This is a genomic window from Streptomyces sp. NPDC056486, from assembly GCF_042795295.1.
In the GTDB taxonomy this organism is placed as follows: domain Bacteria; phylum Actinomycetota; class Actinomycetes; order Streptomycetales; family Streptomycetaceae; genus Streptomyces.
On sequence record NZ_JBHTSF010000057.1, the window covers coordinates 1 to 52,680 of the forward strand.

Here is a 52,680-nt window from a genome sequence, read left to right on the forward strand (position 1 = left end):
GGCTGAATCTTTCAGCCGTCCGGCGTTTGAGGACCGGGGTCTGGGGCGGAGCCCCTGCGCGGCGAAGCCGCCAATAGATGCAGCCGGGAAGGGGCGGGGTTGGGGAAAAGAAAGCGCCCCGCTACAGCCACCCCGCGAACTCCAACAACAGCTCCGCATCCTGCTCCCGCCCAACCCGACGGGCCCGTACACCCGACTCCACGGCCCGGAAAAGGGCCCACCCCCGCAACCGCTCCTGATCCACATCCAACGACTCGGCCAACTTCTTCACCCGCCGACGGGTGATCGAGGACCCCGAGGGCGAGGCGATCAGATCCTCGACGCGGTCGCGCACGAGGCGCGCCAGATCGAAGGCGGGCTCCCCGACCACCGGATCGGGCCCCACGGCCAGCCACGGCACCCGATCCCCCTGAAGCACCTTGCTCTGCCGGAAAGTGCCGTGCAGCAACCGCACCTCGGCGTCCCCCGCGAGCAGCTCTTCCCGGGCGGCCAGCGCGGCGTCCACCAGCGGACCGACCTCCCCGTCGGCGGACGCCGACGCCCGCATCGCCTCGGCCTGCCGCCCCGTCCGCTCGGCGACCGTCTCGAAGCGGTGCCCCGACGGCGGCTCCACCCACAGCCGCCGCAGCGTGCCGGCAGCTTCGAGGAGGGCCTTGGCCTCGGGCAGCGAACGCACCGACACATCGCGGTGCAGCCGCTCAAGGAGGAGAGCTCCGTCCGCGGCGGAAGGGTCCAGGAGGCGTACGGCACCGAAGCCGCCCCAGTGCGCGAGCGCGGCCCGCTCGCTCTGCGGCCGCGATCTCGGCGGTACCAGCTTCAGGACCGCGGGCGTGCCGTCGGCGAGGCGCACCAGGATGACGAGACCGCTGCGTCCACCCGGAACGTGGACGCGCTCGATGGTCAACTCGCGTGCAGCCACGGCCTGTTCGGCTGCCTCGGGCAGCTTCTGAAGCCAGTCGTCGCCGTCCTGCGCCGATTCACCGAGTGCGGTGACCAGACGCCGGGGCGGTTCGAGAGCCATACGCGAGTTGTTCCCTTCCTGACTGTTCTGAAGGCCTTACGCCTTGGGTGTCGCCGGTGCGGAGGTGTCCGAGCCGGTGGCCCGCTCGGCGAGACCAGGGAAGGTTACGCTCCCGCCGCGCCACCGCGCCGCACGGACCGCCGCATCCCGCAGCGCCTCGGCGGCGCTCCCGCGCCGGGCGCCGGTGGAGGCGCGTACGAGATCCGAGTAGACCCCCGCGACCCGCTCCTCGAGCTCCGTCGCGAGCCGCACGGCCGCCGCGGAGTCCGGCACCGCGAACGGCAGTGCGTAGGCCGCCGCCGACGGCTCGGGCTCGCCGCTCAGGTCGCGCACGGCACGCTGCAGTTCGTCGCGCCGGGCGCGGTGCGTGTCGTACGCCGTGCGCGCCTCGGCCCTGCGGCTCTCGCCGATCCTGCCGCCGACGACCCCGAAGCCGTACACGGCCGCGTGTTCGGCACCCAGGGCGGCCTGCACCGCCTTCAACTCGTCCTTGGAATCGCTCACTTGTCGCCCTCCGTCAGCAGATACGCGTGCGCGGCGCCCGCGGCCGCCACCGACGCGAGCAGCCTGGCAAGCTCCGCCGGTGCGTCGAGCAGCGCGCTCCCGCGCCGCTTCGCGAGATCACGCTCGGCCTCGGCGAGCTCGCGCACGGCGTCCTTCTCGTCCTTGGGGACGGAGGGCTTCGGCGCGGGCGACGCGGATGTGGCGGGGGAGCCGGACGGAGCCGGGGGAGCCGAGGAAGACGACGGGGGAGTGGATCCCTCGGCGAAGGCCTTCTCGTGCCGCTTCACCTCCGCCCGCAGCGGATCGAGCCGTCCGGCGAGCGCGGGATGCGCGGCAAGGACGGCGTCGTACCGCCCGAGCAGCTCACCGCTGTCCCGGGCGGCATGCGCGCGCAGCCGCGCGGCGGCGGAAGGGCGCTCGTCCGCGTCCGTGGAGTCGGAGCCCGAGCAGCCCGAGAGCAGCACGGTCCCCGCCGCTGCGGCGGCCCCGGTCAGCAGACTCCTGCGGCGCGGCCCCGAGCGGGCGTGCGAGGGGGTGGGATACGACGGCACAGCAGACGTCCTCGGCAGGAAGGCCAGAAAGGCAGGCAGTCAGAAAAGGCAGGCGGTCAGTCAGAAATAGGCAGGCAGGCAGAAGGCGGGCGGGCGAAGCCGGGCGGGAGCCCGGTGATCACCGTACCTTCGCGCGGCCCTCGTACTCGTGAGCGGCTCGAAGCCGGGCGTGCGGCGGCCGGACGGCGCTGGACGGCGGCCGGGCAGCGGGCGGCAACACCCCTCCGGACCGGATACCCTTTGACCTGACACACGACGATCCCACAACAGCACACGCGGCCGAGGAGTCACCCGGATGAGCACCACCCAGAGCGAGAGGCTGCGAGAACTGCTGGAACCGCTCGTCAGCTCGAAGGAACTGGATCTCGAAGAGATCGAAGTGGCCTCGGTCGGACGCAAGCGGGTGCTGCGAGTGGTGATCGATTCCGACGACGGCGTGGACCTGGATCAGATCGCCGAGATCAGCCGCGAAGTCTCCGAGAAGCTCGACGAGAGCGACGCGATGGGCGACGGGGAGTACACCCTCGAAGTCGGCTCCCCGGGCGCCGAGCGCCCGCTGACGGAGCACCGCCACTACCTGCGGGCCATCGGCCGCCTGGTGAAGTTCCAGCTGACCGAGGGCGGCGACGAGTTGATCGCCCGCATCCTCGAGGTGGACGACGAAGGCGTGGATCTTGAAGTACCGGGCGTGAAGGGGCGCAAGCCCACCGCCCGCAGGCTCACCTTCGACGCGATCGCCAAGGCGCGCGTCGAGGTCGAGTTCAGCCGCAAGGACAAGAAGGAAGAGGAGGCGTAGCCGTGGACATCGACATGAGTGCCCTGCGGGGTCTGGTCCGCGAGAAGGAGATCTCCTTCGACCTGCTGGTCGAGGCGATCGAGTCCGCTCTCCTCATCGCCTACCACCGCACTGACGGCAGCTTCCGTCGCGCACGGGTGAAGCTGGACCGCGACAGCGGCCACGTCACGGTGTGGGCGACGGAGGACCCGGCGGACCTCGAAGAGGGCCAGGAGGCCAAGGAGTTCGACGACACCCCGTCCGACTTCGGCCGCATCGCCGCGACGACCGCCAAGCAGGTCATCCTGCAGCGTCTGCGCGACGCCCAGGACGACGCGACCCTCGGCGAGTACGCGGGCCGTGAGGGCGACATCGTCACGGGCGTCGTCCAGCAGGGCCGCGACCCGAAGAACGTGCTCGTCGACATCGGCAAGCTCGAGGCCATCCTGCCGGTGCAGGAGCAGGTGCCCGGCGAGGAGTACACCCACGGCCTGCGCCTTCGTTCGTACGTCGTCCGGGTGGCGAAGGGCGTCCGTGGCCCCTCGGTCACGCTCTCCCGTACGCACCCGAACCTCGTCAAGAAGCTCTTCGCGCTCGAGGTGCCGGAGATCGCCGACGGCTCTGTCGAGATCTCGGCCATCGCCCGCGAAGCCGGTCACCGGACCAAGATCGCGGTGCGTTCGACCCGCTCCGGCCTCAACGCCAAGGGTGCCTGCATCGGCCCGATGGGCCAGCGTGTGCGCAACGTCATGGCCGAGCTCAACGGCGAGAAGATCGACATCGTCGACTGGTCGGACGACCCCGGCGAGATGGTCGCCCACGCGCTCTCCCCGGCACGGGTCAGCAAGGTGGAGATCGTCGACATGGCGGCCCGTTCCGCCCGGGTGACGGTGCCCGACTACCAGCTGTCCCTCGCGATCGGCAAGGAGGGCCAGAACGCCCGCCTCGCCGCGCGGCTCACGGGCTGGCGCATCGACATCCGTCCGGACACCGAGCAGCCGCAGGACTCCCCGGAGTCCTGATCGGCGCCGATCCGTGCTGATCGGGTGCTGGATCGGGGGCTGACCAAGCTCTGATCAAGCCCTGATCGAGCCCTGATCAAGACAACAACCGTTCGATTTTTGCCCCAAAGGGGTGAGGTCGGTGCGGGGAGGTAGACTTAATCGTGTCTGGCCGGACGCAAGCCCGCGCATGCCCTGAACGCACCTGTGTGGGGTGCCGGGAGCGAGCGGCCAAAAGCGATCTGCTGCGCATCGTGGCGAAAGAGGGCGTCTGCGCCCCCGATCCAAGCGGTACGCTGCCCGGCCGGGGTGCGTATATCCACCCCGTCCCGGTCTGTCTCGACCTGGCGGTCCGACGTAGAGCGTTCCCGAGGGCCTTCCGGGCCCCGGGCCCGTTCGACACGGTGGACTTGCGCCGAGTCGTCGAGACAGTTGCCCAGCAGGCAACACCGTAAGGAAGGTCGCGCGGAACCCCGCGCGGCCCTGGTATTCCGCGAGTTGGAAGTAGGTCGAGATTGCGATGAGCACTCGATGAGCACGCGATGAGTACGCCCATGAAGTAGCGACGGTCCGGCGTAACCCGGACCTAAAAGGAGCGAAGTGGCTAAGGTCCGGGTATACGAGCTCGCCAAGGAGTTCGGCGTAGAGAGCAAGGTCGTCATGGCCAAGCTCCAAGAACTCGGTGAATTCGTACGTTCGGCGTCCTCGACGATCGAGGCGCCCGTTGTACGCAAATTGACTGACGCATTGAACACAGGTGGTGGCAACGGCAAGGCCGCCGCCAAGCCCGGGGCGCCGCGCAAGCAGGCCGCCCCCAAGCCGCCGGCCCCCTCGGGCTCGGCGTCCGCATCTCCCGCGCAGGCCGCCCGTCCGGGTCCGGCCGCGCCCAAGCCGCCGGCGGCCACTCCCGCCGCCGCGGCCGACAAGCCCGCGGCCTCTCCGGCCGCTCCCGGCCCGCGCCCGGGTCCGAAGCCGCCGACGCCCAAGCCGGCGCCCGCAGCTCCGGCCGCCCCGGCCGCCCCGGCAGCTCCGGCTGCCCCGGCCGAGCCCGCAGCGCCCGCCGCACCGGCCAGCCCGGCTCCGGCCGCCCCGGAGTTCACCGCTCCGCCGGCCGCTCCGGCTGCACCGGCCGCCTCCTCGGCGCCGGCAGGCCCCCGTCCGGGCGCTCGCCCGGGTGCCCCCAAGCCCGCGGGCCGTCCGGCCCCCGGTCAGGGTGGTCAGGGTCAGGGCGGTCGTAGCGACCGCGGCGACCGTCAGGGTGGCGCACGCCCCGGCTCCGGTGCTGCCGGCGGCCAGGGTGGCGCTCCGCGCCCCGGTGGCCGTCCGACCGGACCGCGTCCGGGCAACAACCCCTTCACCTCTGGTGGCTCCACCGGCATGGCGCGCCCGCAGGCGCCCCGTCAGGGTGGCGCACGTCCCGGTCCTGGTGGACCTGGCGGCCAGGGTGGCACCGGCGGTCCCGGCGGCGCCCCGCGTCCGCAGGGCCAGGGCGGCGGCCAGGGTGCTCCTCGTCCGCAGGGTCAGGGCGGCGCTCGCCCCAGCCCCGGCGGCATGCCTCGTCCGCAGGGGGGCGCTCCGCGTCCCGGCGGCGGTGCTCCCGGCGCAGGCGGTAACCGTCCGAACCCGGGCATGATGCCGCAGCGTCCCGCTGCAGGCAGCCCGCGTCCCGGCGGTGGCCCCGGCGGTGGCCGTGGTCCCGGTGGCGGCGGTCGTCCCGGCGGTGCCGGTGGCGGCGGTCGTCCGGGTGGCGGCGGCTTCGCAGGCCGTCCCGCTGGTCCCGGTGGCGGCGGCGGCTTCGCCGGTCGTCCCGGTGGTCCCGGTGGCGGTGGCGGCGGCTTCGCCGGTCGTCCCGGTGGCGGTGGCCGTCCCGGCTTCGCCGGTCGTCCCGGTGGTCCCAACGCCCGTGGTGGCACGCAGGGCGCCTTCGGTCGCCCCGGCGGTCCCGCGCGTCGTGGTCGCAAGTCGAAGCGGCAGAGGCGCCAGGAGTACGAGTCGATGCAGGCTCCGTCGGTCGGCGGCGTCATGCTGCCGAGGGGCAACGGCCAGGCTGTCCGCCTGTCCCGTGGTGCCTCGCTGACCGACTTCGCCGAGAAGATCAACGCCAACCCGGCGTCGCTCGTCGGCGTGATGATGAACCTCGGCGAGATGGTCACTGCCACGCAGTCCGTCCCGGACGAGACGCTGAAGCTCCTCGCGGACGAGATGAACTTCGTCCTCGAGATCGTCAGCCCGGAGGAGGAGGACCGCGAGCTCCTCGAGTCCTTCGACATCGAGTTCGGTGAGGACGAGGGCGGCGAGGAAGCACTCGTCGCGCGTCCGCCGGTCGTGACCGTCATGGGTCACGTCGACCACGGTAAGACCCGACTTCTGGACGCGATCCGCAAGACGAACGTCATTGCGGGCGAGGCCGGCGGTATTACGCAGCACATCGGTGCGTACCAGGTCGGTGCCGAGGTCAACGGCGAGGACCGCCGCATCACCTTCATCGACACCCCCGGTCACGAGGCGTTCACCGCCATGCGTGCCCGTGGTGCGAAGTCCACCGACATCGCGATCCTCGTGGTCGCGGCCAACGACGGTGTGATGCCGCAGACGATCGAGGCGCTGAACCACGCCAAGGCGGCCGACGTGCCGATCGTGGTCGCGGTCAACAAGATCGACGTCGAAGGTGCCGACCCGACCAAGGTGCGCGGTCAGCTCACCGAGTTCGGTCTGGTGGCGGAGGAGTACGGCGGCGAGACGATGTTCGTCGACATCTCCGCCAAGCAGGGCGAGAACATCGAGGCCCTCCTGGAGGCCGTGGTCCTGACCGCGGACGCCTCGCTCGACCTGCGGGCCAACCCTGAGCAGGACGCGCAGGGTATTGCGATCGAGTCCCACCTGGACAAGGGCCGCGGCGCCGTCGCGACCGTCCTGGTCCAGCGCGGTACCCTCCGCGTCGGTGACACGATGGTGGTCGGCGACGCGTACGGCCGAGTCCGCGCGATGCTCGACGACAAGGGCGAGAACGTGGAAGAGGCGGGTCCTGCGACTCCGGTCCTCGTCCTCGGTCTCACCAACGTCCCGGGTGCCGGCGACAACTTCCTGGTCGTCGACGAGGACCGTACGGCCCGTCAGATCGCCGAGAAGCGTGCCGCCCGTGAGCGCAACGTCCGCTTCGCCCGCAAGGGTGTTCGGTTCTCCCTGGAGAACCTGGACGAGGCCCTCAAGGCCGGTCTTGTGCAGGACCTCAACATCATCATCAAGGGCGACGCGTCCGGTTCGGTGGAGGCTCTCGAGTCCTCGCTGCTCCAGCTCGACGTCGGCGAAGAGGTCGACATCCGCGTCCTGCACCGCGGTGTGGGTGCGGTCACCGAGTCGGACATCGACCTGGCGACCGGCTCCGACGCGATCGTGATCGGCTTCAACGTCCGTGCGGCCGGTCGTGCCGCACAGATGGCCGAGCGCGAAGGTGTGGACGTCCGGTACTACTCGGTCATCTACCAGGCGATCGAAGAGATCGAAGCAGCCCTCAAGGGCATGCTCAAGCCGGAGTACGAAGAGGTCGAGCTCGGCACGGCGGAGATCCGCGAGGTCTTCCGCTCGTCCAAGCTGGGCAACATCGCCGGTGTTCTTGTCCGCTCCGGCGAGGTCAAGCGCAACACCAAGGCGCGCCTCATCCGCGACGGCAAGGTCATCGCGGAGAGCCTCAACATCTCCGGTCTGCGCCGCTTCAAGGACGACGTCACGGAGCTCCGCGAAGGGTTCGAGGGCGGTATCAACCTCGGCAACTTCAACGACATCAAGATCGACGACGTCATCGCGACGTACGAGATGCGCGAGAAGCCTCGCGGCTGATCAACGCAGCTCGAGTCGGGGCCGGTCGAGGGGAGGTAAATCCCGTCGATCGGCCCCGGCCGTTCCGTGTACGGTTCTTGTGTCCCTGCCAAGTGGTTGGCGGGGCACGACCCCGAACCGGCGGGACATCCGGACACACATGTATGTGGGGACTCTGTCCTTCGATCTGCTCCTCGGCGACATTCACTCGCTGAAGGAGAAACGCTCCGTCGTCCGCCCGATAGTCGCCGAACTCATCCGCAAGTACGGGGTGAGCGCGGCGGAGACCGGGAACCAGGACCTCCATCGCAGGGCCGAGATCGGCCTGGCGCTGGTCTCCGGGGAGACGGGGCACCTCACCGACGTACTGGACCGGTGCGAGCGCATGGTCGCCGCCCGTCCCGAGGTGGAGCTGCTCTCCGTTCGACGCAGGCTCCACGGCGACGAAGACTGATTGCACAGCAAGGCGAAGAAGGAGACGGAGCAGTGGCCGACAACGCGCGGGCGAAAAGGCTGGCGGACCTCATCCGAGAGGTGGTTGCCAAGAAGCTGCAGCGCGGGATCAAGGACCCGCGGCTCGGTACGCATGTGACCATCACGGACACCCGGGTCACGGGTGATCTGCGGGAGGCGACCGTCTTCTACACGGTCTACGGGGACGACGAGGACCGCGCGGCGGCCGCCGCCGGTCTGGAGAGCGCCAAGGGCGTCCTCCGTTCGGCGGTCGGTGCGGCCGCGGGTGTGAAGTTCACCCCGAGCCTCACCTTCGTGGCGGACGCGCTGCCGGACAACGCCAAGGCCATCGAGGACCTCCTCGACAGGGCCAGGCTCTCGGACGAGAAGGTGCGCGAGGTGTCCGCGGGCGCCGAGTTCGCCGGCGGGGCCGACCCGTACCGCAAGCCTGAGGACGAGGACGACTCCGACGAGGAAACGGACGGCGACGCCCGCGCATGAGCAACACCGGCAACAAGACGCCGGACGGACTTGTCATCGTCGACAAGCCGTCCGGCTTCACTTCGCATGACGTGGTCGCCAAGATGCGCGGGATCGCCAAGACCCGCCGCGTGGGCCACGCGGGAACCCTCGACCCCATGGCGACGGGTGTTCTCGTCCTCGGGGTCGAGCGGGCGACCAAACTCCTCGGCCATCTCGCGCTGACGGAGAAGGAGTACCTCGGCACGATCCGGCTCGGCCAGAACACGGTCACGGACGACGCCGAAGGAGAGTTCATCGCGTCGGCTGGTCTCTCGGGGGCCCCGGGGATCAAGCGGGACGCCATCGACGCGGGCATCGCCAAGCTCTCCGGCGACATCATGCAGGTGCCGTCGAAGGTCAGCGCCATCAAGATCGACGGCAAGCGGTCGTACGCGCGGGCGCGCGAGGGCGAGGACTTCGAGATCCCCGCCCGGCCGGTGAAGATCTCCGCCTTCACGGTGTACGACGTCAGGGACGCCGTCGCCGATGACGGCACCCCCGTACTCGACCTGGTCGTGTCGGTGGTCTGCTCGTCGGGGACGTACATCCGCGCCCTCGCCCGAGACCTCGGCGCGGACCTCGGGGTCGGCGGCCACCTGACGGCGCTGCGGCGCACCCGCGTCGGGCCGTACAAGCTGGACACGGCGAAGACCATCGACCAGCTCCAGGAGGAGCTGACGGTGATGCCGGTGGCGGACGCCGCGGCTGCCGCTTTCCCGCGCTGGGACGTGGACGAGAAGCGGGCGGGGCTGCTGCTCAACGGCGTACGGATCGAGATGCCGGGGGAGTACGCCGGGGTCGGTCCCGTCGCGGTCTTCGACCCGCAGGGACGGTTCCTGGTCCTGGCCGAGGAGCTGAAGGGCAAGGCCAAGAGCCTGGCCGTCTTCGCCTGAGCCGTGCCTTGTGCGTGCCTCGTGCGTCTGCGGGGTCTCAGCTGTGGAGCGGCGGCGGCTGTGCGCGTGACCGCGCGCCGCTCCACGGCTGACCCCCGAACCCCCCACCTCAAGATGTATCCACCGCGCCCTGCCGATTCACCCCTTCGGGCAGGCGCTTGGAGTGAAAAGAGGGAGCGGAAGGGGGCGCGTTCGCGACGCGTTCTGTCCCGCTGATCACCGCCGACCTACCGTCAGGAGTACGGGGCGCGTCGCGGGAGGTTCGGGCATGGCGGGACAGGGTGGCCCGACGGCGCTCGACGGTGCCCTGGTGCGGATCTGCGATCTGGCCGGGCGCCCACGGGGGATGGGATTCGCCGCCGACGACCTCGGCACGGTGATCACCAGCCATGAAGCGGTCGACGGCCTCGCGCGAGTCGTGCTGCACGCGGCGGGGGAGCGCGTCTGTGTGGTCACCGCCGATTCCGTGACGGCTCTCCCCGAGGCCGACCTGGCCCTCGTGCGCACGGAGGGGCTCGGCCTGCGGCCGCTGCCTGTCACGGTCCGCGAGAGCGTCCCCGTCGGGAGCTACGTACACCTCGTCGCACGCGGCCGGCGTCAGGCGCGGGTCCTGGGCCCGGCACCGGTGACGTACACGGCGACGGACCGCTTCCATCTCATCGACACCGCCATGGAGCTGGCGATCGGCACGGACGGCGCGGACGCGCTGCGGCTCGGCGGCGGGGCGGCGGGCGGCCCGGTCGTGGACGTCTCGTCCGGAGCCGTGCTCGCCGTCCTGGGGACCGCGCTGCACGGCGAGCACAGTGCGGCGGGGTTCGCCGTGCAGCTACGGGAGGCGGCCGCCGCCGATCCGGGCGGGCCGCTCGCCGAGCTCCTGGCGCACAACGCGGCGACCGTTCCCGCGTACGGCTGCGATCTGAACCTGGCGGGCGCGCTGCACCTGGCGGCGACGTCGGTGGGCTCCGACGGACCGCGCCCCGCGCTCCTCGAACCGGTCGAACGCCCGGATACGACACGGCAGTTGGCCCTGTTCATGGCCGGGCCCACGCACGTGCTCGGCCTGGTCGGCGCCCCCGGCACCGGCCGTACGACGGAACTCACCGCCCTCGCCGCAGGCCGCGCGCGAGGCGCCGAACCGGCTCCCACCCTGTGGCTGCGCGGCGCCGACCTCCAGGGCACCGACACGGGCGTGGGCGACGCGGTGGAGCGGGCGCTCGAGCGGGCGGGACGGATCCTGGAGGCCTCGGCTTCGGCTCCGGGGGAGTCGCTCGCCGGTGCGGACGACGGGCTCGGGGACATCTCCGCGGGGCGGGTCGCGCGGCTCGTGCGGGACGAGGGGCGGGCGCTGCTGCTGTTGCTCGACGGGCCCGAGGAGATGCCGCCGGTCCTGGCTCATCGCCTCGCGCAGTGGAGCAGGGGGACGGCTCAGTGGCTGCGGGAGACGGGCACGCGGCTCGTGGTGGCCTGCCGGGCGGAGTACTGGGAGGAGGCCGGGGCGCACTTTCCCGCGTCGCTCTCGGCGGGGTGTGCGCAACTGGGTGATCTGCCCGAGCGGCAGGCGCGGATCGCCAGGGCGCGGTACGGCATCCCGGACGGCGCCCTCGCCGAGGCCGATGCGCGCCACCCCCTCGCCCTGCGGCTGCTCGCCGAGGTGCGGGCGGCCTTGCCGGAGGAGCCGCCGCCGGGACGCCCGGACCGCGAGGAGATCTTCGAGGCCTACGTGGACGTGCTGTGCCTGCGCGTCGCGGTGCGGCTCGCGGCGGCGAACGGGCTCCGGGGCACGGCTGTGCGGCGCCTTGCGGCAAAAGTGTCCGGGCAGGTGCATGAAGCTGCGCGGCGGTCCCTGGGGCCGGGGCAGGGGGAGCTCGACCGGGCGTCGTTCGAAGCGGTGTTCCCGTGGGGGACGGGGTGGGCATCCGCGGTCCTCACGGAGGGGCTGCTCGTCCCTGCCGGGGACGGGTACCGCTTCGCGCACGAGGAGCTCGCGGACTGGATCCAGGGGACGCATCTGGACGTGGACGGGGCGCTGTGGTCGCTGGTGTACCGGCACGGGGCGGCGGCGCCGGAGACGGGGGAGTCATTGCCGGTGCCCCGGCATCGGATCGGCCCCGTGATCCAGGCCCTGCTGTTCCTGGGCCGCCAGCGGGGAGCTGCTGAACTCGGAGCCCGACTGCGGAACTTGGCGAAGTTCGGGGCGGCTTGCTCGTCGCCTGATGAACCGGCTCCCGGCACCGTGGGCACAGTGGCGGGGACAGCGCCGGACTGCGATGCCGCTCCCGTTGCGGGCAGGCGCTCCGCACGGCGAGTGGGGCCTCCCCTGTTTGAGCGGGGCCGAGAGCCTGTGGGTTGTACGGGGGACGTCGGCGACGTGCCCGCAGTGCCGGGTGCCGTTCCGACGAGGGACGCGGTCAGCGCGCCCGCACCGCCAGGTGCCGACGTACAAGGGGATGCCCAGTGGTGGGCCACCCACCTGCTGAGGGAGACCCTCTCGCGGGTGCCCGACGCGCGGCCCTATCGAGCCGTACTCGAAGCACTCGCCCAGCAGGGCAGGCACCCCGCCAGGTTCTGGCTCGCCCTGTCCCTCCCCGAGAGCGACCGGTTCGACCTCCTGCGGGACGTCGTGATCCACGACGCCCCGCCCGACACCCCGCAGGGCCGCTGCCTGGACGCGGTCGCCGAGCTCCTGGCCACCGCCCCCGCCGCGGTGCAACCGCACCTCACCCGATGGTTCACCGACGAGCGCCCCCTCGAAGCCACCCCGCACGCCACCGTCGCGTCGGCCGCCCAGGCACTCCTCCACACCCACCGCCACCGCGCCATCGACGACCTCATCGAGGTCCTGGTCGACTGCGCACACCCCCGCGCCGACGAACTGCTCGCCGCGCTCGCGGAGGAGGAGTCATCGGCCATCTGCCGAGCCGTGGACCGCTGGATCCACGACGAGCGGCCCGCACGCCATGTCGCCGCCGTCGCCTACGGCCTGCGCGCCGCCCCGCACGCCGGCACGGACGCCGACCGCGTACTCCTGCGGAACGCGGCCTTCTCCCTGCTCGCCCGCACCGCCGACGACACCCTGCACGGCGCCGCCCTCGCCTTCCTCGTACGCGACCCGCAGACCCGCGCACGCCACCTCCCGCCCGCCCTGAAACGCTTCACCGCCGGAGACCCGCAGCTGCCCGCGAGCGCGCTGGTCGCCGCCCTGGACACCCACCCGGAGCAGGTGTTCGGCGCATTCCGGACCCGGCTGTACGGCCCCGGCCCCGCGCCGGGGGACGTACTGCGCGACCTGGCCGACGTGACGGCGCCCGTACTCGCCCGGCGGGTGGCCGATCTCGTACGTGACGTGCTTGAGCTGCGCCCCGACCTGGCGGGGCACGTGGCCGCCTACCTCGATCTGCGGTTCGAGCAGGGATCCGGTGTCCGCGCCGTCCTCTTCCCGCTGGTCACGGGCCTTTTGCGGCACCGCCCCGCTCCGGTGCGCGCCGCGCTCGCCGCACCCGTCGCCGCCCAGGGCACCGAGGCCTCGCGCGCCCTGCGCACGGAGCTCCTGGACGTGCTGCTCGCCCACGAGCGGGAGCCCGAAGTCCTGGACGCCGTGCTCTGCGCCGTGGTGGTCGGCGACGACAAGGAACGGGTCCGCGATCTTGTGCACCGCATCGGCGTGCTGCTCGTCCGCACCCCGGAAGGCGCGACCTGCTTCGACCGGCGCCTGGTGGAGCTGGCCCGTTCCGTGCAGGGCTTCTCCGTCCTGGTCACCAGGTGGATCAGCGCGGCCCCGCAGGAGTGGTCAGCCCTCGTCGGTCCGAGCGCCCGCCGCATGATGGAGAACCTCGCCGGAGTACGCGTACCGGCGTGACCCCCGCCACCCCCTCCGATGCGAGCCGGATCGCGCGGGCATGGCAGTCTTAGACCTGCGCAATCGGCAATGGGACGTACCCAGACGTACACAGGTTCGGCGAGGAGCAAAGACAGTGCAGCGCTGGCGTGGCTTGGAGGACATCCCCCAGGACTGGGGGCGCAGCGTCGTCACCATCGGTTCCTACGACGGCGTACACCGCGGGCACCAGCTGATCATCGGCCGCGCGGTGGCACGCGCCCGTGATCTCGGTGTTCCCGCCGTGGTCGTCACCTTCGACCCGCACCCCTCCGAGGTCGTGCGCCCCGGCAGCCACCCGCCGCTGCTCGCCCCGCACCACCGGCGCGCCGAGCTCATGGCGGATCTCGGCGTGGACGCGCTCCTGATCCTGCCGTTCACCACGGAATTCTCGAAGCTGTCGCCCGCCGACTTCGTCGTCAAGGTCCTGGTCGACAAGCTGCACGCGCGCCTGGTCGTCGAGGGCCCCAACTTCCGCTTCGGCCACAAGGCCGCGGGCAACGTCGCCTTCCTGACCGAGCTCGGCGCGACATACGACTACGAAGTCGACGTCATCGACCTGTTCGTGAGCGGCGAGGCCGGGGGCGGCGAGCCCTTCTCCTCCACCCTCACCCGGCGCCTGGTCGCCGAGGGCGACGTGCAGGGCGCGGCGGAGATCCTCGGCCGCCCGCACCGCGTCGAGGGGGTTGTCGTACGAGGTGCGCAGCGCGGGCGTGAACTGGGCTTCCCCACCGCCAACGTGGAGACACTGCCGCACACCGCCATCCCCGCCGACGGCGTCTACGCCGGATGGCTGCACGCCCAGGGCGAGGCGATGCCCGCGGCGATCTCCGTCGGGACGAACCCGCAGTTCGACGGGACGGAGCGGACGGTCGAGGCGTACGCGATCGACCGCGTCGGGCTCGACCTGTACGGCCTGCACGTCGCCGTCGACTTCCTCGCCTTCGTGCGAGGCCAGGCGAAGTTCGACTCGATCGACTCGCTGCTCGACGCCATCGCGGACGACGTGAAGCGGTCGCGCGAACTGATCGAAGCCGCTTCCGGCGAGGACGCCCCGAAGTAGAGGGCCGGAAGTAGAGGGCCGGAAGCGGGCGCATCGCCCCGGCCCTCCGCGCCGACCGGCGCCCCCGCCTATCGGAGCTGGGGCAGGTTGATGTTGTTGAGCAGCGGGCCTTCGACGGTGACTCCCTCGGTGATCAGCGACTCGACCGGGGGCAGCGGGCCGGCGTACGGCCCTTCGGGCTGTGCCGCCGAGGCCGGAGCGGCGATCGCGGCGACGGACAGGGCGAGGGCTGCGAGCAGGGTGAAGGCCAGAACGCGGCGATGACGCATGCGATCTCTGCTTTCTTCCGGTGCCTTCCGGCAGTTGGAGAGAGGCCGACGACCCGTTCGTATGATCGTCGGTGACTTCTTGGCCGTGCCGCGGTTACCCACGGCGAGCGGGACGCGATCGGCGGCCCGCAATCGCACGGTCCAAGGAGGCTGCAGTGAACGGCAGTTGGGTTCAGACCACTTCCCGCTGGGCGCTGATCGCGGCGGTGGCGGCAGTGCCGTCCGTGCTGTGCTCCGGCGCGGCACACGCCGACGAGACGAACCACAACTCGCACAACGGGCCCAGCGTTTCGCTGATCAGCACAGGCCAGATCGACGACCCGATGGAGGACGTGCTGGAGCACACCCTCAACTTCGGCGACGGGTACAGGTGGGGCTGACACACCGAGCCGCTCCTGCAAGTACGTGACGACGCAGGTGTGTTCAGGTCACGGGGCGAGGCATGCCGTGCCCGGCACCTCGGAGGGGACGCCGGGGCTTGCCGGATCGACGAGCGAGGTCACGTCACCTGCCGCCTGCGCCAGGCAGTCGACGGTCCCTACGGGGTCCGGGATGGCGCTCGCCGGTGCGGCGAGGGCCCCAAGCAGTGCGAAGGCCCCGAGGATGACGGCGGCGGAACGGCGCATGGAAATCTCCTTCACTTCGGTGGAGTTGCTCACGGTCCGTGACTGAACGGATCCGATCTGTAACTCCCCAGCGCCCGCGCCCGATAGGCCCCGTATCACCCGTACGTGCAAGAGGTAACGATCCGCCACGACATTCCGCTTCGTCCCCGCCATTCGTTCGGGGATGCGACCTCGATCAGACGCCGGACGGGCTGAGACGCGCCGCCGCCCAATGACACGCCACTTGCGTCTCACCCCCGCCGGACAACACCGGCAGATCCTCCGTCCGGCAGCGGTCCGCCACTCCGGCGCTCTCCGCCTCGCCCGAGGCGAGAACCTGGCAGCGCGCGTGGAACCGGCAGCCGCCGGGGATACGGGACGGGTCCGGCGGCTCGCCCGTGAGCACCACCGGGTCGCCCGGAGCCTCCGGCAGAACCGACAACAGCGCCTGGGTGTACGGATGCTGAGGTGACATCAGAACCTCCTCCACCGTGCCCGTCTCGACGATCCGGCCCAAGTACATCACCGCGACACGGTCGGCGATGTTCCAGGCAAGCCCCAGATCGTGCGTCACCACAAGGGCGGACAGGCCCAGTTCTTCGCGGAGCCTGAGCAGCAGGGCGAGGATCTCGCCGCGTACGGACGCGTCGAGCGAGGCCACCGGCTCGTCCGCGACGATCAGTTCGGGCTCCAGGACAAGCGCGCCCGCGATGACGACGCGCTGGCGCTGCCCACCCGACAGCTCGTGCGGATAGCGCAGGAAGAACCGCTCGGGCGGACGCAGACCCGCTCGTGACAGGGCGTCGGCGACCGTCGCCCGCTCGTCACCCCGGTACCCGTGGATGCGCAGGCCCTCCGCCACGGCCTCGTACACCGTGTGACGCGGGTTAAGGGATCCGCTGGGGTCCTGGAGGACCAGCTGGACGCGCTTGCGGTACGCCTTCAAGGCGCGACCCGAGTAGTCGAGCGGCTTGCCGCCGAAGGTCACCTTGCCGGACGTGGGCGACACCAGGCCGAGCAGCGAACGGGCCAGGGTCGTCTTGCCGCAGCCCGACTCGCCGACCAGGGCCACGATCTCGCCCGGCTTGATGTCGAGGTCGACGCCGTCCACGGCCCGCGCGGGCGGCGCGCCACGGCGGCCGGGGAACGTGATGTGCAGGTCGCCCGCCGAAAGGAGCGGGCCGGCCGAAAGCGGGGGATCAGCCGACAGCAGGGAATCATCGGTGGTCATGCGTCGCTGCTCCTCGGTGCGTGATCTGTCGGGGCTCGCGGGGCTGTCGGGGCTCGTAGGGCCGGCGGGGCTCGCGGGGCTCACGGAGTCCGCTCCGCCGTCGCCGGTGCCGATGTCGGCTGCGCCGGAAGCTGCGCACCCGCGTGCACACATGCCGCGCGGTGCCGCGGGCCCGCGTCCCGCAGCGCCTGATCCTCCGTGGTGCAGGAGTCAAGGGCGACCTCGCAGCGCGGGTGGAACGTGCAGCCCGTGGGGAGCGCGGAGGGATCGGGCGGGTCGCCGGGCAGGCCGCGCGGCGCGAAGCGGGACGCCGCGTCGCCGATGCGCGGGAAGGCCGCCGAGAGGGCCTTTCCGTACGGGTGCCGGGCGTTCTCGTAGACCTCGGAGGCCGGGCCCTCCTCGACGACGCGGCCCGCGTACATCACCGCGAGCCGGTCACAGGTGTCGGAGAGCACCGCGAGGTCATGGCTGATCATGATCAGGCCCAGGTCCTGCTCGGCCACCAGCTGTTCGATCAGACGCAGGATCTGCGCCTGGATCATCACGTCCAGAGCGGTCGTCGGCTCGTCGGCGATGATCAGGCGCGGATCGCAGGCCAGCGCCATCGCGATCATCACGCGCTGGCGCTGACCGCCCGAAAGCTCGTGCGGATACGCCTGCGCCCGAGCGGCAGGAAGACCCACCTGTTCGAGCAGCTCCCCGGCCTTCTTCTTCGCGCCCGCCGGTGTCGCCTTCTTGTGCAGCAGGATCGGCTCGGTGATCTGGTCCCCGATGCGGTGCACGGCGTTGAGCGAGTGCATCGCGCCCTGGAAGACGATCGACGCGCCCGCCCAGCGGACCGCGCGGACCTGGCCCCACTTCATGGCGAGGACGTCCTCACCGTCGAGCAGGACCTCGCCGCTCACCTTCGTGCCCGCGGGCAGCAGCCGCAGCAGCGCGAGCGCGAGCGTCGACTTGCCGCAGCCGGACTCGCCCGCGACGCCTAGCTTCTGGCCCGCGTCGACCGAGAGGTTCACGCCGCGCACGGCGGCCGCCCCGGACGCGTACGTCACTTCGAGATTTCTCACGTCGAGGAGGCGCTGTTCCGTGCGCTGTCCGGTCACTTCGGTCTCCGTCACCCTGCTCTCCGTCACCCTGCTCTCCGTCACCCTGCTCTCCGTCACCCTGGTCTCCGTCACCTTGTCCGGATCACTCAACGGGAGACCCCCAGCCTGGGGTTGAGCACGGACTCCACGGCGCGCCCGCACAGCGTGAACGCGAGCGCCACGACGGCGATGGCGAGTCCGGGCGGAGCGAGATACCACCAGTCGCCCGCGCTGACCGCGCCCGCCTCGCGCGCGTCCTGGAGCAGTCCGCCCCAGGAGACGCCCGTGGGGTCGCCGAGACCGAGGAAGGCGAGCGTCGCCTCGGTGAGGATGGCGTTGGAGATGACGAGGGTGGTCTGCGCGAGGACGAGCGGCATGACGTTGGGCAGGACGTGCCGGGTCATGATGTGGCCGTGGCCGCCGCCGAGGGCCTGCGCGCGCTCGATGTACGGGCGCGACTCCACCGCCAGCGTCTGGGCGCGGACCAGGCGCGCGGTCGTCGGCCACGTCGTCACGCCGATCGCCAGGATGATCGTCCAGATCGATCCTGACATCACCGCGGCGAGCGCGATGGCGAGCACCAGCGTCGGCATCACCAGGAACCAGTCGGTGACGCGCATGATGACCGTGGAGTACCAGCCCTTGAAGTGCCCCGCGGTGATCCCCACGAGGGTGCCGATGGTCACCGAGAGGACGGCGGCGAGCAGCCCGACCGTCAACGACATCCGTGCGCCGTACACCAGGAGTCCGAGCAGATCTCGCCCGAACTGGTCGGTGCCCAGGGGGAATTCGCCGCTCGGTGACTCCATGGGCTTGCCCGGCGCGTCGGTCACGCTCTGCGCGTCCGAGCCGACCAGGAGCGGCGCGAAGACGGCGATGAGCGTGATCAGGACGAGCGCGGCCAGGCCGAAGAGCCCGGCCCGGTGGGTGCGGTACTCGCGCCAGAAGCGGGCGGCCGAGTGTCGTCTGCGGGCCCGGGCGAGGGCCCGCGCGCTCTTCAGCGGGGTCGGTGGGGGTGGTGGGGTTGGTGGGGTCGGCGGGGTGGTCGGTGCGGATTCGGTCGTCATCGGCCCACCCGGGGATCGAGCAACGGATAGATCACGTCGGCCAGGGTGTTCATCAGGATCACCGCAGCGGAGAAGATGAAGAACAGGCCTTGGACGAGGGGCAGGTCGGGCACGCTGAGCGCGGCGTAGAAGAGCCCGCCGAGCCCCGGCCAGGAGAAGACGGTCTCGACGAGGATCGCGCCCGCCACCACCGTGCCGAGGTTCACGAACATCAGCGTGACGGTGGGCAGCATCGCGTTGGGGACGGCATGGCGACGACGTACGAGATCGTCCCGCAGCCCCTTGGCGCGCGCGGTCGTCAGATAGTCGCTCCCCATCTCGTCGAGGAGGGACGACCGCATCACGAGGAGCGTCTGCGCGTAGCCGACCGCCACCAGGGTGATGACGGGGAGCACCATGTGGTGCGCGACATCGATGATGTACGCGAAGCCCGTCTCGCCCCCCGATTCGAGCCCACCGGTCGGGAAGAGCCCCGGAATGGGACCCACACCCACCGAAAAGGTGATGATGAGAAGAAGCCCGAGCCAGAAGGACGGCACGGAGTAGAGGGTGAGGGCGAGGCCGGTGTGCACGCGGTCCCCGAGCTCTCCGTTGCGCCAGGCCGTGCGGGTGCCGAGCCAGATGCCGATGAGGGTGTAGAGCACGAACGCGGTGCCGGTGAGCAGGAGCGTCGCGGGCAGCGCGTCGGTGATCTTGTCCATCACCGGGGTGTGGAACTGGTACGAGGTGCCGAAGTCGCCGGTCAGCGCTTTGCCGCAGTAGTCGAAGAACTGCGTCATGACCGGCTGGTCGAGGCCGAACTCCTTGCGCATCGCGTCCAGCTGTTCGGCCGATACGCGCTTTCCGCCCGTCATCTGCTTCACCGGGTCACCCGGAATGAGACGGAACAGGAAAAAACTGGTGACGAGGACGGCGAACAGCGAGACGGCGGCGCCGCCCAGCTTGCCCGCCACGTACAGGAGATAGGCGCGGGTGTTACGGGCCCGGGGGCCGCGGGCCGACGGCCCGGCGAATGCCGGATCGTCGGTCGCCGCGGTGCCCTCGGTGTCGAGCAGTGCGGGATTGCTGTCAGCGGTCATGCGTTACTCGCGGTCCTCTGCGGTCGAACGGCGGCGCAGGGCGAACAGGACTCCACCGCCGACGAGCACCACCGCGGCGGCGGCGATACCGATGATGACACCGGTAGAGCTTCCATCCTTGGAGGAACTCTTCCCATCCGCGGGCACTGCTGACCACCAGGACCAGTAACCGTCCTGACCGTAGATGTTGCCCGCGGCCGTCGGCATGGTGGTGATGGACTTGATCTGGTCGGTGCGGTAGGCCTCGACGGCGTTCGGGTACGCGAGAATGTTCATGTACCCGGAGTCGTAGAGCCAGGACTGCATTTCCTTGACGGTCTCCGCGCGCTTGGCCGGGTCGTACTCGGCCAGCTGCTTGTTGTAGAGCTCGTCGTACTTCTTGTCGCAGATGAAGTTGTCCGTCGCGGCGCTCTCCTTGGCCTTCACCGGGAGCGCGTTGCAGGCGTGGATGCCGAGGACGAAGTCGGGGTCGGGGTTGACCGACCAGCCGTCGAACGCGAGGTCGTACTCACCCGCGTACCAGGGCACGGACACGTCATCAAGGCAGTTGACCTTGAGACCGATTCCGAGATCCCCCCACCACTCCTTCAGATACTTCCCCACGGCCTTGTCGTTCGGGTCGGTGGCGTGACAGAGGATGCGGAAGTCGAGCGGCTTCCCGTTCTTGCCGACACGCTTGCCGTCGCTGTTCTTCTTGTAGCCGGCCTCATCGAGGAGTTGGGCGGCCTTCTTGGGGTCGTACGACAGCTTCTGGTCGGCGGACGGCTTCCAGGCATACTCCGTGAAGCGCGGCGGGATGTACCCCTCACCCTCGACGGCCTGCCCCTGGAAGACCTTGTCGACCAGCGCCTCACGGTCCACGGAGAGGAAGAGCGCCTGACGGACCTTCTTGTCCAGGAGGGCCGGATTGCCGTCACCGAACTTCTTGCGGTCGCGGGTCTGGGCACCGGGATTGGTCGCGAGCGCGAAGAAGCGACGCCCGGGGCCGTCATTCACCTTGACGTTCTCCGTGCCCTTGAGCTCGGAGGCCTGCGCCGGAGTGAGGGCGGGCTGGCCGGCCACGAAGGAGACCTCGCCCTTCTTGAGCGCCGCGACGGCCGCGTCCTGGTCCTTGTACGTCTTGAAGATCAGCTCGTCGAACTTGGGCGAGCCGCGCCAGAAGTCCTTGTTGGCTTTCAGTTTCACGTACTGGTCGGTCTTGTAGTCGGTGAGGACGAAGGGTCCGTTGCCCACGATGGGGAAGGACTTGTCGTTGTTGTACTTGCTGATGTCACCGACCTTCTCCCACACGTGCTTCGGGACGATCGGCACGTCGAGGGCGGCCATGGTGGCCTGCGGCTTCTTCAGCTCCACGACCAGCTTGGTGGCGCTGGGGGCGGTCACCTTCTTGAAGTTGGCGACGAAGCCGGAGTTGGCGGTGGCTGTGCCTTCCTTGGACATCAGCTTGTTGAACGTCCAGGCGGCGTCCTCGGCCGTTGCCTTCTTGCCGTCCGACCACTTTGAGTTGTCCCGGATGGTGTACGTCCAGGTCAGCTTGTCCGCGGAAGGCTCCCACTTGGTGGCGAAGCCCGGGATCGCGTGGTTGTCCTTGGCGTCGTAGTTCGTCAGGTACTCGTTCGTGAGACGAATGATGCTGGTGCTGAGCAGCCGCTGGGCGAGGAAGGGGCTGAGGGAGTCGACGCTCTGGGCCACCGCGACGGTGAGGGTCTGCTTGCCGTCAGCCTTGGCCTCGGCCTGATCCGGTGCCGGGTTGAGGGGAGAGGCGAGCCCCGCGGTCAGAGCGAGGGCGCCGGCTCCGGCTGCCAGGAGGAGCCGGAGGCGTGGTGGCGTCTTGGGGGACACGGGGGAGGTGAGCTGAGCCCGTCTCCCTGTCGCTGCCCCTGCCCCTGTCCCTGCCCCTGTGTCTGTCCGTGCGCGTGTCCGTGTCCGTGTTCTGCCGTGCTGATCTTGTGTATCCATGGGTCGGTGACCTCGCGTCATCGCTCGCGCAGAGATGGCTAGTTGATCAAGTAACGCCGGCTGGTTGATGTGTGTGTCTACCAGCGCCAGTCTGCGCCAGTCAACGGCAGGTGAACCCCATGTGGCCTGCGGAAATAACGAGTTGACCCATATTTCATCCGCATTGGTCAAGACCTGTGAAGCGTGGCTGGTCGGGGGGTGATGGTGGGGGGAGGGGCAGGTGGGGGAGTGTGGGTCACCCCTTGCGCGTGTGCCCCGCTTTTCCCTCTGTCCGGCCTGTCGGTTTGGGGGTCGCTGACGCGGCTTTCCCTCCGTCGCGGGTCTCTCCGGTGAGTGCTTTCCCTCGGGCGTGCCTTCTCCCTCCTCCTCCCACCCCCACCCGCTCCGACGCTTGGTTAATGTCGCGGGGTAATCGGGTGGGTGGGCGGGAAAGTCTGTTCGTCAGCGGAGAGCACGGGACGCGCGCCGGAGAAACGGACTGGGCCCGCACCAGAGTTCGGTGCGGGCCCAGTTGAGATCGGCAGGGGCGAAAGCTACTGCTGCGGCGCCTCAGGCGCGGGAGGCTGCGGCTGATACGGGGCACCGGGCTGATACGGCTGCCCAGGCTGAACAGGCGGCGGCGCCTGCTCCCCCTGAGGCGCAGGCGCCTGGAACGGCTGCCCAGGCCCCGGCACCGCAGGCGACTGCGGAGGCGCCGAGTTCTGCCACCCCTGCGGAGCCCCCGGCTGCTGCGGCGGCTGCTGAGGAGCGTACGGCTGCTGCGGCGCCTGCCCGGGGTACGGCCCCTGCCCGGGATACGGCGCCTGCCCGGGATACGGCCCCTGCCCACCGTACGGCTGCTGACCAGGCGCAGGAGCCTGCTGACCAGGAACAGCCCCCTGCCCGGGATAACCCCCCTGCCCCGGCAGCGGCGGAGCCACGACCGGAGGCGGATTCCCGTCGGAGGTCCAAAGCCCCTGCTGCTGCTGAGCCCGCACAAAGTCCTCCGCGACCATCGCGGAGAGATTGAAGTACGCCTCCCGAACCTTCGGCCGCATCATGTCGAGATCAACCTCGGCACCAGCAGCAAGATGCTCATCAAACGGAATGACGACAACACCCCGGCACCGAGTCTCGAAGTGCGACACGATGTCATCAACCTTGATCATCTTGCCGGTCTCGCGCACCCCGGAGATGACGGTGATGGAACGCGACACAAGGTCGGCGTACCCATGCGCGGACAACCAGTCCAACGTCGTGGACGCACTGCTCGCCCCGTCCACGGACGGCGTCGAGATGATGATCAACTGATCGGCGAGATCGAGAACACCCCGCATGGCGCTGTAGAGCAGCCCGGTACCCGAGTCGGTCAGGATGATCGGGTACTGCTTCCCGAGTACGTCGATCGCGCGCCGATAGTCCTCGTCGTTAAACGTGGTCGAGACGGCCGGGTCGACGTCATTGGCGATGATCTCGAGCCCGGACGCGGCCTGCGAGGTGAAGCGCCGGATGTCCATGTACGAGTTGAGGTACGGGATCGCCTGGACGAGGTCACGAATGGTGGCCCCGGTCTCGCGCCGCACCCGGCGCCCGAGCGTGCCCGCGTCGGGGTTGGCGTCGATCGCGAGGATCTTGTCCTGCCGCTCGGTGGCGAGCGTCGACCCGAGCGCGGTGGTGGTCGTGGTCTTCCCGACACCACCCTTGAGGCTGATGACGGCGATGCGATAGCAGGACAGAACCGGAGTCCGGATCAGCTCCAACTTCCGCTGCCGCTCGGCCTCTTCCTTCTTGCCACCGAGCTTGAACCGGGACCCACCGGCCGCAGGCCGACTGCTCTTGGCCTTCGGCTTGTTGTTGCGAAGCAGCCGGTCGGAGGACAGCTCGACGGCGGCGGTGTAACCGAGCGGCGCCCCCGGGTTGGTCCGCTCCCGCTGATCGTGCTGAACGGCCTGCGGCCAGGCGGCACCGGTGCGGGGGTCGATGGGCGGCTGAGGCTGAGCCGGGGGCTGCGCCTGCGGCTGCGGCTGGGGCTGAGCTTGGGGCTGCTGCTGAGCCGGAAACGGCGGCTGCTGAGGCTGCTGTTGCTGCGGCTGTACGGGGGCAGGCGGCTGGGGCATGCCCTGCGGCGCGGGCAGGTTCGGGTTGGCCGGGGCCGGTGGCGTCGGCTGCTGCTGCTGCTGCGCGACGGCGGGCGGGAGCGGCTGCTGGGCCTGGGGCGCGGGCGGCTGAGGGAACCCGTAACTACCCTGCTGGGCGGGGGAGTTGGGGTTCCCCGGAGCGGGAGCACCCTGCTGCGGGAATCCGTACCCACTCGGCGGGACGGGAGCGCCACCCTGCTGCGGGAACCCGTACCCGGCGGGCGGAACAGGCGCTGCGGGCTCCTGCCCCGGAGCCGGAGCGGGAGCCGGAGCGGGAGCCGGAGCGGGAGTGGGAGCAGCGGCCTGCGGGAATCCGTACCCAGTCGGCGGGACCGGAGCGGCACCCTGCTGCGGGAACCCGTACCCGGCGGGCGGAACAGGCGCCTGCGGAGCAGGTGATTGCGGAGCGAGAGCGGGAGCATGCGCACCGGCCTGTGGGAACCCGTACCCACTCGGTGGCGCCGGAGCGTCGGGGACGGGCGCGGGCGCGACCGGTGACGGAGCCACCGGACCGGTGGGCGAGGGCCACGCCGGAGGCGCGATCTGAGGAGTCGGCGGCTTAACGGGCGCAGGCGCGGGAGTGGGCTCCGGCGCGGTTTCAGCCTGCTGCGGCACCGGCGGCTGGACGGGCTCGGCAGCCGGCGTCGGCTCCGCGGGCGGCGGCGTCGAGGCCTGGACGGGCACGGGCCACTGCGGCGCGGACGTAGGCGCGGCAGGCTGGAAGGCGGGCGGCAGCGGCGGAAGCCCACCGTGCGGCGCCGGCGCCGGCGGCGGAGTCCAGGAGGGCGGAACGGAGTCCTGCACTTCGTCGACGGGCGCATCAGGCACGGCGTCCTGAGGAGCGGCATCACGGATTTCACCGGCGGCGTCGGCGGCGTCGGCGGCGACAGCGCCGTCAACATCATCGGAATCGTCGGAGTCCGCACCCTCAAGGTCCGAGGTCTCATCGACAGAGTCGACGCTCACATCGTCAGTGGCAGAAACACCTTCGTCCGAGTCCGTCTCGGACGCGTCGAGGCCGTCGTCGGAGAAGAGGTCGCTATCCGCGACACCAGACGCCTCGGCGACCGAGTCATCCACCTCGTCCGAGGCATCCGCGTCCGTCGCTTCCTCGGCATCGTCCTTGGAAGCTTCCGCGGCGGCCCGCTCCTCGATCTCCCGCTTGAGGGCGACAGAGGAGAACCGCATGGTGGCGCCACTCTCAAGATCGCCACTGCTGTCGGCGACGGGCTCGGCGACGGGCGCGACCGCAGCCGGAGGCGCGTACACAGGCTCCGGTTCGACCTCAGGCACAACCTCAGGCTCAGGCGCAACCTCAGGCTTCGGAACAACACCAGTCACATGCACGGAGGAGGCAACACCAGCAACAGCACCGCTCCAGTCAGCAGCACCGCCCGAAGGCGAACCACCCTCAGGAGCAGCAGGGTCCGGAGAGGCGGAAGCCTCAGGAGGGGAAGCAGGCGCAACCGGCGCAACCGGCGCAGCCCAATCCGCCTGCGGCTGGAACCCGCTCCCTACAGGCAGCTTCGGCACAGCGGTGGGCCGTCCGACCGGCGGAGCCGGAGGCTCAGGAACAACGGGAGGAGCAGCCGGCTCAGCAGAAGCCGCGGGCGGAGGGACAGGTGGAGTGGCAGGCGAGGAGGCAGGCGAAGAGACCGGCGGAGGCGCAGGCGACGCCGAAGGAGTCTCCCCCGCACTGCCGGACGCATTCTGCGTGTACCAGGCGGGCGGGGCGTAGTCGATGGTGAACTCGCCCGTCGTCTCGGCAGCGGACTCCGCGTCGGACTGATCATCGACGGGTGTGTCCCAGCCCCCGCGGATCTCGTCCCGATCGCTGTTCACAATGCCTCCTGATGTGGTCGAGCACCCTCGTGCCGTGGTGGGAGGGCGACCGTTTCTGTCGTCCGATCCGCCATGGCTCTCCCCGTTGGGACGCGAGCCACCCACTCGCGGGTTCTGGCGTCGCGCCCTGTCCCAGGGTAATCACCAAAACCACCAGCATGGCAGGGCAGCCCACCCCACGAATGCTGTCCTTTCCGTCACGCCCCCCATGGGAGTGATCCCCGTATCCGAAACAGTGACGGACAAATCAACCAACAAGCGCCAAATACTCGCTAATTCAATCAGTCGACTGACATTGACCCCCGGTCAATCCATCCTCCGCGCCGTACCCAACAATCCGGTCTCGGCGTCCGTGGCCTGCGTCATCACGTACTGCCGGTCCCGATCGGCACACCACAACGTCACCCCATCGGCAAGAGTCGGCAGCGCCTCGACATCACCGCGCGGCAGTCCCACGAACCGCCCGATCTGAACCGCCTCATCCGGTGAAACCCGCTGCACGCCGACGAGCCGTGCCTGCCGAATCAGCCGAGGCGCGACCGGACTCAGATAAGGCAGCAGAGTCAGCACCGATTGCCAGGGCCCCGAGACCACCCGCCCCCGAGGCGGCCGCATCCCGCAGTCCCGCACCACAAGGACCGGGCTCCCCGCCGACGCACCCTGCGGCGGCACCCGCCCCACGTCATGCACCGACATCCCACTGGGCCCGACGCCGAGGGCTTCAACGAGTTGAGCCCAGGCCGCGGCCCGCCCGGTCTCCACGGCCACCCGAGCTCCCGTCGCGGCGGCCCGCAACGCGATGACCTGTGCCGTCCACAGCCCTCCGATGAGCAGCACGTCGTACGGGGTAGGCCGGTTGAAGCCGAGCACCGAGGGTTGCCCCTGTGCGTCCACGCCGATCACGACGCCGTCGTCACCGATGGGCAGCGCCAGTGCGTCCACCTGCTCGGCGGAGAGCGCGTGGCGACGGTGCCGCGGCCCGAGGAGTCCGAACCCGCTGCGCAGTGCCGTGCGGAACGCGTCGCCCGGAGCGGGCGGCACGGCTGGAGTGGTCGGATTCGTGACGTTCATCAGCGTGTACCCCCGAGCGGCAGAGTGGCGAGCATCCCGGGCAGCTGCTCGCGATCGAGCCGGACCAGCCCTGTGCCGACCTCCCGGGCCCCCCGCTCCAACGCGCGCCGCCCCATCTCCAGCTCGGCATCACTGCGCCCGGTCACCCGCACATGCCCGCACAACGACACTTCCTGCCGTTCGCCGTGGCGCAGGGTGAGGCTGAACGTCGTGGCGAGCGTCGGGACGGCGGTGAGCAGGGCGACGAGCTGCGGCAGTGCCGGGCCGCCCGCGTTCCCCAACTGTGGCCAACGCCGAACCCAGTAGGTCGTGTGGCGGCGGTTGTCGCAGCGCCAGGCGCGTGCGGACTCCTCTGTCCTGCGCTCCGGCTGCTCGGTTCGCCCGGCCTCGGCCGTGACCAGCGGATTGGCGCCCGCCGAAGTGGCGATGGCGGCGGCCAACTGCTCCTCGGTCAGTGCTGTAGCCCGGAAACCGGCCCCTGTCAGCCGACTCGCCAGCTGATCCATGGCCCTCACCACGCACTTCTGAGCCCCGACGAGCCCACCCCCACGCGCCGCCACAGCCTCGGGGCAGAGCTCAGGATCAAGCTTCAGAGCAACCCATGTAATGCGCACGGCGGGTGCCCCGGTCTGGGCCTGCAAGGGCGCGTAGTTACTGACGGCCACGGACTGCTGTGGCAGATGCAGCGCGGGCGCCGGCTGGGTGTGCTGCACGATCTGTGCCGACTCGAGCCGGATCCCGTCAACCTCCAGGGCGTCCCGTACGAGCCCCACAGGAAGCGGTTGCCGCCCGCGCTCGGCCCGCAACGCGGTGGCGTCCGCCTCGACTTGGAGCACAGCGGTCACAAACGTGCCGTCGCCGACCATCCCGACCTGCCGCCGATCCCGGTCTCCGTAGGCGTACGTGCGCAGGGCGGGGTCGCACTCGACGGCCGGTGCGAACGCAGGCTCCGTACCCGGCGGTATCGGAGCACTTGCCGCCCGGCGCTTGCGTGCCCGCAACGCCTGCGCGGTGCCGAGCCATTCGTGCCATGCGCGGCCACGACGGCGTACGACAGCGAGCAGCACCAGCGCAACGGCGACGACAGCGGTCGGCACGACGGCCAGCGGGTCGACCACCCAAGCGGCCAGCAGGATGGCTGCGGCTACCTCGATGAGCACAAGCCGTTGCAGGCGAGACGAACCGAACTGGGCGGAACGCGCCCTGAGATGAAAGGTAACGGCGCCTTGGGGCGGCGAAACGCTGGCCCCAACGGGTGGTGCCTGCCCCTGAGTCCCGGGCCCTGACGGCCTTCGAGCCCCGGCTCGCGCTGCGGAAGCCATCGGTCCAACCCCCCCCGTAAATTCTCCCGAATCACCCTGGTGGTCACGGAACACGTACCCCAGGAGTGCCCGGGAACCTTACCCACCCCACACGCGTGATCACTCAACAGGCATAGTAGGGGCCGGGTCTGACAACGGAGGGTGGGGGTCGTGTGCCCCCGGCGCTGCACGGGGGAGAAACAGACACTCATGGCATCACGGCGGGACGAACTCAACGCCTACACCTTTGCGAAGCGCCGCACGCTGGCGTCATTCATCCAGCCGTCGCCGTCGGGTTCGGAGGAAGGCGCACCACGCCCGCTGAGGGGCGTGATCCCCGGCATCATCGTCGGGGTGATCGTCCTGGCCGGGTTCGGTGCGTGGGGCATGTTCAAACCGGCGGCCAAGCCCGGCTGGGACGAGCCGAAACAACACGTGATCATCGCGAGCAAGTCCACGACGCGATACGTGGTCCTGAAGACGGACGGCAAGCGGCAGCTGCACCCGGTTCTCAACATGGCCTCGGCGAAGCTCCTGCTCGACGCCGACAAGGGCGACGTCATCAACGTCGACGAGTCGGTACTCGACAAGGGCAAGATCCCGCACGGCGCCACCATCGGCATTCCGTACGCCCCCGACCGACTGCCCTCCGAGTCCGAGGCCGGCTCCGCCAAGCGCTGGGCGGTCTGCGAGCGCCCGGCCGAGGGCGACAGAGCGATCCAGAAGGCCGCGTTCATCCTGGCGGAGCGCGAACAGAACAAGACCGAGGGCAGCGAACGGCTGCGCGGCGGTGAACTGTTGTATGTCGTCGGCCCCGACAAGACCCGCTATGTGGTCGACGCGCGGGGAACCGCGTACCGGATCGCGGAAAAGGCCAAACTCGAAGCCCTGCTGCGCACCATCGTGCGCTCCGGCCGTCAACCGCAGCGGGTCTCCAAGGAGTGGCTCGAGACGCTGCATCACGGAGACCCGATCACCTATCCCGAGGTAGAGGGAGTCCCCGGAGCCGCAGCCGACGTGAAGGGTCTCCAGGACCGGGCGGCGAACAGGGTCGGCATGATCCTCAAGGCATCCGACGGGGCAGGGACGCAGCAATACGTAGTCCAGCCCGGCCGCATCTCCCCGGTCTCCGACTTCACCGCGAAACTGCTCCTCAGCAGCGACGACTTGGTCAAGGTCGGCCAGGGCGGCCAAGCCCGCGACCTGAGCATCGGCGCCTTCACACCGGACTCCGAGGAGTTCGGTTCGGGTCGCAGGTGGCCCAGCGAGGAGCCGGTGACCGCCAACGAGGCCTCCGCCGACGCCGGCAAGCGCAACACCGTCTGCAATGTCCTGCGCAAGGTGGACGGCGACGACGGCGACACCACGCTCAGCACATGGGCGGGAACGGACTTCCCCGCCACACTCCCCACCGGCTCGTCGAGCGCGTACGTAACAGCCGGATCAGGCCTGCTCTACCGGCAGTTCACCGGCTCGGAGACCAAGGCGGGCGGCGTCTTCCTGGCCACGGACACAGGCCTGCGCTACGCGATGCAGTCCAACAGCGACAGCGCGACGGACGACGCGGGCATCGGCACCACGGCCAAGCAGCGCAAGGAGCAGCAGGAAGAGGCGCAACAGGCCCAGACCCGCCTGGGCTACGCGAACACGGACGTGACTCCGGTCCCGGCCCCATGGTCCAAGTTCCTCCCCACGGGCCCACGACTCTCGACCTCGGCGGCACGCCAGCCGCAGGGCTCCTAGACCGTAGGGGATCTGACGATGACGTACGCACAGCACTGGCCGCACGTCGCTGCGGCCACGGCGGCAACTCTGACGATGATCGCGACGACAACGGTGCTCGCGGCACCCCCTGCGGCCGCGGCCAGCGACCAGTGCACTTTCGGGGGCAAGAAATACGCGGGCCGCCCCTGGTCGCTGCAGCGGGTCCTCCTGGACGAGTTGTGGCGCCAGTCCACCGGAAAGGGCGTTCGGGTAGCGGTGATCGACACGGGGGTGGACGTCAAGCACCCGCAGCTGAAGAGCGCGGTGGACGTGTCAAAGGGCCGCAACCTGCTCCGCAAGAACCTCAAGGACGACAACGGCAACAAGCTCAAGCGCGGCAACGAGAAGGGCACGACAGACACCGTCGGCCACGGCACGCGCGTGGCGGGCATCATCGCGGCCCGTCCGGCCAAGGGCACTGGCTTCGTGGGCCTGGCTCCCGCCGCGACGCTGATCCCCATCCAGCAGAACGACGCGGAGGGCCACGGCGACACAGAGACGCTCGCCAGGGCAATCGACTACGCGGTCGCAGCGGGGGCGGATGTCATCAACATCTCCCAGGACACGGCCAACGCCGTACAGCCGGCCCCGATCCTGAAAGAGGCGGTGGACAGGGCACTCGCAAGCGAGAGGGTGATCGTGGCCTCCGCAGGCAACGACGGCCTGGGCGGCAACGTCAAGCGCACCTACCCGGCCTCCTACGAGGGCGTATTGGCGGTAGCAGCATCGGACCGCAACAACGAACGGGCCCCGTTCTCCCAGTCAGGCAAGTTCGTGGGCGTGGCTGCCCCGGGTGTGGACATGATCTCCACCGTCCCCATCGGGGGCCACTGCTCGGACAACGGCACAAGCTTCTCGGCCCCGTACGTCGCGGCCGTGGCGGCCTTGATCAAGTCCAAGCACAGCGACTGGACGCCCCGCCAGATCACAGCCCAGATCAAACAAACGGCAGAACGCTCGGTGGCGGGCCACGACCGACTGGTCGGCTGGGGAGTGGTGGACCCGGTCAGAGCCCTGACAGAAGACGACCACCCGATCGAGACCCCGACGGCCGAGGAGGGCATCACCCGAGCGAAGGCCCCAACTCCCGCGGAACTGCACCTCGGCGAGACGACGGAGGAGCGCACGGCTCGGATCGCTACGTACGTGGCTGTGGGGGCGGGGGTTGTGGTGGCGGGGCTTGGTGGGGCGGGGGTGGCTGTGCGGGATGCACGGCGACGGGGGCGGCGGGATCTGCGAGCCAGGTAGGCCGCGGCGCGGATTCGTGTAGGGCCGCATGCCGCGGACTCTTGATCCGGCGGTGCCCGTCTCATTCCCGGACGCCCAGTTCCATGCCGTGCTCCCGCAGCCGATGCCGCGCGCCTGGGCGCACTCGCCTTCGCGTGGTACGCCACCACCATGCAGCCGCGACGCGCCTACCCGAGCGATCTGTCCGACGCCCGCTGGGAGTTGATCGAGCCGACCCTGTCGGCCTGGCGGGCCGAGCGCCGCAACAGGGCCCTGGATTTTGGGTGTCCACCGGAACACGAATTGCGCGAGATCGGCTCGCCGCCTCACCGGTGAGGCCGCCGTCTCCTGGCGTGACCCGGCGAAAGATAACCAACCGCACATTCCGGGATGAAACACCAGGAGAAACGACCTCTCAGTCCTTAACGGAGGCGGGGACGGCCGACGGGATCTGGGGCTTGTTGGTGCAGCCGAATCCGGCGGCCATTACCTTTGCGGAGTGGAGGAGGTGTTGGAGGTGGGTGCGGTGGCTGGGGTCACCAGTGAAGGTGTCGCGTAGGGAACCTTCCAGGGGGACCTCGTTGAGGTGGCCCTTGGGGGCGCCTGGTACGGCGCACCTGACGTACACCTGGTACTCCGTGGCAACGTTGAACTGGGAGTCCGGGCGGTGGACCAGCTTCACATCCGGCCCGGCATCGATCACAGTCCTCTTGTCCCCGTTCGGGAGAGGCCTGTCGAAGGGGAAGTCGAAGGGGAAGGTCGATGCGCCGTAGCGGATCCTCACGAACTCGTCATGGGGAGGCTCTGCGTCCTTGCTCTCCGCTTCGCACATCCCTGAGGCGCCGAAGCTCGGAACACTTTCGATGCCGTTGCCGCCCGGTGGATTCCAGTCGAGAACCTGCTTACGGAAGTAGGCGCGAGCGCTGGTTGTCGAATCAGGTGCGCTGATTTCAAGTCGGCGTCCCTTGGACCGGTCCTTGAGCCACTGCATGCCCTCTTGGCCCAGGAGTCTCGTACAGGCATCCTTCGCTGACGGGGCTCGGTCTTTCTTCTCGCCTCCGTCGTCACAGCCTCCGACAGCGAGAAGTGCACACGCCAGACCGAGGGCAGCAAGGCGAGAGTTCCGCATCATTCGATCCTCACGTTATCGGTGTCCACCTTGGCGGCACCGGCAGCGTACATGGCATGCATATCAGGCTCGTGATCACGCCAAGCATCACCCGTGATCCCGTTGGATTCCGCGTAGTTGATGAGAGGGGCCATCGCGTTGCTTTGACCGACCTCCTGTGCGTCCTCGATGCTCTCGATGGCCTCCTGGTCGTTGCTGTACTCCTTGGCCTCAAGCCAGTCGATGGTGCTGGTCGCCCATGCCGTCTCCGCCGCCCCACCGCCGGCCTCGAAAGCAAGCGGTACGGCGATCACGGCAGCGGCACCTACGGGGACGATAGTGGCTGCTCCCACGCCCGCTGCCGTACCGATCGCGGCACTCGCGGCGAACTTGCGCCACTCCGCCTGCTTCTCCAGCTCCTTGTTGCGCGCCGTCTCGTCGTCGGCGAAATCCTTGCCGATGGCCTCCGTCCGGGACTCGTCGAGCATGCCGTGCACAAGCAGGCTGTATTTTCCTGCGTCCATTGCCGCATCGTGGTCGTTGCCTTGCGCCGCCATAAGGCTGGCACCGTAGACCTGTTGGGCACCGGAGACCGTTGCGTAGGAATCCGGGTCCGAGCCCAAGGCCCGAAGGAAGCCTGTGGATTCGGAAGACCCGAAATCGACTAGGTGCTTCTTGTCGGCGTTGAGCAATTCGTCGACTCCGGCCACGCCCCGGCTACCCCCGAAGTCGCTTACCGAGTAGGTGAGGCTGTCGACATGCCCCGCTGCCATCCGCGTCAAGCTGTCCCGCACCCCCGGCTGCCCGTCGATCAGCTCCGCACTCTTGTAGTGGTCGACGACCTTGTCCATCACATCGGTCCGCTCGATCCGCGCCGCGACATCGGCCTCGGTTTTCAGCGGAGGAACCTCGGGCGTTTTGTCGTCGTATGGATACCCGAGCGTCGCCGACTCCAACGCATGCCCCAGGCTCGCGTACCCAACCGGCTTGCCCTCTCCGTCCTGCGGCCACTTGCGTACTTCGATCGGCTCACCGTCAGCGTTCTTCTGCTCCGCACCAGTCAGGTAAGCGAAGTTGTCGAGCTTTTCCAGGCCCTTGGTGTCCGTGGAGCCGTTGAAGAACTCCGCGGATGCCTGCGGGTTGTGCGCCAGGCCCTGCAGGAAGCCGGCCACCGGGTCGTTCCCCTTGCCCGAGGGCGGGTAGTCCAGCTGCGTGTCGTCGCTCCACAGCAAGTCGGGGTTTCCTAGGGTCTCGTCCTTCCCCTTCTCACGCTCGAACTTGATCAGTTCGCTGCCGTAGCTATTGAGGAAGCCGGAATCGAACTTGCCCTTCTGCATCAGGCTGCTCGCCACCTGGAAACCGTACGGCCCTTCTAGACCCTGCCGGATCGGGAACTGCTTGTCCCCGGCTGCGACGATGTCGCGCTTCCACTGGTCCATGCCATCGGTGTCGACGTGGGTGGCATTGGCGAGGGACATGCTCATGTTGTCCTGGACATGGGCCAGCATCTTTGCCCGGTCGCCCTCGATGTCGGTGCCCGCCGGAGCGGCCAGGTCACGCCAGAACTGGAGGGTGCCCTCGCCGCCAAGGGATGTGGCGAGTGCGGCGGTGAACTGCTCGTTGTCGCGTTGGTTGCGCAGGGCCTCGTTGAAGCGTGCGAGTTTGGCGTCGCTCCAGTCCCCGACGTTCCCTTCCTTGATCTTCTTCGCCCAGTACTCGGCTTCCTTCTTGCCCTGCTGCCTGTCCGCCGCTTCGAGGTCCTTGGGCCCGCCGGTCCTGAAGTCGTTCTTGTTCTTCGCGATGTCGCGCAGGGCCTTGGCCGCGATTCGGTCGGTCTCCGTGGCCTCCCACAGGATGCGCGAGACGCGCTCGGCTGCCGCGTCCAGTTCTTCCTGGGTGGGGGCGAGTGATTTGCCTTTCGTGATCGCCGGCGGGGCTGCAGCCGAGGTTGCCGTACCGTCGTCCGCGACGTAGATGTGCCGCTTCTCCGCGTCGGCAAGGGCCGCCTTGAGATCACTGCGGTGCTTGGCGAAGTCGTGGTGCGTGTCGCGCAGCAGCCCCAGGATGGTCTTGGCCTCGGCAGCCGCGTGGCTGAACTCTTTCGCGGTGTTGTCGACGAATTCGCGGGTCACGGTGGCAGTGGCGCCACTCCAAACGGCGCCGTTCGCCGCCTGGGCAAGTCCCCCGGCGGTGATGCCCCCGCCCTCGCCCTTGCCGGCGGCCAGGCGCTGGAGCTTTCCCACCATCGCCTCCCAGTCGGAGACGGCCTCTTGCAGCCTGCCGAGACGCAGCTGCGTCAGATCCTCTACGGTCAGCACCTGTTTCTCCTCACGTCAAGTAGCTGGAAATGACGGAGGCCTTGAGCGACGTCTCGATATCGACGTCGTCCTTCGCGTGCTGCGAGCGGGCGAAGTCGAGCCCGTTGGAGATGTGCGCGCAGGCCTCCTTGAGGACCTTGGTCTTGCTGTTCCACGCATCGTGTAGCTCGGTGAGTGCGGAGCCGGTGTCCAGGCCGTCGTTGAAGAGCTCGATGGAGGCGTCGAACGTGCTCTGGCGGGCGTGGTCGCTGTCCACACGGAAGCGTTCCCGCAGGTCGTAGGCCATGTTGCCGAGTTTTCCGAGCTCGTTGTCGCGGACGACGAGGTCCTTGTCTCCTCCACCCCCGCCTTCTGCGGGCAGACCGTTCAGCTGCATCCCGCTGGACCGACGCGCTGCGGCCTCCGCGTTCAACTGCTCCCATTCGGTCCAGGCCATCTGAGATTCCCCCGTCAGTAGAGATCGGCCGGACACGTCCGGACCGTAAAACCTTATGGATCATGGAGAGTTGCTTGCAAGGGCTAACGGTGACGAGATGGCCAAGCCCCGTCGGCCACTGAAGCTCCCTGGGGCCACGGGTCAGGTGATCCGCCTGCGGCGGCAGGCTACGGCGACGGTGGCCCCTGCAGCGAGGAGGATCGCGGCGCCGAGGCCGGCCAATGTAGGCCATGATGGTCGGTCCTCTGTGGCTTCGGCTGTGGGGACGTGCGCGGCGGCCTGGTCGTCCATGCTGTCGGGCTGCTGCTCGTTGGGTGGCCGTAGTCGATGTGGTCGCTTCGTGCATTGACCCAGGGCCGGGTAGTTGACGTATTTCTGCTGATGACAAGGGGGTTGAGTGGGTTCTTGGACTGCCGTAGGTGGCTGGTCCGGTCGTGGTGATGAGTCCGTGTGCGGCCCGTCGAGTCGTCGGTACATCGTGCTGAGGGTGATGTCGCCGAGTGGCGGGCGAGGTCGTGGGTGTGCCAGTGGCGGTTGGGGTCGGCGTGAAGGAGGTCCAGGACGTGCTGTCGGCATCGGTCGGTGGGTGGGCTGTGACGATCGTCGTGGGAGATGGGGGTAGGTCGGCCTCGGATTCCAGGATGGTGACGCCACCGTGGGCCGAGTGGGTCGGTTCTTGATCTGGTCGTGCTGGACTCGAGGTCATCCGCGGTCTTCGCTGCCTTGGTCCAAGGGCCGCCGCTGTGCTTGGGGCGTGCCAGTTCCACTGCTCCCGCTGTTGGGTGTGCCACCTTCGCTTCCGTCGGCCTGAAACTCGTTGAGCTGCATGTGAGCTGTGTGGCGCTCGGCCGCACCGGCCTTGAGTTGCTCCTACTCGTCCCACGCCATGCGCGGTCTACTTCCTTCGTGCTCCGTCTGAGCGTCACCACCTAGCGTGTGTCAGTGCCACTGGCTCACCTGAACTCTCAAGAGAGTAACGACAGTTGTGCCTGGAGAATCTGAGTAGGTGTACTCATACGGGTTGAGTAGGGGACATGTCGTTCCGTGGGGGCAGAGGTGGCAGCGTGTGTGCTGTGGCCAGCGTCAGGGCGCTGAGATCAGCTGGTTGGCTTGGTCACCACGGATCCGTAGGCGATCAGGTACTGCTGGTAGCGGCTACCTCGGAGGGGAGTTGCGCCTCGTCGCAGGGTGGGGACCTGTAGGGGCCCCTGCTGATGGCTGCTTCTCAACCGGTCTGCTGTATAGAACAGTTGGTAGTCACAGCGAGTGTGACTAGAGTGACGCGGGTGCGATAAGTGACCACCGAGCCACCGCGATCGCGATCCGGTCGGGGCAGGCAGGTAACGGGGAGGGTAGGCATCGTGCTTGCTACAGAGGGGCGCGGGGGTACGGCGCCGTCATCGGACGCCGACCTCAAGCGCGGGCTAGAGGCGCTGAAGACCTTTCGTCGGCGCGTCAACACGCTACTCACGGAGTTCGAGGGTTCGGCTGGTGGTTCGAGCGAGGTCGGGGGGTACAAGCTCACCCGGGGTTCCTTCAGCGGTGAGGGCAGCACGTTTCCCGCCGCCGATGGCCTGCACTCGCAGTACAACCAGGTTCACGAGCGGCTGACCTCGCTCTCCAAGATGCTCGGTGACCAGATCGACGCCATGAGCATCGCGGTGCATGGCGCGGACGTCGGCTTCGACAACCTTGACGAGGATCTGAGGCAGCGCTTCTGGGCGATCCAGACCAGGGTCGACCGTGACGAGGCTTCCGCTCAGCGCGAGAAGAACGGCATGCCAGATTCGCCTCGTAGCAATGGCGACGACAGCTCTGACTCCGGGTGGCGTTAGTGAGCTTCGAAGGTCACCACCTCAACGACATGATCGACCTGGTCGAACAAGCGAATCCCGCCGACTTGGAGAGCGCGGGGGAGGCGCTCAAGGAGGCACGCAACGCGATTACCGTGGCCGCCACGGAACTCGGGCAGCACATTGATCGAGTGGACTGGGAAGGGGCGTCGGGGGAGGCGTTCCGCAAGTGGGGCAAGAGGCTTGTCAAGGACACGCATCAGCTCTCCGACTTCGCCGACACTGCCAGCGTCCAAATTGCCTCGGCCGGTGCTGGGCTGGCGTCTGTCCGTAGCTCCATGCCGCCCCGGGACCAGCGTGCCGACCCGAAGATGGTCGAGGACATCCCGACCCCCAAGAGGGTCGACGGCAATGCGGAGTACGAAGCTGCGGCCAAGGCGGAGACTCATCGGCAAGAGGCGATCAACCAGATGAATCGGTTGTCGTCGTTCTACCAGGTGTCGCAGCATTCGATGGCTGGGCAGGAGCCGCCTACGTTCTCGGCTATGCCGAATGTGGGGGTACCGAGGCCTTCGAGGAGGGACAACCTCGGTGCGGGGCAGGATGCGGCCGGTTCCGCCCCGGTAGCTGGCGATGCTCAGGTAGAGCCTCGCCGCTCTGTCGACGCTCCGACGGCAAGCCACGCTCGACCGCATGCCCCCTCGTCGCTCCCCATTGGCGAACCTGGCCCGACTACCGCTCCGGAGTCGATCGTTCCCCACCGGCCTATCGGTACTGAGATTGACAGCGTCGGCACCTTGCCGCCGCAAACCGTGAGCCCGACGCCTGGTTCGCCGCCTTCGGGGCCTAGTCCGACAGGTGCTGGTGGGGAGTTTGTTCCTCCCTTCGCGGGTGGCCCTCGGAACCCTGCGATCAGTGGCCCTGCGGCGCGTACATCAGTTCCTGCCGGAGGTCCGAAAGCTCCGCTACCGGCTCAGGGCCGAACCATGGGCCCAAGCGGATCAACCGTGGGACCGGGACGTGGCCAGCCTGGCCCGATTGGGCGTACAGGCCCGACGGCCCAAGGGAGAACCATCGGTGGTCCGACGGCCACCGGGCAGCCGCCTGTGGGGCGTGCTGTAACTGGAGGAACACCACGATCCAGCGGTGTGACGGGCCCGCGTTCTGGCATTCCAGGGACTGGCGGGGGGCGCGCCAATGGCGTTGTCGGGGGACGCCCGGCCCCAGGTCCGGTGCCAGGGTCCGCGAGTTCGCGGGTACCGCGCGGGCCGGTCATCGGCGCAGAGGGCACTGGAGGTTCGAGAGCCCCAGGCGGAGGCGCCAATCAGCACGGGGTAGTGGGAGCGACACCCCACGGCACCACTGGTGGTGGGCGGTTGCCGAGCCGTTCCACCAGCAACGCTGATGGCGTTGTCGGGACCCCCAAGAGGGGGCCAGCCGGGGGTGGCCAAGGAGGCGGGTTCACCACAGGTGGCACAGGCTTGGTGCGTGGCCCTGGAGGGAATGGGCAACGCCCTGTTCAGACCGAGGATGAGAGCACACAACGGCGCCATCTGGTCGAGGACGAAGAAACACATGTACCCAGTAGCCGGCGGCTTGTGCCGCCGGTAATCGACTGATCGCGAGCGAGGACGTGCAGGGCATGAAGCCAGAGTTCGGCTGGCATGGCGGATGGGGCGCGCCGTTTTCCGTGCCTATACGGAGACTTGTCACTTTCGTGGGCTCGGCAGTCGGCGTATTGGCCCTCGCGTCAGTCGGTATGGCTCCGAGTGCAGTTGCCGACGATGTTCAGTCGAGACAGTGGTACTTGGACGCCATGGGCGCCGATGACTTGTGGAAAGTCAGCACTGGCAAGGGAATCAGCGTCGCGGTTATCGACACGGGTGTCTCGGAGACCCCTTCTTTGACGGGTCGGGTGCAGCCGGGCAAAGACGTGACGGGCCTGCCTGGTGGGTCGCTGGATGACTACGACGGACATGGAACCACGATGGCAGAACTGATCGTGGGATCCGGCCGTGGCGGAGGCATCAAGGGGCTGGCGCCCGGTGCTGAGGTTGTGTCAGTTCGTACCGGCCTGGGAAGCAAATTTGACAAGAAGGAAGACCGAAGCGCCGAGGCAATCCGAGCAGCGGCAGATAGTGACGTTCAGATCATCAGCATGTCCTTCGGTGGTGACTTCATGTACCCAGATGAGAAAGAGGCGGTGAAGTATGCAGCCTCGAAGGGGAAATTGATGTTCGCCGGCGTCGGAAACGATGGAGAGAAGAAGAGCTTCATCGGGTATCCCGCTGCGTATCCATCTGTCGCCGGGGTCTCCGCCGCCGACAAGTCAGGGAAGGTCGCTAAGTTCTCTGAACGCGGCGACTACGTGGATCTGGCGGCACCGGGCCTGAATCTCCCGGAGTGGTGCGATGAGACGTTCCGCTCGTACTGCGATGGCAAGGGCGGCACGAGTGCCGCAACTGCCATCGCCTCCGCCTCCGCTGCCTTGGTCTGGTCCAAGCATCCTAGCTGGACGGCCAACCAGGTCCTCCGCGTCCTCATCGACACCGCGGGCCGCGACTGGCCAAAGGGCGATCCGAGTGTCTACCTCGGATACGGACTGGTCCGGCCGGCTCCCAACTTGCTTGAGGGCAAGGGGGGACCGGGCCCTGCGGACGTCAACCCCCTCACCAACGAGAAGACCCCTGGTGTCGGTCCCGGCAAGGAAGCTTCCCCCTCTGCCCCCGCATCAACTTCATCGCAGCCCCAGAAGGGGCCCGCAGACGAAGATGCCGCAGCAGCGGCCTCAAGCACTAAGTCCGCAGATGGCCAAGGCCAGTTGTGGTTGATCCTCGGTTCCACCGCTGTGGTCGTGGTGTTCGGCGGTGGCGCCCTCGCGGCGGTGCGTGCCCGGCGCAGAGCCTGAACGCGACGCCGTTTCACCCGGTACACACCAGTAGAAGTTCAAGAAGGGAGCCCAGCCGTGGCTGAAGGCCAGAAGTTGAACAGCGATCAAGTGGCGCTTCTGAAAAAAGAGATTGTGGGCAAGTACGAATCGGTCCAGCAGCAGCTAAAGCGCCTCCAGGGAACCCTCGACACGATGGAGGTCAACTGGCGCGGCGTCGGAGCTACCGCATTCAACAAGAAGCAGATTGAGATCAACGAACGAATGCAGGCGATCGGGCGAATCCTGGTGGATTTCCTCGAAAATATCAGCGGCAACGAGAAGCTCACGGACGGACTCGAAGACCAAGTCCGGTCGACGATCGACAGCATCGACGTGCAGTACGGCGGCAAGCAGTCGGCCATCAACAGCTACTGAAGCACCGCGGTCCCTGGGGGCGAATCCCCCGCAACCACTGAGAGACGGGGTAGGCATGGTAAACGTCCACTATGGCGAGATGGCGGTCAAATATGGTGGCCTTGATGCCATCACGACCGAACTCGGCAACCAGGCAAAGCAGTTGGAAGCCGACCTGGCTGATATCAAGCGGGCGGTGGCGAAGGTGGCCGAGGGGTGGGAGGGCAAGGCCCACGAGGCGTACGTCCTGCAGCAGAAGGAGTGGGACAAAAACGTCGAGGCCATCCATCGGGCTCTTGTCGACATCGGCCAGAAAGTCGGCCAGGCCGGCGGTGACTACCGCGGCGGTGACCTGAAGGGCGCCAGCTACTTCCAGTGAGCATGAGAAGCAGCGCAGAACGTCGGGGTGGGCACGCGCGGGAGGTGTCCACCTCGTTCTGTTGTGGTGGGGCCGTCTCCCGAGCTCCGGGCTTGCTCTAGTGCGACGACTGTGCCAGGGCCTCGGTGAACTGCCTCCACGCCTCGCGCCCCACCGTCGCCCACGGCCGTGCTACGTCCTTGGAGTCGCGGACGACGACGCGATGTCCGTTCTCGGCCACCTCGCACAGTTGTTGCCGGAGGCCTCGGAATAGCTCGACTTCAGCCACTTCAACTCGACGCCACCCCCACCCGCGTCGGCTGGGACGCCTCCGTCCTCGACCCGCTCCGCCCCGTCGCCGAAGCCCGCCACCGCACCCGCGTGTGAGTGCAACAGCATTGGCGACTCACCGAGTTGGCCGACCCGGTTGAACTGGCCGTCGCGGAGCTGTGCACCAATGCGGTACGCCATGGAGGTGGGCTCGCGGGACTTGAGCTGATTCTTGCTCACGATGTGAGCCGCGTGTGCCGCACGCCCTGCGCGCGTCACCAACCCAGCTCGCCGCGAACGCCGAACTCGTGCCCACCGCCGGTCCCGGTGGCGCGCGATTCCCTCAGTATGACGCGTGGAATCCTCACACACGCCGATTGCGGACCGCGATAGCCACCGGAACGGCGCGCGCCTATTCCGCCGAGACCCCGCCATTACGCGGCGAAGGCTCCAGATCGAACTCCCCGTCCCGCGCACCCAGTACAAAGGCGCGCCACTCCGCCTCGGTGTATCGCAGCACCGTCTCGGGGTCGAGCGATGACCGCATGGCTACGGCGCCGTCGGGCAGATACGCGATCTCGACCCGCTCCTCGTGCGCCTCGGTGCCGGGAGCGCTGTGCCACTCCACGCCGGAGATGTCGAGGGCGTAGAGCTCGTCCTTCTCGCGTTCCTTGCGTGCCTTCTCCTGCGCTTCCGTTGCCTCTGCCTCGGTCATGGCGGCACGGTCCCTTCACAACGTACGAACGAGCTGTGTGCCCACACTACTGGGGGTGATCCGATCAGTACTCCCCACTCACCAACCCCGTCTGCACCAACGGCTTCCCCCGCCGCCGCGAGACGAAGGTCCCCCGTCCCGCCGGCATCGGCCGTGGCCGTACTCCACCCAGGATGTCCCCCTCGTCCGGATCCCCGGCGAGCACCACACCCTGCGCGCCCAGCTCCTTCATCCGCTGCATGAAGGGTTCGTACGCCGCACGCCCCGCACCCGCCGTCGACCGCGCGATGATGAAGCGGACGCCCACATCGCGGGCGAAGGGGAGCAGCTCGGTGAGCTGGCCCAGCGGGTTGCCGCTGGATGTGGACACCAGGTCGTAGTCGTCGACGATCACGTACACCGTCGGGCCCCGCCACCAACTGCGCTCGCGGAGCTGCTGGGCGGTGACGTCGGCCGTGGGCGTGCGGCGGTTCATCAGGTCGGCCAAGGCCGCCATGTGGTGGTCCATGGCGTTGGACATGGGGATGTACTCCGCCAGGTGCGATGCCGGGGTCACGTCGAGGAGGGAGCGGCGGTTGTCGACCACGAAGAGTTTGCAGTCGTCGCCGCTGTAGCGCTCCGTGAGGCGGGTGATCAGCAGGCGCAGCAGATTCGACTTGCCCGACTCGCTCTCGCCGAAGACGAAGAAGAACGGGTCCTGCTCGAAGTCCACGAAGACCGGTTCGAGGTTGGTCTCGTCGAGGGCGAAGGACACCCCCCGGTTCGGGAAGACATTGCCCGGCGGGAGCTGCTCGGAGGGGAGTTCCCTCGGCAGCAGGCGGACCTGTGGTGCGCCCGGCGCCGTCCAGTGACGAGCGACCTCGGTGGTCAGGGTGGACGTGGCGTCGGCCAGGTCCGTGTCGGACGTCAGACCGTCGATGCGCGGGACCGCCGCCATGAAGTGCTGCTTCTGCGGGGACTGGCCCCGGCCGGGCACGCCGGAGGGGACATTCGCCGCCACCTTGCGGTCGAACTCTGAATCCATGGTGTCGCCGAGGCGCAGTTCGAGGCGGTTCATGAGGTGGTCCTTGAGGTTCGCGCGGACCTCCATCGACCTCGATGCGGTGAGGATCAAGTGGACGCCATAGCCGAGGCCGCGCGCCGCGATGTCCAGGACCGCAGGCTCCAAGCCCTCGTAGTCCGAACGGAAGTTGCCCCACCCGTCGATGATCAGGAAGACGTCGCCCCACGGCTGGTCGGCCACCGTGATGTCGCCGCGCGCCCTGCGCGTACGGAAGTCGGCGATCGACGGGATGCCGGACGTCCGGAAGTACTCCTCGCGGCGCGTCATCACGCCGTACACCTCGGCGACCGTGCGCCGCACCCTCTCGGGGTCGAGACGTGAGGCGACCCCGCCGACGTGGGGGAGCCCGGCCACGGACGACATCCCGCCGCCGCCGAAGTCAAGGCCGTAGAGCTGCACCTCGTGGGGGGTGTGTGTGAGGGCGAAAGATGCCATCAGCGAGCGCAGCAAGGTCGACTTTCCGGACTGCGGGCCACCGACGATCTGCATGTGACCCGCCGCGCCCGAGAAGTCGCACCACAGTGCGTCACGGCGCTGCTCGTACGGCTTGTCGACCAGGCCGAGGGGGACGACGAGCCGCCCTGCTCCCTCGTAACCAGGCTGCGTGAGGCCGCGCCCGGGCACGGCCGCGAGCCCCGGGATCAACTGGTCCAGGGACGGTGGGCTGTCCAGCGGCGGCAGCCACACCTGGTGGGCCGCCGGGCCCTGCGCCTCCAGGCGGCGCACGATGACGTCGAGGACGGTGTCGGCCAGCGCGTCGTCCGGGTCCGTCGCCGATTGCGTACGCGGCTCCGGCACCGTTGCCGCGGCGGCATAGCGCACGGGGACCTCGGCCGCCGTGAACAGCACCGGACGGCGGTCCACGGGCCGCGGGCCGCCAAGGGCCGCGGCCTGCGCGGAGCCCGAGCGGTACACCCCGGAGACGTAGGCCGCCTTGAAGCGCACCATCTCGTCCGTGCCGAACTTCAGGTAGCCGGAGCCGGGCACGTTCGGCAACTGGTACGCGTCGGGGACACCGAGCGCCGCGCGCGACTCGGCGGCGGAGAAGGTGCGCAGGCCTACCCGGTAGGACAGATAGGTTTCCAGGCCGCGCAGCCGGCCCTCCTCCAGGCGCTGCGACGCAAGCAGCAGATGCACGCCCAGCGAGCGGCCGATGCGGCCGATCTGTACGAACATCTCGATGAAGTCCGGCTTGGAGGTGAGTAGTTCGCTGAACTCGTCGATGACCAGGACCAGGGACGGGATCGGCTGGAGCGGGGCGCCGGCCGCGCGGGCCTTCTCGTAGTCGTTGACGTTGGCGTAGTTGCCCGAGTCGCGCAGCAGCTCCTGACGCCGGTTGAGCTCGCCTCGGATGGAGTCACCCATGCGGTCGACCAGCGTCAGGTCGTCCGCCAGGTTGGTGATCACGGCGGCTACATGCGGCATCTGCGCCATGCCCGCGAAGGTCGCACCACCCTTGAAGTCGGCGAGGACGAAGTTCAGGCTTTCGGAGGAGTGAGTGACGGCGAGGCCGAGGACCAGCGTGCGCAGCAGCTCCGACTTGCCGGAACCGGTGGCTCCCACGCACAGCCCGTGCGGGCCCATGCCCTCCTGCGCCGCTTCCTTGAGGTCCAGCATCACGGGGCGGCCGTCCTCACCGACGCCGATCGGTACGCGCAGCCGCTCCGCCTGCGCGCGCGGGCGCCACGTCCGGGCCGTGTCGACCGAGTTCGCGTCACCCAGGCTCAGCAGATCCGTGAACTCGAGATTGGCGAGGAGTGGTTCGTCGTCGTCCCCGCCCGATGCCACCCGCAATGGGGCAAGTTGCCGGGCCAGCGCCTCGGCGGCTTCGTAGGAGAGGAGGTCGGGCGTGCCCTCGTAGACCATGCCGTGTCCGGATTCGATCCGCAGTGACCTCGGCTGCACGACGATGGACAATCCGCCCCGTCCATCGTTCAGCTCGCCTGGCACGACCTCCACGACCGTCACGCCCTGCAGTCCCTCCGGGGAGGCGAGAACCGACATGGGAGGCAGCGACAGGCCATCGAGTACGACGACGATGTGGGGCTCGTCCGGCACATGAGCCCCGCCCGGGTGGAAGCGGGGCCGTCCCTGTAGCCGGGCGGCGAGCATCGCCTCGAGCTCCATCGGGTCACCGGTGATCAGACGGCGGCTGCCCGCGCCGTCCGCGGTGCCTTCCGTCTGGCAGTGCGGCAGCCACTTGGACCACTCCCAGTCCTGGGAGGCAGTCCGTCCCGCCGCGACCGCGATGACCAGGTCCTGAGGGGAGTGCAGCGAAGCGAGAGAGCCGGTCAGCGCGCGGGCCGCTGCCCGCACAGTGCTGGGGTCACCGCTCACCGTCACGTGGTAGAAGGCTCGCAGGGAGACCGCCATCGGCAGGTCCTCCAGCGTGCTGTGCGCGGCGAGGAAGCGCTGCATCGCCCCTGCGGTGAGCGGTTCCAGTTCGTCCACCGGGGCGGTCTCCGGCGGGACGAGGGGGGTGGCGAGCGACTGCGGGCCGAGGCCGACGCGCACCTGACCGAAGTCCTCGTCCCCCGTACGGCGTTCCCAGACCCGGCTGCCCTCTGCGACCAGGGCCCACAGCTGCTCGGGGGAGGGGTGGAGGTAGTACTGCGCGTCGCGCTGGGCCCGCGCGGTGTCCAGGGCCTGCCGCCGGGTCTGCTTCAGGTACCGGAGGTAGTCGCGGCGCATGTCGGCCAACTGGCCCTGTGTCCCTCGCCGGTGGCGGATCAGCATCGCGACGGACATGGCCACCGTCGACGCGACCATCACCATGCCCATGATCTTCATGAACGGATGCGAACTGGGCATGAAGAAGAACACCACGGAGCCGCCCATGCCCAGCATGGGCAGGAGCTGCATCATCGCGCCCTCCTGCTGCCCGCGCGGCAGCTCGGGTGGAGGCTGTAGCACGATCTCCTCGGTGGGTACCTGCGATGGCAGAGCCCGAGGTGGGCGCTTCACGACGATGTGACTCACTACGCACCAATTCCCGTACAGGGCCGAGATGTTCCGTCCGCCGCCCCGTTTCAGGCGGACGCTGGCCGCTGTGTGATCCTACTGATACTGGTGGTGACCGGACGGCGGTAGGGTGCCGATGTGCGCGTGAGCACCTGCTAATCCGGCCGAAGAGGTGCCGGGCAACTGGCCGATGAATCGGGGTATTTAGCGGTATGTGGTGAGGGCCGCCCCCAAGAACCAGCCAGCCGGACCCGATTGCGTCGTAACACACTGATCGATGCGGCACAGTCGGCGGACACGCCGAGTACGCAACACCAGCACCACTGATGACATCGGCATCAGCACCGCCACCGCTGATGACATTGCCACCAGGACCACCAGCATTGAGGGGGAGCAGCAAGGTGAGCATGACGGCCTCCGCGACGGCCACCGGATCGGGCCGACCCGGCCAGGGAACGCCTCCGGGGCCGCCCCCCTCCGGCGCCGGCACGGGATTCGGCTTCTGCCGGGTCACCATCGTCGCGCCCGACAGCCGCATCGACGTGGCGCTGCCCGACGACATCCCGGTCGCCGACATCTACCCGGAGATCCTGCGCCTCTCCCGGCAGAGCCCGGCCGAAGGCGCCCCCGTCGGCTACCACCTCGTACGCCGTGACGGCGCCGTGCTCGACAGCGCCCGCTCCTTCGCGGCACAGCGCATCCTCGACGGAGAGCTCCTCACTCTGCGTCCGTTCTCGGAATCGCTGCCGCCCGCCGTCTTCGACGACGTCTCCGAGGCCATCGCCTCCGCGGTGACGCGTGACCGCTCGCTGTGGAACGGCGACCTGACGCGGGTGGCGGGCCTCATCGGCGGCGCCGTCCTGCCGGCCCTCATCGCCTTCGTGGCCTGGACCGCAGAGCCCCGCCACGACATGCACAGCCTCCCGGGGATCCTCGCCGCCGTCGCGGGTCTGCTGCTGCTCACTCTCGGCTGCGTACGCGCGCGGATCTACGACGATCGGACGTCGGCCATCGCACTCGGCCTCGGCGCTCTGCCGAACGTGGCCGTGGCCGGCTCCGGACTCCTGCCCCTGACGGAGCACCAGGGCATCGGCAGGCTCCAGTTCCTGCTCGCCTGTACGGCCGTGCTCATCGCCTCGGTGATCCTCACACTGGTGTCGCCGCGCGGGGACGGTCCGTTCGTCGCCTTTGTCTTCGCCTCCGCGGTCGGCCTGCTCACGGTGTTCCTCGCGACGCTGTGGAATCTGGAGCCCATCGAGACCGCGGCGCTCTGTGCCCCGCTGGCCGTGGGGGCCCTCGCGTTCCTGCCGGGCCTTTCCATGCGGTTCGCCCGTCTCCCCATCGCTTTCGAGTCCCCGCACGCCGCGCGCAGCGAGTACGACTCGGAGCCGGCGCCGCAGGACCCGATCGACGCCGAACGCATCGCCGCCCAGGCCCGCCGCGGCCACGAACTCCTCGTCGGCCTCGTCGGCGGCTGTGCGCTGGTATCCGTAGGGGCCGCCGCTGTACTCGGCTTTTCCGATGACGTATGGGGGCAGCTGCTGGCCCTCGCCACCGGCGTCGCCATGCTGATGCGCGCCCAGCTCTTCCGCTACACGGCCCAGGTCGCCGCCACGCTGGCCGCGGGTCTGGGGGCGCTGGTGCTGCTCGTGCTCGGCCTCTGCATCAACCCGCCGCAGGCGCTGATGGACGATGCCCTGCACGGCAACAGTGCAGCTCTCAACATCCGGACACTGTGGCTGATCGCTGCGATCGCGGCCGCCTCCGCGCTGGTCACTGCCGTAGGCCTGATCACATCGCGCCGAGGTGTCACCCCCTTCTGGGGTCGTTTCACGGAGATCGCGGAAGGCTTCGTCCTGCTGACGCTGGTCCCACTGACCTTGGCCGTCTTCGACGTGTACGCCTCAGCGCGTGCTCTGACCAGCTGACAGCTGCGCCCTGCCGTCTGGCATCTGCTCCGCGATCCGCTCCGCCGCGCCCTGGGCGGACGACGGACCCTGCCTCCCCCACAAACGTAGACAAGACAAGGACCTCACGACGTGAGTTTCGGCCCGCCTCCCTCCTCCTTCACCCAGTCAACCCTGGCAGCGGACGGAGCCCGCAGGAATCGTCGGAGGCGGCTGTTCGGCGTCATAGCCGCCGTTCTTGTTGTGGTGCTGTGTGCTGGTGGCGGATACCTCTGGCTCGGGGTCGGTGACCTGACACCCGACGACGACAAGCCGGATGCCGCTCCTCAGAGCCGGCTCGACGTCAGGGAGACGGTCGAAAAGCCGCCTGCGACCACAAAGGGCCAGATGGCCTTCCGGTTCTCCGTCGACGACATGAGCCCCGGAGAGCAGTACGACACGCCGGGCACGTGGGCCACTGACAAGATCCTCGCCAAGGGCATCAATAGAACGCTCGTGGGATTCAAGATCGGCAAGGACGTCTCCACGGGTGACGAGGCCTGGCGTACGCCCCTCGCCGGACCCATCTGCGGGCTCACTCGTCATGTGACCGTGGAAGCTCGCATTGCGGTGCTCCACAGGTCCAAGAACGATCCCGAGGCACCTTGCGAGCAGGTGGCCTTCGTCGACATCGACACGGGTGAAAAGGTCTGGGACAAGAAGTTCCCGACGTCGAAGACCATCTTCGGCCAGGATCCGACGAGTGTGTCGATGACGCGTGGCACCGTCGCCGTGACCTGGGGCAACGGTTCGGTGGCGTACGACATGGACACAGGGGACCGTCTGTGGAAAAAGGCACGCGTCTCAGGCTGCGAGCACGAGGGTTTGGCGGGTGGGCGCGGTCTGCTCATGGTGCTGGCCTGCGTTCACCGCAAGAGCCACACGTACCAGGTGCAGAAGTTGGATCCCCGTACCGGCGACGCAACGTGGACGTACCAGGTCGCCGATGGCATCAAGGGGGTCAATCTGCTGTCCGCCGAGCCCGCCGTCATCGGGCTCTCCGCGGGCGACAACGACGTGACGCACCTGATCTCGATCAACGACCACGGAAAGCGACGCGCGACCATCGGGCTTGAAGGCGGCCACTATGTCGTCAACTGCTCGACCGCGACGGGCTTCAACGCGGCCGACGATTGCCCCTCGACGGTGGTCAGCGGCGACCAGGTATTCGTCACGAGCCGCGAGGATCCGCACGGCGACATGGTCAACAACGCGAATCGCATCGTGTCGTTCGACCTCGCGACGGGCAAGACCGTCAAGAAGTTCGAATCGGGGCGTGACCAGCTGCTCTACCCCATGCGGATGAGTGGCGACCAGCTCCTCGCGTACCGGGAGAGCAGCGACCACATCACGCCGATGGGGCTGGTGAGCCTGAATCCGCGGACCGGCAAGGAGACCCCGTACTTCTTCTTCGGTCTGCCCGTCGAGGGCTGGACCCTCGCCGATATCGAACTGAGCGACATCGTGGTCCAGAACGGGCGGCTCTTTTTCGGCAGCAGAAAGGCGTCAGGGCCCAGTGCCGAGAAGAAGAAGGAGTGGTCGTGGCTGGTCATCGGCATCGAGGGCGCGAAGCGGTAGATCCACTCGGGACTCCGGCGTGAAGCGCGGCCCTCGGGGGGCCTCGGTCAGTCCGCGTCCAGACCGTCATCGCGCGGCGCCGGCTCGAGATCGAATTCCCCGTTCCGAGCCCCGAGAACAAAGGCCCGCCACTCCGCCCCGGTGTACCGCAGCAGAGTCTCGGGCTCGACCGACGACCGCATGGCCACCGCGCCGTCCGGCAGGTACGCGATCTCGACCCGCTCCTCGTGTGCCTCGGTGCCCGGTGCGCTGTGCCACTCCACGTCGGAGATCTCGAGAGCGTAGAGCTCGTTCTTCTCTCGCTCCTTGCGTGCTGCGGCCACTTCCCGACGTGCGAACGATGTGAACGAAGTGCCCGCTCAGCGTACTGGGGGGTGCAGGCGCGGAGCGGGTATCGGTTCACGTTCACACCGGGGAGGGGAATCCTTCATGCCGGGGTGGAGAATGAGGTAGAGGCAGCCTCTGGTCCGCGGCCCCCTACAGCCCCCGGTCATCCCCCCACAAGCGGACTGGTAACCTGTGAAGCGGCCGTATGTGTACGCGCCCCCAGACCCTCTCGATCGAGCACATGATCGAGGACCTGGAGGCAGCGCCCAGCGGACCTCGCCTCCCGAGTTACGGAAGCTCCCCTGCGATTTAGACCAGGGGCACTCGGCGGGCACGAAAAGACTACGAGGAGTAAGCGTGTCGCTCGACGCCGCTACGAAGAAGCAGATCATGACCGAGTTCGGCCAGAAGGAGGGCGACACCGGCTCCCCCGAGGTCCAGGTCGCCATGCTCTCCCGCCGGATCTCGGACCTGACCGAGCACCTCAAGACCCACAAGCACGACCACCACTCCCGTCGTGGTCTGCTGATCCTGGTCGGTCAGCGTCGCCGTCTGCTGCAGTACCTGGCCCGCAAGGACATCAAGCGCTTCCGTGCGCTGGTGGACCGGCTGGGCATCCGTCGCGGTGCGGCGGGCGCTAAGTAAGACATCGTGAAGGGGGCGGTTCCCACGCAAGAGGGGGCCGCTCCCTTTGCTGTTTGCGCGATCTGTGCCGACAGCGGCAGCGACATCGGCATCGACATCGATCTCGGCATCGACGTCGCTGTGCACAACATCGCGGTATGCAAGCATGCCGTGCGTGATGTACGCATGCCGTACGTGCTCTACGTGCGAAGTGTCACCGGCGCTTTGTAGTCTGGACGCACAACGTCATAGACAACGTCATACGCACACCCCATACCGGACTGGGCAGAATCGGACTGCACGGTCCAAAGACGTAACGGCGTCGCACATGGCGACGAGACGACGTCACACCGAACGAGGAGAAGCGCACCTCAAGGAACGCCGCCGCCGGTCCTCGGTAGTGGCGCCCGGGGTACAGCGAAAGCTCGAGCGTCGAGGAGAACTCGATCATCGAGCAATCGAGTACCGCCGGGTGCTTCGATCGAAGACCGGCCCGCACCAGAAGGAGCGCTTCTCCGCCACCGTCCCCGTGCCACACGGGCCAAGGGACGAAGACGAGGAGAAAACGCTAGTGGAGAACGAGACCCACTACGCCGAGGCTGTTATCGACAACGGCACTTTCGGCACCCGCACCATCCGCTTCGAGACGGGCCGCCTGGCCAAGCAGGCCGCAGGCTCCGCCGTCGCGTATCTGGACGACGACACCATGGTGCTGTCGGCCACCACCGCTTCCAAGCGGCCCAAGGACCAGCTCGACTTCTTCCCCCTCACGGTGGACGTCGAGGAGCGGCAGTACGCCGCCGGCAAGATCCCCGGTTCGTTCTTCCGTCGTGAGGGTCGCCCCTCCGAGGACGCGATCCTGACCTGCCGACTGATCGACCGGCCGCTGCGTCCTTCCTTCAAGAAGGGCCTGCGCAACGAGATCCAGATCGTCGAGACGATCATGGCGCTCAACCCCGACCACCTGTACGACGTGGTCGCGATCAACGCCGCCTCCTGCTCCACGCAGCTGGCAGGACTGCCCTTCTCCGGTCCGATCGGCGGCACACGTGTCGCGCTGATCAAGGGCCAGTGGGTCGCGTTCCCGACGCACACCGAGCTCGAGGACGCCGTCTTCGACATGGTCGTCGCCGGTCGTGTCCTCGAGGACGGCGACGTCGCGATCATGATGGTCGAGGCCGAGGCCACCGAGAAGACGATCCAGCTCGTCGCTGACGGTGCCGAGGCTCCCACCGAGGAGATCGTCGCCGCCGGTCTGGAAGCCGCGAAGCCCTTCATCAAGGCGCTCTGCAAGGCCCAGTCGGACCTCGCCGCCAAGGCTGCCAAGCCCACCGGCGAGTTCCCGGTCTTCCTGGACTACCAGGACGACGTCCTCGAGGCCCTGACGGCCGCCGTGAAGTCGGAGCTCTCCCAGGCCCTGACCATCGCCGGCAAGCAGGAGCGCGAGGCCGAGCTGGACCGCATCAAGGAGATCGCCGGCGAGAAGCTGCTCCCGCAGTTCGAGGGCCGCGAGAAGGAGATCTCCGGTGCCTACCGCGCGCTGACCAAGAAGCTGGTCCGCGAGCGCGTCATCAAGGACAAGGTCCGCATCGACGGCCGTGGCGTCACGGACATCCGTACGCTCGCCGCCGAGGTCGAGGCCATCCCGCGCGTGCACGGTTCGGCGCTGTTCGAGCGTGGCGAGACCCAGATCCTGGGCGTCACCACCCTCAACATGCTCCGCATGGAGCAGCAGCTCGACACCCTTTCCCCGGTGACGCGCAAGCGCTACATGCACAACTACAACTTCCCGCCGTACTCGGTCGGCGAGACCGGCCGCGTCGGTTCGCCGAAGCGCCGCGAGATCGGCCACGGCGCGCTCGCCGAGCGCGCCATCGTGCCGGTGCTCCCCTCGCGCGAGGACTTCCCGTACGCGATCCGTCAGGTCTCCGAGGCCCTCGGTTCGAACGGCTCGACGTCCATGGGCTCGGTCTGTGCCTCCACGATGTCGCTGCTCAACGCCGGTGTGCCGCTGAAGGCCGCCGTCGCGGGTATCGCCATGGGTCTGATCTCCCAGGAGATCGACGGCCAGACGCACTACGTCGCCCTCACCGACATCCTCGGTGCGGAGGACGCGTTCGGTGACATGGACTTCAAGGTCGCCGGTACGAAGCAGTTCGTGACCGCGCTCCAGCTCGACACCAAGCTCGACGGCATCCCCGCCTCGGTCCTGGCCGCCGCGCTGAAGCAGGCCCGTGACGCGCGTCTGCACATCCTGGACGTCATGAACGAGGCGATCGACGTTCCGGACGAGATGTCCCCGAACGCGCCGCGCATCATCACGGTCAAGATCCCGGTGGACAAGATCGGTGAGGTCATCGGCCCGAAGGGCAAGATGATCAACCAGATCCAGGAGGACACCGGCGCCGACATCACGATCGAGGACGACGGCACCATCTACATCGGTGCCCAGCAGGGCTCGCAGGCCGAGGCCGCGCGCGCCACGATCAACGGCATCGCCAACCCGACCATGCCGGAGGTCGGCGAGCGCTACCTGGGTACGGTCGTCAAGACCACCACCTTCGGTGCGTTCGTGTCCCTGATGCCGGGCAAGGACGGTCTGCTGCACATCTCGCAGATCCGTAAGCTCGCCGGCGGCAAGCGCGTGGAGAACGTCGAGGACGTTGTCGGTGTGGGCCACAAGGTCCAGGTCGAGATCGCCGAGATCGACTCCCGCGGCAAGCTCTCCCTCATCCCCGTCATCGAGGGTGAAGAGGGCGACGAGACGAAGGACGACACCGACAAGTGACGTCGAGTAGCACCACGACGAC

Annotated in this window: 42 protein-coding genes and 1 pseudogene; 22 read left to right on the forward strand and 21 right to left on the reverse strand. The window is 68.7% G+C overall.

Annotated features, from left to right (window positions below; genetic code table 11):
• Positions 1-121: 121 nt before the first annotated feature.
• The 3 genes from ACFQ7F_RS22685 to ACFQ7F_RS22695 are packed head-to-tail and all read right to left on the reverse strand — an operon-like array spanning position 122 to position 2,076.
• Positions 122-1,021 (reverse strand): aminoglycoside phosphotransferase family protein, encoded by a 900-nt coding sequence (locus tag ACFQ7F_RS22685; protein ID WP_383273158.1) that lies wholly within the window; start codon positions 1,019-1,021, stop codon positions 122-124.
• A 36-nt stretch (positions 1,022-1,057) separates the two neighbouring features.
• Positions 1,058-1,525: a ferritin-like domain-containing protein gene (locus tag ACFQ7F_RS22690; protein WP_383273160.1), complete on the reverse strand. Its 468-nt coding sequence runs from the start codon at positions 1,523-1,525 to the stop codon at positions 1,058-1,060.
• A complete protein-coding gene (locus ACFQ7F_RS22695) occupies positions 1,522-2,076 on the reverse strand; it encodes a hypothetical protein (RefSeq protein ID WP_383273162.1) in 555 nt (184 codons plus the stop codon). The genes ACFQ7F_RS22690 and ACFQ7F_RS22695 overlap by 4 nt, the downstream gene beginning before the upstream one ends.
• A 295-nt stretch (positions 2,077-2,371) precedes the next feature.
• Here ACFQ7F_RS22695 and rimP point away from each other — a divergent pair, with 295 nt between their 5' ends.
• From rimP to ACFQ7F_RS22740, 9 genes are all read left to right on the forward strand, one after another.
• Positions 2,372-2,872 (forward strand): ribosome maturation factor RimP, encoded by a 501-nt coding sequence (gene rimP, locus ACFQ7F_RS22700; RefSeq protein ID WP_383273164.1) that lies wholly within the window; start codon positions 2,372-2,374, stop codon positions 2,870-2,872.
• Between the two features lie 2 nt (positions 2,873-2,874).
• On the forward strand, positions 2,875-3,873 hold the full coding sequence (nusA, locus tag ACFQ7F_RS22705; protein ID WP_383273166.1) for a transcription termination factor NusA: 999 nt from the start codon (positions 2,875-2,877) through the stop codon (positions 3,871-3,873).
• 143 nt (positions 3,874-4,016) lie between these two features.
• On the forward strand, positions 4,017-4,307 hold the full coding sequence (locus ACFQ7F_RS22710; protein ID WP_383273168.1) for a YlxR family protein: 291 nt from the start codon (positions 4,017-4,019) through the stop codon (positions 4,305-4,307).
• A gap of 145 nt (positions 4,308-4,452) precedes the next feature.
• Positions 4,453-7,689: a translation initiation factor IF-2 gene (gene infB / locus ACFQ7F_RS22715; RefSeq protein WP_383273170.1), complete on the forward strand. Its 3,237-nt coding sequence runs from the start codon at positions 4,453-4,455 to the stop codon at positions 7,687-7,689.
• 139 nt (positions 7,690-7,828) lie between these two features.
• Positions 7,829-8,122, forward strand: a complete 294-nt coding sequence (locus tag ACFQ7F_RS22720; RefSeq protein ID WP_351165622.1) for a DUF503 domain-containing protein — start codon at positions 7,829-7,831, stop codon at positions 8,120-8,122.
• 32 nt (positions 8,123-8,154) lie between these two features.
• Positions 8,155-8,622 (forward strand): 30S ribosome-binding factor RbfA, encoded by a 468-nt coding sequence (gene rbfA / locus ACFQ7F_RS22725; RefSeq protein WP_383273172.1) that lies wholly within the window; start codon positions 8,155-8,157, stop codon positions 8,620-8,622.
• A complete protein-coding gene (gene truB / locus ACFQ7F_RS22730; protein ID WP_383273174.1) occupies positions 8,619-9,536 on the forward strand; it encodes a tRNA pseudouridine(55) synthase TruB in 918 nt (305 codons plus the stop codon). The genes rbfA and truB overlap by 4 nt, the downstream gene beginning before the upstream one ends.
• A gap of 268 nt (positions 9,537-9,804) precedes the next feature.
• A complete protein-coding gene (locus tag ACFQ7F_RS22735) occupies positions 9,805-13,392 on the forward strand; it encodes a trypsin-like peptidase domain-containing protein (RefSeq protein ID WP_383273176.1) in 3,588 nt (1,195 codons plus the stop codon).
• Between the two features lie 115 nt (positions 13,393-13,507).
• Positions 13,508-14,473: a bifunctional riboflavin kinase/FAD synthetase gene (locus tag ACFQ7F_RS22740; protein WP_383273178.1), complete on the forward strand. Its 966-nt coding sequence runs from the start codon at positions 13,508-13,510 to the stop codon at positions 14,471-14,473.
• Between the two features lie 68 nt (positions 14,474-14,541).
• Here the strand turns inward: ACFQ7F_RS22740 and ACFQ7F_RS22745 are convergent, their stop codons facing one another.
• Positions 14,542-14,742 carry a hypothetical protein gene (locus tag ACFQ7F_RS22745; RefSeq protein ID WP_383273180.1) on the reverse strand — a complete coding sequence of 67 codons (201 nt, stop codon included), beginning with the start codon at positions 14,740-14,742 and terminating at the stop codon, positions 14,542-14,544.
• Positions 14,743-14,936: 194 nt separating this feature from the next.
• On the opposite strand from ACFQ7F_RS22745, the gene ACFQ7F_RS22750 reads away from it, so the two are divergent.
• Positions 14,937-15,122, forward strand: a complete 186-nt coding sequence (locus ACFQ7F_RS22750) for a hypothetical protein (RefSeq protein ID WP_383273230.1) — start codon at positions 14,937-14,939, stop codon at positions 15,120-15,122.
• Positions 15,123-15,170: 48 nt separating this feature from the next.
• On the opposite strand, the gene ACFQ7F_RS22755 is transcribed toward ACFQ7F_RS22750, so the two are convergent.
• From ACFQ7F_RS22755 to eccE, 9 genes are all read right to left on the reverse strand, one after another.
• Entirely contained in the window at positions 15,171-15,368 is a 198-nt protein-coding gene (locus ACFQ7F_RS22755; protein ID WP_383273182.1) for a hypothetical protein, read from the reverse strand.
• A gap of 175 nt (positions 15,369-15,543) precedes the next feature.
• The gene (locus ACFQ7F_RS22760) at positions 15,544-16,578 is read right to left on the reverse strand and encodes an ABC transporter ATP-binding protein (protein ID WP_383273184.1); all 1,035 of its coding nucleotides are present in this window, start codon (positions 16,576-16,578) and stop codon (positions 15,544-15,546) included.
• An 80-nt stretch (positions 16,579-16,658) separates the two neighbouring features.
• Complete coding sequence (locus tag ACFQ7F_RS22765; protein ID WP_383273232.1) at positions 16,659-17,681, reverse strand: ABC transporter ATP-binding protein; 1,023 nt, start codon at positions 17,679-17,681, stop codon at positions 16,659-16,661.
• An 89-nt stretch (positions 17,682-17,770) separates the two neighbouring features.
• Positions 17,771-18,730 carry an ABC transporter permease gene (locus tag ACFQ7F_RS22770; protein ID WP_383273186.1) on the reverse strand — a complete coding sequence of 320 codons (960 nt, stop codon included), beginning with the start codon at positions 18,728-18,730 and terminating at the stop codon, positions 17,771-17,773.
• A complete protein-coding gene (locus ACFQ7F_RS22775; RefSeq protein WP_383273188.1) occupies positions 18,727-19,809 on the reverse strand; it encodes an ABC transporter permease in 1,083 nt (360 codons plus the stop codon). Before ACFQ7F_RS22775 ends, ACFQ7F_RS22770 begins: the two co-directional genes overlap by 4 nt.
• Before the next feature lie 3 nt (positions 19,810-19,812).
• Positions 19,813-21,768 (reverse strand): ABC transporter substrate-binding protein, encoded by a 1,956-nt coding sequence (locus tag ACFQ7F_RS22780; RefSeq protein WP_383273190.1) that lies wholly within the window; start codon positions 21,766-21,768, stop codon positions 19,813-19,815.
• 533 nt (positions 21,769-22,301) lie between these two features.
• Positions 22,302-25,727, reverse strand: a complete 3,426-nt coding sequence (locus tag ACFQ7F_RS22785; protein WP_383273192.1) for an SCO5717 family growth-regulating ATPase — start codon at positions 25,725-25,727, stop codon at positions 22,302-22,304.
• 306 nt (positions 25,728-26,033) lie between these two features.
• A complete protein-coding gene (locus ACFQ7F_RS22790) occupies positions 26,034-26,798 on the reverse strand; it encodes a hypothetical protein (RefSeq protein ID WP_383273194.1) in 765 nt (254 codons plus the stop codon).
• Positions 26,798-28,120: a type VII secretion protein EccE gene (eccE, locus tag ACFQ7F_RS22795; RefSeq protein WP_383273196.1), complete on the reverse strand. Its 1,323-nt coding sequence runs from the start codon at positions 28,118-28,120 to the stop codon at positions 26,798-26,800. The genes ACFQ7F_RS22790 and eccE overlap by 1 nt, the downstream gene beginning before the upstream one ends.
• 189 nt (positions 28,121-28,309) lie before the next feature.
• On the opposite strand from eccE, the gene eccB reads away from it, so the two are divergent.
• The 3 genes and pseudogenes from eccB to ACFQ7F_RS22810 form a co-directional block, all read left to right on the forward strand.
• Positions 28,310-29,842 carry a type VII secretion protein EccB gene (gene eccB, locus ACFQ7F_RS22800; protein ID WP_383273198.1) on the forward strand — a complete coding sequence of 511 codons (1,533 nt, stop codon included), beginning with the start codon at positions 28,310-28,312 and terminating at the stop codon, positions 29,840-29,842.
• 75 nt (positions 29,843-29,917) lie between these two features.
• The gene (gene mycP / locus ACFQ7F_RS22805; protein WP_383273234.1) at positions 29,918-31,111 is read left to right on the forward strand and encodes a type VII secretion-associated serine protease mycosin; all 1,194 of its coding nucleotides are present in this window, start codon (positions 29,918-29,920) and stop codon (positions 31,109-31,111) included.
• Positions 31,112-31,261: 150 nt separating this feature from the next.
• Positions 31,262-31,352 (forward strand): annotated as a pseudogene (locus ACFQ7F_RS22810) (IS5/IS1182 family transposase); the annotation flags it as partial.
• A 153-nt stretch (positions 31,353-31,505) separates the two neighbouring features.
• Here the strand turns inward: ACFQ7F_RS22810 and ACFQ7F_RS22815 are convergent.
• From ACFQ7F_RS22815 to ACFQ7F_RS22825, 3 genes are all read right to left on the reverse strand, one after another.
• Positions 31,506-32,081: a hypothetical protein gene (locus tag ACFQ7F_RS22815; RefSeq protein WP_383273200.1), complete on the reverse strand. Its 576-nt coding sequence runs from the start codon at positions 32,079-32,081 to the stop codon at positions 31,506-31,508.
• A gap of 137 nt (positions 32,082-32,218) precedes the next feature.
• On the reverse strand, positions 32,219-34,516 hold the full coding sequence (locus ACFQ7F_RS22820) for a hypothetical protein (protein ID WP_383273202.1): 2,298 nt from the start codon (positions 34,514-34,516) through the stop codon (positions 32,219-32,221).
• A 10-nt stretch (positions 34,517-34,526) separates the two neighbouring features.
• Positions 34,527-34,952 carry a hypothetical protein gene (locus ACFQ7F_RS22825; protein WP_383273204.1) on the reverse strand — a complete coding sequence of 142 codons (426 nt, stop codon included), beginning with the start codon at positions 34,950-34,952 and terminating at the stop codon, positions 34,527-34,529.
• A 1,361-nt stretch (positions 34,953-36,313) separates the two neighbouring features.
• On the opposite strand from ACFQ7F_RS22825, the gene ACFQ7F_RS22830 reads away from it, so the two are divergent.
• From ACFQ7F_RS22830 to ACFQ7F_RS22845, 4 genes are all read left to right on the forward strand, one after another.
• Positions 36,314-36,787: a hypothetical protein gene (locus ACFQ7F_RS22830; RefSeq protein WP_383273206.1), complete on the forward strand. Its 474-nt coding sequence runs from the start codon at positions 36,314-36,316 to the stop codon at positions 36,785-36,787.
• Positions 36,788-38,387: 1,600 nt separating this feature from the next.
• Positions 38,388-39,653, forward strand: coding sequence for a S8 family serine peptidase (locus ACFQ7F_RS22835; RefSeq protein WP_383273208.1), 1,266 nt, complete (start codon positions 38,388-38,390; stop codon positions 39,651-39,653).
• A gap of 57 nt (positions 39,654-39,710) precedes the next feature.
• Positions 39,711-40,049 (forward strand): WXG100 family type VII secretion target, encoded by a 339-nt coding sequence (locus ACFQ7F_RS22840; RefSeq protein WP_383273210.1) that lies wholly within the window; start codon positions 39,711-39,713, stop codon positions 40,047-40,049.
• A 79-nt stretch (positions 40,050-40,128) separates the two neighbouring features.
• Positions 40,129-40,407 (forward strand): WXG100 family type VII secretion target, encoded by a 279-nt coding sequence (locus ACFQ7F_RS22845; protein ID WP_383273212.1) that lies wholly within the window; start codon positions 40,129-40,131, stop codon positions 40,405-40,407.
• 97 nt (positions 40,408-40,504) lie between these two features.
• On the opposite strand, the gene ACFQ7F_RS22850 is transcribed toward ACFQ7F_RS22845, so the two are convergent.
• The 4 genes from ACFQ7F_RS22850 to eccCa form a co-directional block, all read right to left on the reverse strand.
• Positions 40,505-40,636: a DUF397 domain-containing protein gene (locus ACFQ7F_RS22850; RefSeq protein WP_383273236.1), complete on the reverse strand. Its 132-nt coding sequence runs from the start codon at positions 40,634-40,636 to the stop codon at positions 40,505-40,507.
• On the reverse strand, positions 40,579-40,896 hold the full coding sequence (locus ACFQ7F_RS22855; protein ID WP_383273238.1) for a hypothetical protein: 318 nt from the start codon (positions 40,894-40,896) through the stop codon (positions 40,579-40,581). The genes ACFQ7F_RS22850 and ACFQ7F_RS22855 overlap by 58 nt, the downstream gene beginning before the upstream one ends.
• Positions 40,897-41,068: 172 nt before the next feature.
• Positions 41,069-41,371: a DUF397 domain-containing protein gene (locus tag ACFQ7F_RS22860; protein ID WP_383273214.1), complete on the reverse strand. Its 303-nt coding sequence runs from the start codon at positions 41,369-41,371 to the stop codon at positions 41,069-41,071.
• 64 nt (positions 41,372-41,435) lie between these two features.
• On the reverse strand, positions 41,436-45,413 hold the full coding sequence (gene eccCa, locus ACFQ7F_RS22865; protein WP_383273216.1) for a type VII secretion protein EccCa: 3,978 nt from the start codon (positions 45,411-45,413) through the stop codon (positions 41,436-41,438).
• 383 nt (positions 45,414-45,796) lie between these two features.
• Here eccCa and eccD point away from each other — a divergent pair, with 383 nt between their 5' ends.
• Both eccD and ACFQ7F_RS22875 read left to right on the forward strand, forming a co-directional pair.
• On the forward strand, positions 45,797-47,323 hold the full coding sequence (eccD, locus tag ACFQ7F_RS22870; protein ID WP_383273218.1) for a type VII secretion integral membrane protein EccD: 1,527 nt from the start codon (positions 45,797-45,799) through the stop codon (positions 47,321-47,323).
• A gap of 111 nt (positions 47,324-47,434) precedes the next feature.
• Positions 47,435-48,919, forward strand: coding sequence for a PQQ-binding-like beta-propeller repeat protein (locus tag ACFQ7F_RS22875; protein ID WP_383273220.1), 1,485 nt, complete (start codon positions 47,435-47,437; stop codon positions 48,917-48,919).
• 47 nt (positions 48,920-48,966) lie between these two features.
• Here ACFQ7F_RS22875 and ACFQ7F_RS22880 read toward each other — a convergent pair whose 3' ends face one another.
• A complete protein-coding gene (locus ACFQ7F_RS22880) occupies positions 48,967-49,242 on the reverse strand; it encodes a DUF397 domain-containing protein (RefSeq protein ID WP_383273222.1) in 276 nt (91 codons plus the stop codon).
• Between the two features lie 361 nt (positions 49,243-49,603).
• Between ACFQ7F_RS22880 and rpsO the strand changes: the two genes are divergently transcribed.
• The 3 genes from rpsO to ACFQ7F_RS22895 all read left to right on the forward strand — a co-directional run bounded on the left by rpsO (position 49,604) and on the right by ACFQ7F_RS22895 (position 52,658).
• Positions 49,604-49,891, forward strand: a complete 288-nt coding sequence (gene rpsO, locus ACFQ7F_RS22885) for a 30S ribosomal protein S15 (RefSeq protein WP_383273224.1) — start codon at positions 49,604-49,606, stop codon at positions 49,889-49,891.
• A gap of 6 nt (positions 49,892-49,897) precedes the next feature.
• Positions 49,898-50,101, forward strand: coding sequence for a hypothetical protein (locus ACFQ7F_RS22890; protein ID WP_383273227.1), 204 nt, complete (start codon positions 49,898-49,900; stop codon positions 50,099-50,101).
• A 340-nt stretch (positions 50,102-50,441) separates the two neighbouring features.
• Positions 50,442-52,658 (forward strand): polyribonucleotide nucleotidyltransferase, encoded by a 2,217-nt coding sequence (locus ACFQ7F_RS22895; RefSeq protein WP_383273229.1) that lies wholly within the window; start codon positions 50,442-50,444, stop codon positions 52,656-52,658.
• Positions 52,659-52,680: the final 22 nt, after the last annotated feature.

Coding starts and splice junctions, on each gene's coding strand:
- ACFQ7F_RS22685 (WP_383273158.1), bottom strand. CDS start 1,021: ATGGCTCTCGAACCGCCCCGGCGTCTGGTCACCGCACTCGGTGAATCG.
- rimP (WP_383273164.1), top strand. CDS start 2,372: ATGAGCACCACCCAGAGCGAGAGGCTGCGAGAACTGCTGGAACCGCTC.
- ACFQ7F_RS22720 (WP_351165622.1), top strand. CDS start 7,829: ATGTATGTGGGGACTCTGTCCTTCGATCTGCTCCTCGGCGACATTCAC.
- truB (WP_383273174.1), top strand. CDS start 8,619: ATGAGCAACACCGGCAACAAGACGCCGGACGGACTTGTCATCGTCGAC.
- ACFQ7F_RS22735 (WP_383273176.1), top strand. CDS start 9,805: ATGGCGGGACAGGGTGGCCCGACGGCGCTCGACGGTGCCCTGGTGCGG.
- ACFQ7F_RS22745 (WP_383273180.1), bottom strand. CDS start 14,742: ATGCGTCATCGCCGCGTTCTGGCCTTCACCCTGCTCGCAGCCCTCGCC.
- ACFQ7F_RS22755 (WP_383273182.1), bottom strand. CDS start 15,368: ATGCGCCGTTCCGCCGCCGTCATCCTCGGGGCCTTCGCACTGCTTGGG.
- ACFQ7F_RS22760 (WP_383273184.1), bottom strand. CDS start 16,578: ATGACCACCGATGATTCCCTGCTGTCGGCTGATCCCCCGCTTTCGGCC.
- ACFQ7F_RS22770 (WP_383273186.1), bottom strand. CDS start 18,730: ATGACGACCGAATCCGCACCGACCACCCCGCCGACCCCACCAACCCCA.
- ACFQ7F_RS22775 (WP_383273188.1), bottom strand. CDS start 19,809: ATGACCGCTGACAGCAATCCCGCACTGCTCGACACCGAGGGCACCGCG.
- ACFQ7F_RS22780 (WP_383273190.1), bottom strand. CDS start 21,768: ATGGATACACAAGATCAGCACGGCAGAACACGGACACGGACACGCGCA.
- ACFQ7F_RS22790 (WP_383273194.1), bottom strand. CDS start 26,798: ATGAACGTCACGAATCCGACCACTCCAGCCGTGCCGCCCGCTCCGGGC.
- eccE (WP_383273196.1), bottom strand. CDS start 28,120: ATGGCTTCCGCAGCGCGAGCCGGGGCTCGAAGGCCGTCAGGGCCCGGG.
- eccB (WP_383273198.1), top strand. CDS start 28,310: ATGGCATCACGGCGGGACGAACTCAACGCCTACACCTTTGCGAAGCGC.
- mycP (WP_383273234.1), top strand. CDS start 29,918: ATGATCGCGACGACAACGGTGCTCGCGGCACCCCCTGCGGCCGCGGCC.
- ACFQ7F_RS22815 (WP_383273200.1), bottom strand. CDS start 32,081: ATGCAGTGGCTCAAGGACCGGTCCAAGGGACGCCGACTTGAAATCAGC.
- ACFQ7F_RS22825 (WP_383273204.1), bottom strand. CDS start 34,952: ATGGCCTGGACCGAATGGGAGCAGTTGAACGCGGAGGCCGCAGCGCGT.
- ACFQ7F_RS22835 (WP_383273208.1), top strand. CDS start 38,388: ATGAAGCCAGAGTTCGGCTGGCATGGCGGATGGGGCGCGCCGTTTTCC.
- ACFQ7F_RS22845 (WP_383273212.1), top strand. CDS start 40,129: ATGGCGGTCAAATATGGTGGCCTTGATGCCATCACGACCGAACTCGGC.
- ACFQ7F_RS22860 (WP_383273214.1), bottom strand. CDS start 41,371: ATGACCGAGGCAGAGGCAACGGAAGCGCAGGAGAAGGCACGCAAGGAA.